At 74.0% G+C, this 40745-nt stretch carries 32 protein-coding genes; 16 read left to right on the forward strand and 16 right to left on the reverse strand.

Features of this window, described 5'->3' with window-relative positions; all coding sequences use genetic code 11:
- Positions 1-7: 7 nt before the first annotated feature.
- From AB0J71_RS45595 to AB0J71_RS45620, 6 genes are all read left to right on the forward strand, one after another.
- A complete protein-coding gene (locus AB0J71_RS45595; RefSeq protein WP_364420479.1) occupies positions 8-271 on the forward strand; it encodes a dihydroxy-acid dehydratase in 264 nt (87 codons plus the stop codon).
- A 136-nt stretch (positions 272-407) separates the two neighbouring features.
- The gene (gene pgi / locus AB0J71_RS45600; RefSeq protein ID WP_364420445.1) at positions 408-2039 is read left to right on the forward strand and encodes a glucose-6-phosphate isomerase; all 1632 of its coding nucleotides are present in this window, start codon (positions 408-410) and stop codon (positions 2037-2039) included.
- A gap of 2 nt (positions 2040-2041) precedes the next feature.
- On the forward strand, positions 2042-3409 hold the full coding sequence (gene zwf / locus AB0J71_RS45605) for a glucose-6-phosphate dehydrogenase (RefSeq protein WP_364420447.1): 1368 nt from the start codon (positions 2042-2044) through the stop codon (positions 3407-3409).
- Positions 3410-3436: 27 nt separating this feature from the next.
- Positions 3437-3793 (forward strand): spore germination protein GerW family protein, encoded by a 357-nt coding sequence (locus AB0J71_RS45610; RefSeq protein WP_352331003.1) that lies wholly within the window; start codon positions 3437-3439, stop codon positions 3791-3793.
- Between the two features lie 19 nt (positions 3794-3812).
- The gene (locus tag AB0J71_RS45615; protein ID WP_352331001.1) at positions 3813-4349 is read left to right on the forward strand and encodes a hypothetical protein; all 537 of its coding nucleotides are present in this window, start codon (positions 3813-3815) and stop codon (positions 4347-4349) included.
- Positions 4346-4984 (forward strand): LysE family translocator, encoded by a 639-nt coding sequence (locus tag AB0J71_RS45620; protein ID WP_364420449.1) that lies wholly within the window; start codon positions 4346-4348, stop codon positions 4982-4984. The genes AB0J71_RS45615 and AB0J71_RS45620 overlap by 4 nt, the downstream gene beginning before the upstream one ends.
- 113 nt (positions 4985-5097) lie before the next feature.
- Here the strand turns inward: AB0J71_RS45620 and AB0J71_RS45625 are convergent, their stop codons facing one another.
- The 4 genes from AB0J71_RS45625 to AB0J71_RS45640 form a co-directional block, all read right to left on the reverse strand.
- A complete protein-coding gene (locus AB0J71_RS45625; protein ID WP_364420451.1) occupies positions 5098-5820 on the reverse strand; it encodes a VIT1/CCC1 transporter family protein in 723 nt (240 codons plus the stop codon).
- A gap of 200 nt (positions 5821-6020) precedes the next feature.
- Entirely contained in the window at positions 6021-6725 is a 705-nt protein-coding gene (locus tag AB0J71_RS45630; RefSeq protein WP_352330432.1) for a hypothetical protein, read from the reverse strand.
- Positions 6726-6881: 156 nt separating this feature from the next.
- Positions 6882-9452, reverse strand: coding sequence for a pullulanase-type alpha-1,6-glucosidase (gene pulA / locus AB0J71_RS45635; RefSeq protein WP_364420453.1), 2571 nt, complete (start codon positions 9450-9452; stop codon positions 6882-6884).
- Positions 9453-9512: 60 nt separating this feature from the next.
- Complete coding sequence (locus tag AB0J71_RS45640) at positions 9513-10088, reverse strand: DUF2690 domain-containing protein (protein WP_352330221.1); 576 nt, start codon at positions 10086-10088, stop codon at positions 9513-9515.
- Between the two features lie 176 nt (positions 10089-10264).
- Here AB0J71_RS45640 and AB0J71_RS45645 point away from each other — a divergent pair, with 176 nt between their 5' ends.
- Positions 10265-12514, forward strand: coding sequence for a hypothetical protein (locus tag AB0J71_RS45645; protein ID WP_364420455.1), 2250 nt, complete (start codon positions 10265-10267; stop codon positions 12512-12514).
- Here AB0J71_RS45645 and AB0J71_RS45650 read toward each other — a convergent pair.
- Positions 12474-13667, reverse strand: coding sequence for a cytochrome P450 (locus AB0J71_RS45650; RefSeq protein ID WP_364420457.1), 1194 nt, complete (start codon positions 13665-13667; stop codon positions 12474-12476). The genes AB0J71_RS45645 and AB0J71_RS45650 overlap by 41 nt on opposite strands.
- Positions 13668-13772: 105 nt before the next feature.
- Here AB0J71_RS45650 and AB0J71_RS45655 point away from each other — a divergent pair, with 105 nt between their 5' ends.
- From AB0J71_RS45655 to AB0J71_RS45665, 3 genes are all read left to right on the forward strand, one after another.
- The gene (locus AB0J71_RS45655) at positions 13773-17180 is read left to right on the forward strand and encodes a phosphodiester glycosidase family protein (RefSeq protein WP_364390479.1); all 3408 of its coding nucleotides are present in this window, start codon (positions 13773-13775) and stop codon (positions 17178-17180) included.
- A 186-nt stretch (positions 17181-17366) separates the two neighbouring features.
- Positions 17367-19544, forward strand: coding sequence for a glycogen debranching N-terminal domain-containing protein (locus AB0J71_RS45660; RefSeq protein ID WP_364420459.1), 2178 nt, complete (start codon positions 17367-17369; stop codon positions 19542-19544).
- 30 nt (positions 19545-19574) lie between these two features.
- Entirely contained in the window at positions 19575-20669 is a 1095-nt protein-coding gene (locus AB0J71_RS45665) for a glycosyltransferase family 4 protein (protein WP_364420461.1), read from the forward strand.
- A gap of 9 nt (positions 20670-20678) precedes the next feature.
- Here AB0J71_RS45665 and AB0J71_RS45670 read toward each other — a convergent pair whose 3' ends face one another.
- The 5 genes from AB0J71_RS45670 to AB0J71_RS45690 are packed head-to-tail and all read right to left on the reverse strand — an operon-like array spanning position 20679 to position 25499.
- A complete protein-coding gene (locus AB0J71_RS45670) occupies positions 20679-21956 on the reverse strand; it encodes an ABC transporter substrate-binding protein (RefSeq protein WP_364390475.1) in 1278 nt (425 codons plus the stop codon).
- A complete protein-coding gene (locus AB0J71_RS45675; protein WP_364390473.1) occupies positions 21946-23049 on the reverse strand; it encodes a branched-chain amino acid ABC transporter permease in 1104 nt (367 codons plus the stop codon). The genes AB0J71_RS45670 and AB0J71_RS45675 overlap by 11 nt, the downstream gene beginning before the upstream one ends.
- Positions 23042-23932: a branched-chain amino acid ABC transporter permease gene (locus AB0J71_RS45680; RefSeq protein WP_352330127.1), complete on the reverse strand. Its 891-nt coding sequence runs from the start codon at positions 23930-23932 to the stop codon at positions 23042-23044. Before AB0J71_RS45680 ends, AB0J71_RS45675 begins: the two co-directional genes overlap by 8 nt.
- On the reverse strand, positions 23929-24699 hold the full coding sequence (locus AB0J71_RS45685; RefSeq protein WP_352330129.1) for an ABC transporter ATP-binding protein: 771 nt from the start codon (positions 24697-24699) through the stop codon (positions 23929-23931). Before AB0J71_RS45685 ends, AB0J71_RS45680 begins: the two co-directional genes overlap by 4 nt.
- Positions 24700-24722: 23 nt before the next feature.
- A complete protein-coding gene (locus AB0J71_RS45690) occupies positions 24723-25499 on the reverse strand; it encodes an ABC transporter ATP-binding protein (RefSeq protein ID WP_364420463.1) in 777 nt (258 codons plus the stop codon).
- 188 nt (positions 25500-25687) lie between these two features.
- Here AB0J71_RS45690 and AB0J71_RS45695 point away from each other — a divergent pair, with 188 nt between their 5' ends.
- On the forward strand, positions 25688-26890 hold the full coding sequence (locus tag AB0J71_RS45695; RefSeq protein ID WP_364390471.1) for a helix-turn-helix domain-containing protein: 1203 nt from the start codon (positions 25688-25690) through the stop codon (positions 26888-26890).
- A gap of 17 nt (positions 26891-26907) precedes the next feature.
- Here AB0J71_RS45695 and AB0J71_RS45700 read toward each other — a convergent pair whose 3' ends face one another.
- The 5 genes from AB0J71_RS45700 to AB0J71_RS45720 form a co-directional block, all read right to left on the reverse strand.
- Positions 26908-28605, reverse strand: a complete 1698-nt coding sequence (locus tag AB0J71_RS45700; protein ID WP_364420465.1) for an aromatic amino acid ammonia-lyase — start codon at positions 28603-28605, stop codon at positions 26908-26910.
- A 129-nt stretch (positions 28606-28734) separates the two neighbouring features.
- A complete protein-coding gene (locus AB0J71_RS45705; RefSeq protein ID WP_352328204.1) occupies positions 28735-29520 on the reverse strand; it encodes an ABC transporter ATP-binding protein in 786 nt (261 codons plus the stop codon).
- Entirely contained in the window at positions 29510-30619 is a 1110-nt protein-coding gene (locus tag AB0J71_RS45710; RefSeq protein ID WP_364420467.1) for an iron ABC transporter permease, read from the reverse strand. The genes AB0J71_RS45705 and AB0J71_RS45710 overlap by 11 nt, the downstream gene beginning before the upstream one ends.
- Complete coding sequence (locus AB0J71_RS45715; RefSeq protein WP_352328202.1) at positions 30612-31691, reverse strand: ABC transporter substrate-binding protein; 1080 nt, start codon at positions 31689-31691, stop codon at positions 30612-30614. The genes AB0J71_RS45710 and AB0J71_RS45715 overlap by 8 nt, the downstream gene beginning before the upstream one ends.
- Before the next feature lie 135 nt (positions 31692-31826).
- Positions 31827-32444, reverse strand: a complete 618-nt coding sequence (locus AB0J71_RS45720; protein WP_352328201.1) for a hypothetical protein — start codon at positions 32442-32444, stop codon at positions 31827-31829.
- Positions 32445-32653: 209 nt separating this feature from the next.
- On the opposite strand from AB0J71_RS45720, the gene AB0J71_RS45725 reads away from it, so the two are divergent.
- Positions 32654-33262 carry a hypothetical protein gene (locus AB0J71_RS45725; RefSeq protein ID WP_352328200.1) on the forward strand — a complete coding sequence of 203 codons (609 nt, stop codon included), beginning with the start codon at positions 32654-32656 and terminating at the stop codon, positions 33260-33262.
- Positions 33263-33272: 10 nt separating this feature from the next.
- On the opposite strand, the gene AB0J71_RS45730 is transcribed toward AB0J71_RS45725, so the two are convergent.
- Entirely contained in the window at positions 33273-34997 is a 1725-nt protein-coding gene (locus AB0J71_RS45730) for a phosphatidylglycerol lysyltransferase domain-containing protein (RefSeq protein ID WP_364420469.1), read from the reverse strand.
- Positions 34998-35075: 78 nt separating this feature from the next.
- On the opposite strand from AB0J71_RS45730, the gene AB0J71_RS45735 reads away from it, so the two are divergent.
- The 4 genes from AB0J71_RS45735 to AB0J71_RS45750 form a co-directional block, all read left to right on the forward strand.
- Positions 35076-36164: an alpha/beta hydrolase-fold protein gene (locus AB0J71_RS45735; RefSeq protein ID WP_364420472.1), complete on the forward strand. Its 1089-nt coding sequence runs from the start codon at positions 35076-35078 to the stop codon at positions 36162-36164.
- A gap of 61 nt (positions 36165-36225) precedes the next feature.
- Positions 36226-37410 (forward strand): amidohydrolase family protein, encoded by a 1185-nt coding sequence (locus AB0J71_RS45740; protein ID WP_352330953.1) that lies wholly within the window; start codon positions 36226-36228, stop codon positions 37408-37410.
- Complete coding sequence (locus AB0J71_RS45745; protein WP_364420474.1) at positions 37407-38669, forward strand: M20 family metallopeptidase; 1263 nt, start codon at positions 37407-37409, stop codon at positions 38667-38669. Before AB0J71_RS45740 ends, AB0J71_RS45745 begins: the two co-directional genes overlap by 4 nt.
- 112 nt (positions 38670-38781) lie before the next feature.
- A partial coding sequence (locus AB0J71_RS45750; protein ID WP_364420476.1) for a glycoside hydrolase family 2 TIM barrel-domain containing protein occupies positions 38782-40745 on the forward strand: 1964 nt, incomplete at its 3' end.

Raw genomic sequence — 40745 nt, forward strand, 5'->3', positions numbered from 1 at the left:
GTAGGTCATCGTCACCGCGGCGGCCGGCGGCCCGTTGTCGCGGGTGCGCACCGGCGACCCGATCGTGCTGGACGTGGCCGCCAGGAGGCTCGACGTCGACGTCCCGGAGGCCGAGCTGGCCGCCAGGGAGCCGGTCATGACCGGCCACGCCCGGCCGGCCCGCGGCTGGGAGCGCCTGTACGTCGACCACGTCACCCAGGCACACCTCGGCGCCGACCTCGACTTCCTGACGGGCTCCTCCGGCGACGCGCCCGGCCGGGAGTCCCACTGAAAGCAAAGAGTGCCCGGCGCCGTGCGCGGAATCTTCCCCGTGGGGTACGGGGTTCCCTGACGGGAGCCCGGCTCAGCGGATCTCCCGCGAGTGCGGGACGATGTGATCAGGTTTGACGACGTATGAGGAGGAAGCGGTGAACGGCGACATCAGCCAGAGCCAGGAGTGGGCGGCTCTGGGCAAGCATCACGAGGAGCTGGCGGGAAAGCAGCTTCGTGAGCTGTTCGCGGAGGACCCGGGCAGGGCCGGGCGGATGACGGTGAGCGCCGGGGACCTCTACCTCGACTACGCCAAGCACCGCGCCACCCAGGAGACGATCGACCTGCTGGTGGCCCTGGCCGAGCGGGCGGGCCTGCGCGAGCGCATCGCCGCGATGTTCGGCGGCGAGCACATCAACGTGAGCGAGGACCGCGCCGTCCTGCACGTCGCGCTGCGCATGCGGGAGAACGCCGAGCTGGTCGTCGACGGCCAGGACGTCGTGGCCGACGTGCACGCGGTGCTGGACAAGATGAGCGCCTTCGCCGACCGCGTCAGGTCCAAGGAGTGGAAGGGCGCCACCGGCCAGCCGATCAGGACCGTGGTCAACATCGGCATCGGCGGCTCCGACCTCGGCCCGGCCATGGCCTACGAGGCGCTGCGCGACTACGTGGACGCCGGCGTCGAGGCCAGGTTCGTCTCCAACATCGACCCCGCCGACATCCTGGGCAACCTGCGCGACCTCGACCCGGCCACCACGCTGTTCGTGGTCGCCTCCAAGACCTTCACCACGCTGGAGACGCTGACCAACGCCAGGGTCGCCCGGTCCTGGCTGGTCGAGGCGCTCGGCGAGGACGCGGTCGCCAAGCACTTCGTGGCCGTCTCCACCAACGCCGGGAAGGTCGCCGAGTTCGGCATCGACACCGAGAACATGTTCGGCTTCTGGGACTGGGTGGGCGGCCGCTACTCCTTCGACGGCGCCATCGGCCTGTCGCTGATGATCGCCGTCGGGCCGGACCGGTTCCGTGAGATGTTGTCCGGCTTCCACAGCATGGACCAGCACTTCCGCACCGCGCCCTTCAACGCCAACATGCCGGTCCTGATGGCCCTGCTCGGCATCTGGTACACCGACTTCTTCGGCGCCGAGACCCGCGCCGTGCTGCCCTACAGCCAGCGGCTGCACCGCTTCCCGGCCTACCTCCAGCAGCTCACCATGGAGTCCAACGGCAAGTCGGTGCGCGCCGACGGCAGCCCGGTGACCGTCCCGACCGGTGAGATCTTCTGGGGCGAGCCGGGCACCAACGGCCAGCACGCCTTCTACCAGCTCCTGCACCAGGGCACCCGGCTCGTCCCGGCCGACTTCATCGGCTTCGCCGAGCCGTTCGAGGACCGCGAGGGCATGCACGACCAGCTCACCGCCAACCTGCTGGCCCAGACCAGCGCGCTGGCCTTCGGCAAGACCGCCGAGGAGATCGCGGGCGAGGGCACGCCGCCGGAGATCGTGCCGCACAAGGTGATGCCGGGCAACCGGCCCACCTCGACGATCCTGGCGACCAAGCTCACGCCGTCCACGCTGGGCCAGCTCGTCGCGCTCTACGAGCACATCGTGTTCGTCGAGGGCACGATCTGGGGCGTCGACTCCTTCGACCAGTGGGGCGTCGAGCTGGGCAAGAAGATGGCGCTCGACGTGGCGCCCGCGCTCACCTCAGACGAGCCGCCGCAGACCTTCCCCGACTCCTCGACCGAACAACTCGTGCGCAGGTACCGCGAGCTGCGCGGAAGGCGGGCCTAGAGATGGGGCGGGCGGGCGCGCTGGTCCTGTTCGGCGTCACGGGCGACCTCGCGCGCAAGATGTTGCTCCCGGCGCTCTACCACCTGACCGCCGACGGCAGGCTCGACCTGCCGATCATCGGCGTCGCCAAGACCGACATGGACCTCGACGCGCTGCGCGAGCACGCCCGCGAGGCGTGCGGCGGCGTCCAGGACGCGGCGTTCGAGAAGCTGGCCGGCAACCTGCGGCTGGTGGCGGGCGACTACCGCGACCCCGGGACGTTCGCGAAGTTGCGGCAGGAGGTCGAGGGCAAGGGGTTCCTCGTCCACTACCTGGCGGTGCCGCCCGCCCTGTTCTCGGTCGTCGCCGAGGGGCTGGCCGGCGCCGGGCTCAACCACGAGGCCAGGCTCGTGGTGGAGAAGCCGTTCGGGCACGACCTCGACTCCGCGCGCAGGCTCAACGACGAGCTGCTGAAGTACTTCGACGAGGACCACCTGCGGCGGGTCGACCACTTCCTGGGCAAGGAGCCGGTCGAGGACCTCATGGTGTTCCGGTTCGCCAACATGCTGCTGGAACCCCTGTGGAACCGGAACTACGTGCGCAGCGTGCAGATCACCATGGCCGAGGACTTCGACGTCGCCGACCGCGGCGGCTTCTACGACGCCAACGGCACGGTCCGCGACGTGGTCCAGAACCACCTGCTGCAACTGCTGGCCATCCTGGCCATGGACCCGCCGCCGTCCATGGACGCCCGCGCCCAGCTCGACGAGAAGTGGCGGGTGCTGCGCGCGGTCCAGGCCGTCGACCCGGCCCACGTCGTGCGCGGCCAGTACGACGGCTACCTCGACACCCCCGGCGTCCGGCCCGGCTCCACCACCGAGACGTTCGTCGCCATGCGGCTCTACATCGACAGCTGGCGGTGGGCGGGCGTGCCCTGGTGCATCCGTTCCGGCAAGGCGCTGCCCACCACCGACCTGGAGATCGTGGCCGAGCTGCGCAAGCCGCCGGTGACGATGTTCCGCGGCGGCGACGTGCCGCCGGGGCCCAACCTCATCAGGTTCCGGCTGCAGCCCGACGCCGGGGTGACCTTCGACGTGCTGGCCAAGGAGCCGGGCCGGCAGCGGACGATCCCGGTGCCGGTGAGCGTCGACTTCACCAAGGTGCTCGGGCCGATGGAGGCCGCCTACGAGCGCATCCTGACCGACGCCGTCAGCGGCGATCCGCGGCGGTTCGCCCGGTTCGACCTGGTGGAGGAGTCGTGGCGGATCGTGGGAAGGCTGCTCGACCTGCCCGACCAGCCGCTGCCTTACCAGAGGGGCACCTGGGGGCCGGAACCGGCGGAGAGGATCCCGCCGGGCGGCTGGCACGAGATCTCCACCACGTTCGACTAGCGGCCGATCCGGGTGAACGATGGGCCCATGGACATCAAGGAGCTGTTGGAGCAGTCGAAGGACGCCGTCACCGTCAGGCGCGTCTTCGGTGAGCCGATCCACCACGGCGACGTCCTGGTCATCCCCGTCGCCCGGGTCGCCCAGGGCGGCGGGGCCGGTCAGGGGCAGGGCCGGGACGAGAAGGGCGAGGAGATCGGCAGCGGCGGCGGTGGCGGCTTCGGCTACAGCGCCACCCCCGCCGGGGTGTTCGTCGTCAAGGACGGCGACGTGCAGTGGCGTCCGGCCGTCGACGTCAACCGGATCGTGCTCGGCGGCCAGATCGTCGGCCTCGCCCTGGTGCTGACGATCCGGACCATCTTCAAGAAGTGGCGTCGCGGGAAGTAACCGGGGCACATCATCTGACGTGCTCATCGATCTGCTCGACGCGGGGCTGCCCGGCCACGAGGCGCTGCTGCCCGGCTCCAACCTGCCGGTGCGGGTCGCCCCGCTGGGCGGCGGCACGTCGCTGGTCCGCTTCCCGCCCCGGTGGAGCCGTCCCGGCCGCGGCCACTACCTGGCGGGGGAGGAGTTCGTGCTGCTGGAGGGCGAGCTTCGGGTGTCGGGGGTGGCGTACCTGCCGGGGGAGCACGCCTGGCTGCCCGCCGGCGCCCTGCGCCACTCCGGCGCGGCGCCGGCGGGGGCGCTGGTGTGCACGTTCTTCGCCGGTGAGCCCACCTGGGTGTCCAGCGACCTGGACGAGCCCGACGGGCCCAGCCTGCGCACCCCGCTGGCGAGCGTCGTCGTCCCCGAAGGCGGGCTGCCGCTCACGTCGCACTCCGTCCTGCTGGACACGCCCGTCCCGCTCGACCACCCGGCCGAGATGATCACGGTGCCGAGCTGGACGTGGGAGCGGTCCACCTTGATCCCCGAGGGCCGGGTGCTCGTAAGGTGGACGCCATGATGACCTCTTTGACGCAGTCCGTGGGGTTCGGCGCCCTGGTGATGGTCGGGGCGATGTCGCCCGGCCCCGACTTCGCGGTCGTGGTGCGCCGCTCGGCGCTGTCCGGCCGGTGGCACGGCATGGCCGCGGCGGCCGGGATCGCCGTGGGCGTGGCCGTCTGGGTGATGGCCGCCGGCACCGGCGTGGCCGCGCTGCTGGCGGCCTCGGCCACGGCCTTCACCGTGGTCAAGGTCGTCGGCGCCGCCTACCTGCTCTACCTGGGGGTCAAGGCGCTGCGCGCGGCCCTGCGCAAGGGCGGCCCGCTCGACCTCGGCCTGCCCGCCCCCGCCGACCGCGGCCCGTGGGCGGCCTTCGCCGAAGGGCTGCTGACCAACGTGCTCAACCCCAAGGCCGCGCTGTTCTTCGTGGCCCTGGTGCCGCACTTCGTGAGCGAGGGGGCCGCGTTCGGCGACACGCTGCTGCTGTCGGCGGTCGCGCTGGCCGGCACGATGGTCTGGTTCCTCACGGTGGCGAACGTGGTGAGCACGCTGCGCCGGGTGTTCGCCCGGCCCGGCGTGCGCAAGGCCGTGGACGGGCTGACCGGCGCCGCGCTCATCGGCCTCGGCGTCAACCTGGCCGTCGCCGGCCGCCCCTGAGCGGCCCCTCGACGGCCCGGCACGAGCGGTGCGCGGCCCCGTTAGGAGACGGCCCGGCCATGAGCGGTGCGCCGGCGTCAGGAGGCGGTCCGGCCATGAGCGGTGCGCCGGCGTCAGGAGACGGCGACGCCGAGCAGGTGGCCGAGGCCGAAGGTGGCGGCGGCGGCGGCCGCGCCCAGCCCGAGCTGGCGCAGGCCGCCCAGCCACCACGGCCGCGCGGTCATCACGGCCACCGCCGCGCCGAACCCGAACAGCGCCACCATGCTCAGCGCCAGCGCCAGGAACAACCCCGACGCCCCGAACAGGAACGGCGCCAGCGGCACCAGCGCCCCCGCCGCGAAGGCGAGGAACGACGAGCCGGCCGCCAGGTAGGGCGAGGGCAGGTCGTCGGGGTCGACGCCCAGCTCCTCGCGCACGTGCACGCGCAACGCCTGCTCGGGATCGGCCGACAGCCCTTCGGCGACCCGGCGGGCCAGGTCGGCGTCCAGACCGCGCGACCGGTACAGGGCGGCCAGCTCGGCCCGCTCGCCGTCGGGGTTGCGGGCCAGCTCGCGCCGCTCCACGGCGATCTCGGCGCGCATCAGCTCGGTCTGGGACCGCACCGACGTGTACTCGCCCGCCGCCATCGAGCACGCCCCCGCGACCAGGCCGGCGAACCCGGCGAGCACCGCGCCGCGCCCGGCGCCCGCGGCGCCCACGACGCCGGCGATGAGCGCCACGTTGGAGACCAGCCCGTCCATCGCCCCGAACACCGCCGGGCGCAACCAGCCGCCGGTGACGTCCCGGTGGCTGTGGTGCTTCTCAGGAGAGTAGGGCCGGGCAAGCTCGATCGTCATGACAATCCTCCCCTTAGTGGCAGTTCGTCACGGAATCTAGGCCCTTCCGGCATGATCCGCAACGAAGGGGAGGCTAGCCTGATCTGCGGTTTTCCCGCCGCGTCACTGTGGGTGCGCGTGCGACCACAGGCCCGGGGACGGGAACGCGAACGTCCCCCCGGAACCCGCGGCGCGCGGGAGCCGGAGGGACGCGGACGGGGTCAGGCGTGCGCCGGGCTGACGGGAGCCGGCTCAGCGGGATCGGGGTGAGCGGAACCGGGCTGAGCGGACCGGGCGGCCTTGGGGCCGTTGACGATCGCGTCGCAGTCGGCGATCGCGTCCGCCAGCAGCCTGCGCAGCAGCGCGTCGGGGTCCTTGATGCACGCCTGGACGATGCCGACCACGGCGAGCTGCACCGCGTTGGGCGCCGCGTACCGGCGGAAGCCCTTCTCGGTGATCTTGGCGGCCCGGCTGAAGCGCCTGGCCTGCTCGGCCGCGTGCGGCACCTGCTCCATCGCCCTGCGGCTCAGCTCGCTCAACCGGCCGGACGGCGCGCCGTCGAGCCTGGCCAGCATCTCCTCGGCCGCCAGCACCGACACCGCGAGCGCGAGCTGGCGCTCGGCGGCGGCGACGGGCAGGGCCGTGGTCGCGCAGCGCAGCGCGATGTGGGCGTCGATCCGCAGGTCGTCGCCGGCCAGCCCGATGATGGACGGCACGAGCCCGACCAGTTGGGCGCGGCTCTCGTCGCCGGTGTTGTCGTTGACCAGGCGGGCGAGTGCGGCCAGCAGCGGATGGGTGCAGGCCGGGTGGTCGCTCCACCGCTCGCCGGCCAGGTAGGACGCCAGTTCCATGAAACAGGCGCCGCGCTTCGGGTTGCGATGCCTGCCGCGGGACAGGACCGGCATGTGATCAAGGTGATTGTCCACGGGGTGCTCCATGCTCCACGCGATCGCCGTCCAGCCAGTTTGCGCTGTCGGGCGCGTCAAAGCCAGTGATCGGGCATCTTCCACAGGAATGGTTCCCTCAGGCGATGCGATCATTCCTCAACCGCTATTCATGGTTATGGCACCAAAGAATTTAATTTATGAGGAATTTTCGGCATTTATGACGAAAACAGCGGCCGTGCGGGCCGGAACCGTCAGCGTGCCGGCCGCCGGGTCGTAGGACGACCGCCTGACCACCTCGTCCGCCGACGCCGCCTGCACCGGGTGCAGCGCCACCCGCCGGCCCGGCGGCACTTCCGGCGCCCGCGTGCAGGGCGACGGAGTGGGGTTGAGCACCACGACCACCGCGTCCCACCGCGGGTCCAGCCCCGCGGTGTCCACCCGCATCACGATCACGCCCTCGCCGCCGGCCGCGAACGACAGCCGCCGCCGCACCTCCTCCGCCGTGCCCAGCGCGAACGCCGGCGTCGAGGCCCTGATGCGCAGCAGCTCCCCGAACGCCGCCCGCGCCGCTCCGATCGCCGCGCAGCCGGGACGCAGCGCCGGGTCCGCCAGCAGTGGCCGGGCGTACGGCCAGGCCGCCTCGTTGTCCCCCCGCGGCGGCAGGCCCGCGCCGAACCCGTTGCCCGCCGAGCAGTCCCACAGCAGCCGGTTGAACCAGTCGCCGGAGTCGTAGGAGTTGCGGTCGAGCGACTTCGAGCGCAGCCGCTCGCTGCCCGCGTGCACGAACGCCGCCCCCTGCCCCAGCAGCACCGTGGCCAGCGACAGCACCTGCATGCGCACCCGGTCGGCCATCGGCGTGCCCGCGGGCAGCTTGTAGGCCAGCGCGTCGAACAGCGTCTCGTTGTCGTGCGCGTCCACGTACGACACGACGTCGTCCGGCCGGGCGGCGTAACCGGCGGCGGCGCCGTTGTGCACGACCTCCCGGCCCGCGCGGCCCGAGGGCAGCACGTAGTCGCGCAGGCCGCCGGTCAGGCCCAGCATGACCAGCTCGGTGTAGTGGCGCAGGCGCTCGCGCTGCTGCTCCTCCGAGCCGTTGACGGGCGCGCCGTTGGGCGCGCCGGCCAGGCCGGAGCCGTACCCCTGCACGCGCGGGTCGGCGTCGAACGGGCCGCCGCCGCGCACCGCGTCCCGCAGCCGGTCGTCGAACGTGCCGATGCCGGTGCCGGCCATGTTGGCCTGCGTGGCCTGCTCGAACCTGGCGTCGCCGGCCACCTCGCCGAAGCTCCAGCCCTCGCCGTACAGGATGATCGAGCGGCCGTCCACGCCGTCGCGCTCGGGGGTGAGCGCGTCGAGCGCGGCGCGCACGGCCAGGATGTTGGCCTTCGGGTGGTGGCCCATGAGGTCGAAGCGGAAGCCGTCCACCTTGTACTGCCTGGCCCAGGTGCGCACCGAGTCGACCACGAGCCGGCCCATCATGGCGTGCTCGGGCGCGGTGTTGGTGCAGCAGGTGGAGGTGGCCAGGGAGCCGTCCTCCAGCAGACGGTGGTAATAGCCGGGCACGATCGGGTCCAGCACGTCCGCCGAGTGGGTGTGGTTGTAGACCACGTCCATGACCACGCGCAGCCCGGCCTCGTTGAGCGCGGCGACCATGGCGCGGAACTCCCTGATCCGCTCGTCCGGGTCGGTCGCGTACGAGCCCTCCGGGACGGTGTAGTGCAGCGGGTCGTAGCCCCAGTTGTAGGAGTCGCGGTCCGCGGTGAGCGCCACGATCTCCTGCTGCCGTTCGGAGTCGGGCGGCAGGGCGGCCAGGTCGCAGCCGGGCTCGGTCCGGTCCGACCGGCGCTCGGGGATCGTGGCCACGTCGAACACCGGCAGCAGGTGCACGTGGGTGAGGCCGTCCGCGGCCAGCGCGCGCAGCTCGCGCATGCCGTCGCCGTCGTGGCCGAAGGCCGCGTACGTGCCGCGCAGCTCCTCGGGCACGGTGGCGTCGGAGGCGGAGAAGTCGCGTACGTGCAGCTCGTAGACGACCGCCCGGTCCAGCGGGACCGGGGCGGGCTTGGCCAGGCGGTCCCAGCCGGGCGGCTTGAGCGCGGGGTCGTCCAGGCTCACCAGCCTGCTGCGGACCCCGTCGGGCGCGGTGGCCAGGCTGTAGGGGTCGGTGACCTCCCTCGTGACGACGCGGCCCGCGGCGGGGGAGTAGACGGTGACGCGGTAGGTGTAGTCCTTGCCGTACCAGGTGGGCAGGCCGCGGATCGACCACACGCCGGTCTCCTCGTCCAGCCGCATCGCGTGCAGGCGGCCGCCGAGCGCCAGCTCCACCCGCCGTGCGGTGGGCGCCCAGAGGGCCAGCCGGGGCAGCAGCCGTCCCGACGGCCCGAGCCCGGCGCGCACGGCCCCGGCGTAGACGTCGTCGAGCACGCCCGGGATCTGCACGCCGGTCGCCGCGGCCAGCGCGCCGGAGCCGTCGTGGGCCACGGCCACCACCTGACCGCGTAGCGCCTCCTTCACCCGCCCGGCGTCCTCGGGGCGCAGCTTGAGCGCGGTGCCGCCGGCCAGGTGCGGCCACGCCCGCCGCCGGACGTCGTCCAGCGCGCCCGGCGTGAGCGGGACGGTCACCGCGTGGCCGGTCAGCCGGCCGTCGTGGCAGCCGATGCCGCCCGCCGGGGCGCAGGCCAGCGCGTGCGTCAGCGACGGATCCACCGTCCAGACGACCGTCTCCCTGTCGATCCAGTGGGCCCGCGCCTCGCCGTCGCCGATCGCGGTCACGTAGATCATGGTGCCCGCCCGGCGGCGGCCCATGCGAGGACGCCGCGCCGGGCGGCGGCCCTAGCTCTCGGTGACGTCGGTGCCGTCGGGCATCAGCATGGCCGTGCAGGCGTATTCGACGTCCGCCCGGCCGTGGCCGGCGAAGGAGCACGCCTTGGCGGCGACGTTCCCGCCCGGGCTGAAGGCCATCGGCGACTCCAGCCATCCCCGGGTGCGCTCGCCTGCCGCGAAGAAACGGGTGGCGTCCTTCCTGTCGGGCTCCGTCCAGGGCTGGAGATAGAAGACGTCGTTCTGCGGCTGCACGCGTGCCCACAGGGTCTGGCAGGTGCGGCTCCAGCGCAGCTCCAGGATCATCCGCCCGGCGGCGACCGTCCGCACGGCGGTGCCGCCCGGCACGGTGACGGCGTCCTTGTCGCAGCCGGTGACGCTCGCGTCCTTCTTGTCGCAGTTCTCGCGGCTCGGGGTCGCGGCGCAGCCCTGGCGTTCCTTGGCGGCCTCCTGGTAGGCGACCGTGCCGGCGAAGGTCACCACCGCCGCCAGCACCGCCGCGAGCACCGCGAACCAGCCGTTGATCCGCGCGGAGCGGATCTGGTCGCCCGGTCCCGAGGAATGTTGTTGCGGCAGCGTCGTCGTCATGATGCCTCGCTTCGGTGCCCTCGCTTCAGATGTACGCCCACTTAGCCCCCGATGTGCGGAAATGCGGCTTTCCCCACCGGGCTCTAGCCGCCAGGAGAGGGCCGAAGAACCCGCCCGCGTTCGCGTGACCGTGCCATTACTTTGCGTAATCAGTGACTTTGCGTGATCCTGGGCTCATGGACGGATTCCTGGACCCCACCTGCGGAGGCATGACCGAACTACGTGTGCACGGCGTCTCCGGCACCCCGCCGGCGAGCATCCTCAACCATCCCCACCCCCGCCAGATCGCCGGTGACGCCACCACCGGCTTCTACCGCCGCTGGTGGCCCGGCGGCCGGCCCGACGGCGAGCAGGACGACCTGCCCGGCATCCGCCACCGCGAGGCCTACGCCTGGGGCGGCCTCACCTCGGGCGGCAGGACCATCGCCCTCTGGCTGCTCCTGCTGCCCTTCTCCCTGGCCAACCTGTCCTACTTCATGCTTCCCAGGCCCCCGGCCGGCGCCCGCCTGCGGCACGTGGCCGAGGCGGCGCAGCGGCTGTTCGCGCTGCTGCTCACCGGCACCCTCGTGGGCGCGGTCACCCGGGCGAGCGTCGACCTCGTCGGCTGGCAGTGCACCGCGGCCGGCCGGGCCTGCGCCCGCGAGAGCGCGCCCGGCTGGGTCCACTGGATGAGCGAGTTGTGGGGCGCCGAGCCGTCGCGACGGCTGGCCGTCGCCGCGCTGGCGCCGTTCGCGGTGGTCGTGCTGCTGTGGTGGCTGGCGCGGCGCACCTGGGAGCGCGACGAGCAGACCGGTCTGCCGCCCGACGGCGACTCGCGTCCCGGGCCGTTGCTGGCCCGGCCGCGGTTGTGGCACGGTGGCGCGCCCGTGTGGCGGTTGCGGGCCGTGCACGTCGCCTTCGCGCTGGGGTCGATCGGCCTGGCCGTGTCGGCGCCGTTCGTGGGCGACCCGCGCGGGCTGGCGCTGACGGCCGCCAACGCCACCGTCCAGGTCGCCGCCGCCGTGCTGGCGGCGCTGCCCGGCATCGCCAGGCGGCTGGCGCCGGGCGAGGCGGTCCCGCCCTGGCTCACCCGCGCGTGCCGGGCGCTGCGAGTGGCCGGGCCGCTGGCTTTCGTGGCCACGATCGCCGCCGCCCTGGCCGGGATGTCGCCCGCGCTGCCGGGGCGGCAGCTGCCCGGCATCGGCGTTGGAGCGTTCCAGTTCGCGCTGACGGTCGGTCTCGGGCTGTTCATCCTGGTGGCGACGTTCCTCCTGGCCCGCATGGACCGGCCGGCCGAGACCGGCGACCCGATCGAGCGGCGGGCGATGTGCGGCATGGCGGCCTGGTTCACGCTGATGGTGGCGGCCGGCAGCGCCAACGTGCTCGCCCTCGGCCTGCTGTTCTGGACCGCCACGTTCTTCGGCGTGCCCGCCTCGGTCGCCGAGCCCGGTCCGGTCGACCGCAGGCTCTACCTCGACGACCCGGTCTGGTGGACGGCCGCGCTCGTGCCGCTGCTGGTGATCGGCTTCGTCGCCGTGGCGGCCGAGCTGTGGCTGGCCCGCGGGTCGGCCGCCGCCGCGCTCACCCCGAAGCTGACCCCCTACTACGGCGCCTACGACCGGGACGTGGCCGGCAAGTGGGCGCTGGCCACGCTCACCGACCGCGCCGGGCTCGTGCTGGCCGTGCTCACCGGCATCGGCGTGGCCGGTTCCGGCGCGGTGACCGTGATCTACCGGTTCCACCTGTTCGCCCCGGTGGGCGGGCTGGCCGGGCTGCTGGCCTCGATCGGGAGCTGGGCCATGACGGCGATCGTCGTGGGTCTGGTCCTGCTGGGCCGCCGCACCTACAGCGACACGCGGCTGCGCCGCACGGTCGGCATCCTGTGGGACGTCTCGACCTTCTGGCCCAGGGCCATCCACCCGCTGGCGCCGCCCTGCTACACCGAGCGGGTGATCCCCGAACTGCTCGCCCGGGTCAAGACCCTGACCAGGACCGCCGGCGACGAGGTGGTGCTGTCCGGGCACAGCCAGGGCAGCGTGCTCACCGCCGCGCTCGTCCTCCAGGTACGGCCCGAGCTGCGGCCCCGCGTCCGGCTGCTCACCCACGGCTCGCCGCTGCGCCGCCTGTACGCCGCCTTCTTCCCCGCCTACTTCGGCACCCCCGGCCTGTCGGCGATGCGCGACGCCGTGCGCTGGACGAACCTGTACCGGCTGAGCGACCCCATCGGCGGGCCGGTCTTCCGCCGGGTCGACCCGTTCGGGCCGCGTCCGGCGGGCGAGGGGGAGCAGACCGTCGACCGGTTCTGCTGGGACCCGCTCCAGCCGGGGCCCGGCGAGCCGCTGCCCGAGGCGCGCTGGCACTCCGACTACTGGCTCGACCCGGTCTACGAGGAGACCCTGGCCCGGCTCACCAGGTCAGATGGAGTTCCTCGGGCGCGCGGTGGATGAGCGTGGTGGCCATCACGACGTCCTCGCGGGCCAGCCGGAGGCCGGGCAGCTCGGCCACCAGCAGCTCCAGCGTCACCCGGAGCTGCTCGCGGGCCAGGTACGCGCCGGGGCAGCCGTGCACGCCGTGGCCGAACGCCAGATGACGGGCGCGCGGCCGGGTGATGTCGAAGACGTCGGGCCGCTCGTGCACCGCCTCGTCGCGACCGGCCGAGGCGAAGGAGACGAAGACCGTCGAGCCCTCGTCCAAGGGCGTGCCGGCCAGCGTGAGCGGCCTGGTGACGCGGCGGCGGAAGCCCTGGACGGGCGCCTCGTACCGGGCGGCCTCCTCGATCGCGGCCGGGATCAGCTCGGCCGGGCTCGCGCACAGCAGCTCCCACTGGCGGCGGTCGCGCAGCAGGCGGTGCACGACCGAGCCGAGCAGCGCGGTCGTGGTGAGATGCCCGGCGAGCATGACGTTCTCGACGTTGGAGGCGATCTCGTCGCGCTGGACGGCCGTCGGCTCGCCGGGGCCGGGCGCCAGGCCGCGCACCACCTCGCCGGTCAGGTCGCCGGATCCGCCTGAACGGGCGGCGTGGGCGGCCAGCAGGCGCCGCAGCGCGGCCACGTCGCGGGCGGCGGCGATCTGCTCGTCCTCGGGCATCGGGGTGAACAGCAGGTCCTCGGCCCGGGAGCCGCCCCTGATCGCGGTGGGCACGTCGGCCGGGGGAAGTCCCAGCAGGTGGCCGATCACGGCGGCGGGCAGCGGCCTGGCGTAGCGGGACATCCACTCGCCCCCGCCCGCCTCGGCGAACGCGGTGACCAGGCCGGCGGCCGTGGCGGTGACGAACGGCAGGGCGGCGGCCACCCGGGCGGGCGACAGGCCGCGGGTGAGCGGCCTGCGGTAGCGCCGGTGCGCCTCGCCGTCGGTGCTCAGCACCACGGGCGCGCCGCCCGGCACCCCGGCCAGCTCGGCGAAGGCCCGCGGGCTCGGGATCACATCGGGCCGCAGGGCGCCCTGGGAGGAGAAGTCGTCCGGCCTGGACAGCACCTCGCGCACGTCGTCGTGCCGGGCCACCAGCCAGGCGTCCAGCTCCTCGACGAAGGTGAGCCCGGGGGCGGCGCGGGCGCGGGCGTAGAGCGGGTACGGGTCGCGGTAGAGCGCCTGTCGATCCACGCGTCCCATCGTCCGGCGCGGCCCGGGACGCCACAAGATCTGAAATTTTCTTTTAGTTCACTCCGAAGTCTTGAAACTTATATCCACGAGCGATTGAGTTCGGTCGTGCAGACCCTCCGTTTCCTGGCCGCCGCCGCGCTCGTGTTAGGGCCGGTGGCCCTGAGCGCGCCCGCGCAGGCCGACCCCGCCCCGCCCGCCGAGGACGCCCTGAAGGCGTCCTCCTACCCGCCGCCCTCCACGCTGATCAGCCAGGCCACCGCCGGGCAGCCCCGGCTGGAGACGGCCAAGAGGACCCGGCCGGTCGCGCCGGGCCTCTCGCTGACCTCGTTCGACACCTACGACGCGCAGGGCTGGCTGCGCGCCGACGCGCTGACCGCCGACCTCGGCGGCGGCAAGGGCGCGCCCAGGGCCGACTACGTCTTCTCCGGCGAGGTGACCAAGACCGAGCCGCTGTCCGGCCCCGCCGGTCGCTCCCGCGCCGTGGCGGCGGTCAACGGCGACTTCTTCGACATCAACAACTCCGGCGCCGCCCAGGGCATCGGCGTGCAGGACGGCACGCTGGTCCAGTCGCCGGCCGCCGGGCACGACAACGCGGTCGCCGTCACCGGCGAGGGCGTCGGGCGGGTGCTCAAGATGTACTTCGAGGGCACCGCCACGCCCTCCGGCGGCGCGCCGATCGCGCTCACCCAGTTCAACCAGATGGTGCAGAACGGCGGCGTCGGCCTGTTCACGCCGCTGTGGGGCTCCTACAGCCGGGCCCGCGCCGTCGAGGGCGCCGCCACGGTCGCCGAGGTCGTGCTTGTGGACGGCGTGGTCACCGAGGTGCGCGACGCCGCCGGCACCGGGCCCATCCCCGCCGGCACCACGATCCTGCTCGGCCGGGACGCCGGCGCCGCCGCGCTGTCGGCCCTGAAGGCCGGCGACCGCGTGGACGTGAAGTACCAGCCCAAGGCGTCGGACGGCGCCGCCGTCAAGGCGGCCGTCGGCGGCAACTACGTCCTGGTCAAGGACGGCGTCGTGCAGAACAGCGGCGACCCGGCCGCGCACCCGCGCACCGCCGTGGGCTTCTCCGCCGACGGCAGGAAGATGTACCTGCTGACCGTGGACGGCCGCCAGGCCGACAGCCGCGGCGTCACGCTCAACGAGCTGGCCGCCATGATGGTGGACCTGGGCGCGGCCGACGCGCTCAACCTCGACGGCGGCGGCTCCTCCACCCTGCTGGCGCGCGAGCCCGGCTCGGCGCAGGTCCAGGTGGAGAACAGCCCGTCCGACGGCGGCGAGCGCCACGTGCCCAACGGCCTGGCGCTGTACGCGCCCGAGGGCAGCGGCAAGCTCAAGGGCTTCTGGCTGGAGACGGCGAGCGACCCGGCCAAGGCGCCCGGCGTCGGCCCGGTCGCGGGCGGCCGTCCCGACCGCGTCTTCCCGGGCCTCACCAGGCGGCTGACCGCCGCCGGCTACGACGAGACGTACGGCCCCGCGGCCGGCACGCCGTCCTGGCGGGCCAACCCGGCCGTGCACGGCGTGATCAGGAACGGCCGGTTCCACGCCCTGGTACCCGGCCAGACCACGGTCACCGCCGCGCGCGGCGGCGCCAAGGGCACGATCGACCTGACCGTGCTCCAGCCGCTGCAGCGGCTCGGCGCGACGGCCGACCGGCTCGGCATCGCGGGCGCCGGCGGCAGCGCCGCCTTCGGCGTCGTCGGCTACGACCACAACGGCAACTCCGCGCCCATCGAGCCGGACGACCTCACGCTCGACTACGACCGGAACCTGTTCGAGGTCACCCCGGCCGAGCACGGCTACTTCACCGTCAAGGCCCGGCAGGCCACCGGCTCCGGGCTGATCACCGCCAAGGTCGGCAAGATCACCACGGCCGTGCCGGTGACGGTCGGCTTCGAGTCCAAGCCGGTCGCCGACTTCGAGGACGCCGCCAAGTGGACCTTCGCCGCCGCCCGCGCCACCGGGTCGCTGTCGGCCGCGCCGGGTCAGAGCGGCGGCGGGCTCAAGCTGTCCTACGACTTCACCACCTCGACCGCCACCCGGGCCGCCTACGCCAGCCCGCCGCAGCAGATCGTGGTGGACGGGCAGCCGCAGGCGTTCGGGTTGTGGATCAACTCCACCGGCAAGGGGGAGTGGCCCAGCCTGGAGTTCTACGACGCGCTCGGCCAGTCGCAGATCCTGCGCGGGCCGTACCTGACGTGGACCGGCTGGCAGTACGTCGAGTTCCCGGTGCCCGCCGGGGTCAACTACCCGCTCAAGCTCCGGCGCTTCTACGTGGCCGAGACCAGGGCCGACGCCAAGTACACCAACGACATCCTGATCGACGGCCTGGTGGCCAAGGTGCCGCCGTCGATCACCGCGCCGGCCGTGCCCAAGGTCGCCGACCCGGTGGTCAAGGCGGACGTGGCCAAGGCGCCCTGGCGGTTCGCGGTCATGTCGGACGCCCAGTTCGTGGCCAGGAACCCCGACAGCGACATCGTCAGGAACGCCCGCCGCACGCTCAAGGAGATCAAGGCCGCCAAGCCCGACTTCCTGCTGATCAACGGCGACCTGGTGGACGAGGCGTCGCCGGAGGACTTCGCGCTGGCGAAGAAGATCCTCGACGAGGAGCTGGGAGGAGAGCTGAAATATCACTACATCCCCGGCAACCATGAGGTCATGGGCGGCAAGATCGACAACTTCAAGGCCGTCTTCGGCGACACCTACGGCACCTTCGACCACAAGGGCACCCGCTTCGTCACCCTGGACACCTCCCGCCTGAACCTGCGCGGCGGCGGCTACGACCAGGTCGCGATGCTCCGCTCCGAGCTCGACAAGGCGGCCAAGGACGCCTCCGTCGGATCGGTCGCCGTGCTGTTCCACGTGCCGCCGCGCGACCCCACGCCGGGCAAGGGCAGCCAGCTCGGCGACCGGAAGGAGGCCGCGCTGGTCGAGGGCTGGCTGGCCGCCTTCCAGCGCGACACCGGCAAGGGCGCGGCCTTCATCGGCGGGCACGTGGGCACGTTCAACGCCTCGCGCGTGGACGCGGTGCCGTACTTCATCAACGGCAACTCCGGCAAGAACCCGGCCACCGCCCCCGAGGACGGCGGCTTCACCGGCTGGTCGCTGTGGGGCGTGGACCCCGTGACGCCCGCCGAGGCCGAGCACGTGCGGCGCAACTGGTTCACCGACGCGCCCGACTGGATCGGCACGCAGGTGCGGCCGCACGTGGACGAGCTGACGCTGACCGCGCCCGCGACCGTCGCCGTCGGCGCGCCCGCGCCGGTCACGGCGGCGATCCGGCAGGACGACCGGGCCGTCCCGGCCGCCTACCCGGTCTCGGTCACCTGGTCCGGCTCGCCCAACCTGCACGTCGGCACCCGCCAGACGGCCAAGCCCTGGCACGTGGCGGTGCTCGACCCGGGCACCGGCACGATCACCGCCCTGCGGGCGGGACAGGTGACGGTCGCGGTCACCGTCAGCGGGGTCACCCGCCAGGCGACCGTGGCGCTCACCGCCAAGGCCGCCGCCTGAGGCCCCCGGCCGGGGAGGAAACGCCCTCTCCGGCCAAAACCCTCCCACATACCGAAATATCGGGATGAAGGGTTAAGAATCTAGGCAGTCATGGGATTCCCCCTCCTTCCTCCGGATAGCACTCCTGACGTGCGGGGACCTGCCCCCGCGAGGCGCGGGACCGGGGGAAGGACTGGGGGTTCGTCGGTGAACGCATGGACCTTCGAGGGACAACCCGGCGCGCTGGGCGACACGGTCACGCTCGTGGAGGGCGGCTCGTTCTGCGTGTGCCAGTGCGGCGGCGACATCGTCCCCGGCGGCGCGCAGGGCGTCTACCACGCCGACACCCGCCTGCTGTCCCGCTGGATGCTGCGCGTGGACGACCATCCCGTCGAGCCGCTGCAGGTCATCATGGGCGAGCCGTACCACGCCACCTTCCTCGGCAAGGCCCGGCCGCGTCCCGGATGGGCGGAGAGCACGCTGCTCGTGGTGCGCGACCGCTACGTCGGCGGCGGGTTGCGCGAGGACCTCACGCTGCGCAACATGTCCGAGGAGGCCGCGGGCTGCGTCGTGTGCGTGCAGGCCGGCGCCGACCTGGCCGACCTGTTCGAGGTGAAGTCCGAACGCAGCTGGCCCGCCGAGGACGTCGAGATGAATCCCGGCGAGCGCGGCATCGAGGTCTACTCGCCCAGCCGCGCCCGCGGCGCCAGGATCGCCGTCGAACCGCCCGGCACGCCGGTCGTCACCGCGCCGGGCCTGCTCACCTTCGACGTCGTGGTGCCCGCCCGCGGCGAATGGCACGTCACCGTGCTGGTGACGCCGGTCCACGAGGGCGAGGAGTCCTCGGCCCGGTTCCCGGTCGCCCATCCCCCCCACCACGCCGAGCCGGCCCGCCGCCTGGCCGAGTGGACCGCCAGCACCCCCGTCCTGGAGAGCACGAACGCCGCTCTCGTCGAGGCCCTGGCCCGCTCCCGCGAGGACCTGGGCAGCCTGCGCCTGTTCGACCGCGACCATCCCGACGAGCCGCCCGCCATCGCCGCCGGCGCGCCCTGGTTCATGACGCTGTTCGGCCGCGACTCGCTGCTGACCTCCTGGATGGCGCTGCCGCTGGACCAGACGCTCGCCCTCGGCACCCTGCGCAGGCTGGCCCGGCTCCAGGGCGCCAAGGTGGACGCGCTGTCGGAGGAGGAGCCCGGCAAGATCATGCACGAGCTGCGCTTCGGCGTCCAGGACGGCTCCTCGCCGTACGGCGGCCGGGCCTACTACGGCTCGGTGGACGCCACGCCGCTGTTCGTCATGCTGCTCGGCGAGGTGCGCCGCTGGGGCGTGCACCGCGAGGCGGTCGAGGAGCTGCTGCCGCACGCCGACGCCGCCCTGGCCTGGATCGAGGAGTACGCCAGCCGCGACGGCTTCGTCTGGTACCAGCGCAAGACCGACCGCGGCCTGGTCAACCAGGGCTGGAAGGACTCCTTCGACGGCGTCAACTTCGCCGACGGCACCATCGCCCGCCCGCCGATCGCCCTGGCCGAGGTGCAGGGCTACGTCTACGCCGCCTACCTCGCCCGCGCCCACTTCGCCTGCCAGCAGGGCGACGAGGCCGCCGAGCGGCGCTACGTGCAGCGGGCGCGGGCGATCAGGGAGGCGTTCAACGAGCGGTTCTGGCTGCCCGGCCCCGGCTACTACGCCATGGGCCTGGACGGGCGCGGCCGGCCCATCGACGGCCTCGGCTCCAACATGGGCCACTGCCTGTGGGCCGGCATCGCCGACGAGGACAAGGCCCGGCAGGTGGCCCGCCACCTGCTCTCGCCGGAGATGTTCACCGGGTTCGGGGTGCGCACGCTGGCCTCGTCCATGGGGGCTTACAACCCGATGAGCTACCACAACGGCTCGGTGTGGCCGCACGACAGCGCGATCATCGCCGCCGGGCTGATGCGCTACGGCCACGTCGAGGAGGCCCAGCGCATCGCCGTCGGGCTGCTGGAGGCCGCGCACGCCTTCGGGGGGCGGCTGCCGGAGCTGTTCTGCGGGTTCGGCAAGGACGAGTACGCGCGGCCGGTGCCGTACCCGACGTCGTGCTCGCCGCAGGCGTGGGCCGCCGCCGCGCCCATCCAGCTCCTGCGCACGCTGCTGCGGCTGGACCCGTGGGTGCCGTACGGGAAGCTGTGGCTGGTCCCGGCGCTGCCCGAGGGGTTCGGGGAGGTGACGATCAAGGGCATGCCGGTGGGCGACTCCAGGGTCGGCATCCGCGTCAGGGGCGAGGACGGCACGCCGCTGGTGTCCGGCCTGCCCGACGGCGTCGAGCTGGTCACCGAACCGCGCTGCCCGATCAGCGGCGCCTGCCGCTCCAGCCCCGCCCGCAGGGCGCACGGCCTGCCGGCGTTGTGACGACCGGACCGACACGGGGGAGGTGCTGGGATGACGACGGAGTTCGAGGACGACTGGGAAGGCGCGCTGCGCATCGTGATGGTCGCTCCGCCCTGGGAGGAGGTGCCGCCGCGGGCCTACGGCGGGATCGAGCAGATGCTCGCCGACCTGATCACGGGCCTGTCCGCCCGCGGCCACGAGGTGACGCTGATCGGCGCGGGCAGCACAGGTCTCCCGGCCAAGTTCCTGGTCACCTACCCCGAGGCGCCCTCGGAGCGGATCGGCGAGGGGCTGCCCGAGGTGCTGCACGCCGCCCAGGCCTGGCGGGCGCTGGAAGGGCTGCCCGCCGACATCGTGCACGACCATTCGCTGGCCGGGCCGCTCACCGCCCTCGGCCGGGCGACCCCGACCGTGGTCACCTGTCACGGCGATGCCGGCGGCGAGCTGGGCGAGGTGTACCGGGCGCTGGGCGAGCACGTCAACCTGATCGCCGTCTCCGACGCCCAGCGCGCCGACGCCCCCGACCTCAACTGGATCGCCACCGTGCACAACGCGCTCGACACCGCCTCCTTCCCCTTCCGGGAGCACAAGGAGGACTGGGTGCTGTGGCTGGGCCGCTTCAGCCACAGCAAGGGCCCGCACCTGGCCATCGACGCCGCCCGCGCCGCGGGCCGCCGCATCGTGCTGGCCGGCAAGCTCACCGAGCCGTGCGAGCACGTCTACTTCGACGAGCACGTACGGCCGCGGCTCGGCCCTGGCGTCACCTACCTCGGCGAGGCCGACGCCGGGCGCAAGCGCGAGCTGCTGGCCGCCGCCCGCTGCATGGTCTTCCCCATCCAGTGGGAGGAGCCGTTCGGCATGGTGGTGATCGAGGCCATGGCCTGCGGCACGCCCGTCGTCGCCATCGGCCGGGGAGCGGTGCCGGAGATCGTGGTGGACGGCGTGACGGGGTTCGTCCGGCGGGAGGCGGCCGAGCTGCCCGCGGCGATCGAGGCGGCCGGGCGGCTCGACCCGCGGGCCTGCCGCGCCCACGTCGAACGGAATTTCGGCGTGAGCGCGATGGCCGCGGCCTACGAGGCGGTCTACCGCCGCATGCTGGCCGCCCCCCGACCGGCGGGGCTCACCGGGGAGCCCGCCGGGCGGTGACCCCGCCGGTCAGCCGGCCGCCGGCACGGTGTACTTCGCGGCCAGCTCCGACACCGCCGCCTCCTTGAGGACGACGGCGCCGCCCACCGCCTGCTTGTCGGGCTTGACGACGTAGGAGGCGCGCGAGGCGGGCCGGTCGAAGACGCTGAAGTCCATCGGCGTGCCGCCCAGCCCGGCCTCCCACGACTTCTGCGACCGGTGGGCCGCGACGATGCCCGCCCGGCTGAGGTCCTTGGCCTGGCACGCCTTGCGCAGCGCGTCGCCGACGATGACCGCCGCGGTCCACCCGGCCGCCACGCCGCTGTCCAGGGGCTGGCCGGCGTACTTGGCCCGGTAGTCGGCGATGAGCTTGGCGTAGGCGGGCAGCGGCGCGCTGATCGGGGCGCCCGCGGTCACGTAGAAGAAGTCCTTCAGCAGCGCCGGCGCGGCCGGGGTGGCCAGGAGCTGCGGGCTGTAGGCCGAGTTGCTGCCGACGAACGGCACGTCCATCCCGGCGGCCACGGCCACGCCGACCAGCGAGGCCGCCTGGCGCGGGCCGACCGAGACCAGCACGGCCCGCACGCCCGCCTTCCTGAACGCCGCCACCTGCGCGGTCATGTCCTGGTCGGTCGCCTTGATCTTCTGCTCGACCAGCGTGAGCCCCAGCTCGCCGGCGGCGTACTTGGACCCGGCGAGGGCGCTCTCGCCGTAGTCGCCCTCGAAGTACAGATGGCCGATCCGGTCCCCGGCCTTGACGCCCTTCTCCTTCACCAGGAAGTCGACGGCGTTGATCATGTCCACGTCGTAGGTGGTGCCGGTGACCTGGATGGCCTGGCTGCCGAGCAGGCCGGTGGCCCACGCCATGGGCAGGGTGAGGATCTGGTCCGCGGTGATCCGGTCCTTGAGCGCGGTGACCATCGGCGAGCCGATGAACTGCGGGATCGCGGCCGTCTTCGGCGCGACCTCGGCGTAGGCGGCCATCGCCTTCTGCGCGTCGTAACCGTGGTCGCGGACGATGGTCTCGATCTTCCTCCCACAGACGCCGCCGCCCTGGTTGACCTGCTCGAAGTAGAGCTGCTGCGCCTGGGTGAGGCTCTTGCCCAGCGAGGCGTAGGGGCCGGTCAGGTCGGTGAGCAGGCTGAGCGTGATCGTGTCGGCGGTGACGCCGGGGCCGGTTTTGACGCCGTCGCCGCCGGCGGCGGTGGCGGTCGCCCGGCCGCCGCCGGTGGCCTTGCCGCTGGCGCAGGCGGTGGCCGCCAGCCCCAGCGCCAGCAGCGCGGCCAGGACGGCCGTGCGGTTACGGGACATGTGAGCTCCTGGTCTTCGGGGACGGTTCCGGTGACGGTGCAGCGGACGGGCGGCGCCCCCGTGACCGGCCGCGCAGGGCGCGCGGCAGGCCGAGCAGGCCGCCCGGGAGGAAGAGGACGACGGCGACGACGGCGGCGCCGTACAGGATGCGGGCGGCCTCGGCGGGGGACAGGCCGCCGCCGGAGCCGGACGGCGACACCAGGGGGATGGCGTCGCCGTAACGGGTCAGCAGCTGCGGCAGCAGGGAGACGAAGACGGCGCCGAGCACCGCGCCGCCCACCGAGCCCAGGCCGCCGATGACGATCATCGCGAGGTAGTCGAGGGAGAGCAGCATGCCGAAGTAGTCGGGCACGGTCCGCTGGAAGACCAGGGCCAGCAGCACGCCGGCCAGGCCGCCGTACATGGACGACAACACGAAGACGCCGGCCCGGTAGCGGGTGACGGGCACGCCCATCACCCCGGCCGCGATCTCGTGGTCGCGGATCGTGTTCAGCGCCCTGCCGGGCCGCCCGCGCAGCACGCCGCGGGCGAACAGCGCCGCTCCCAGCAGCGCCAGGCCGCCCAGGAACCACAGCCGCTCCAGCGCGCCGAACGGCACGTCCATGACGACCAGCTCGGGCCCGTCGGCGAAGGCGAACCCGAAGATCTCCATCGCCGGCACGGCACGCCCGTTGAACCCGCCCGTGACCGGCCCGGCGTTGAACAGCAGATGCTGCCCGCCGAAGATCAGCGCCAGCGTGGCGATGCCCAGGTAGGCGCCCTTGAGCCGGCCCGCGATCGGGCTGAACAGCCCGCCGGCGACCCCGGCCAGCGCCACCGCCAGCACCGCGGCCACCGGCGCCGGCAGGTCCAGGCCGCCCAGCGACGCGGTGGGCTCGGCGGCCAGGTAGACGTAGGCGTAGGCGCCGACGGCCAGGAAGAACGCGTGGCCCATGGACAGCTGCCCGGTCGCCCCGGTCAGCAGGTTGACGCCGATCGCGCCGATCGCCGCCGCCATCGCGAACAGGCCCGCCTGCAGCCAGAACCCCTCCAGGTAGAAGGGCACGGCGGCGAATACGGCCAGAGCCACCAGTGACCCGACGGCCCTAGACACGGGCCCGCTCCCGCGTCCCGAACAGCCCGGCGGGCCGCAGCAGCAGCACGACGACCATGACGAGGAACGGCGCCACGTCGCCGATCCCGCGGCCGAGGAAGGCCAGGTCGTTCTGGTAGCCGGTGGTCAGTGCCTCGGTGACGCCGACGATCAGGCCGCCGGCCAGCGCGCCCGTGGTGGAGTCCAGACCGCCGAGTATCGCGGCGGGGAAGGCCTTCAGCGCGGCCAGCGAGGAGCCGCGGTCCAGGCCGGGCGTGGGGAAGACGCACAGGAACAGCGCGGCCACCGCGGCCAGCGCCCCGGCCACGGCCCACGCGCTGACCGAGACCCGGCCCAGCCGCACGCCCATGAGCGCGGCCGTCTCGGGGTCTTCGGCGGTGGCCCGCATCGCCACCCCCCACCCGGTGTGCTTGAACGCCAGCAGGAACGCCGCGATCAGCACCCCGGCCACGACCAGCGCGACGACCCTGGTCTCGGCGACCGTGACCGGCCCGAGGCGCAGCACCCGCGAGCCCCACGGGTCGCCCATGGCCAGCACCTCGGTGCCGATCCGCCGGGTGAGCTCGGTGGTCAGCACGATGTCCACGCCGATCGTGACGATGGCCAGCACGCTGTGCGAACCGGCCTTCGAGCGGCGGATGACCAGGAACTCCACCAGCGCCCCGATGACCGCCGCCGCCACGACCCCGGCCAGCAGCGCGGGCCAGAAGCCGAGGTGGGGGTGCAGCCGCGCCACCACGTACCCGCCGGCCAGCAGCAGCGAGGCGTGCGCGAAGTTCACCACCTCGCTCGCCTTGAAGATGACGACGAAGCCCAGCGCGATCAACGCGTAGACGGCCCCCAGCGAGACCCCGTTGACGAGCAGCTCCACAAAGGTGATCACTCGCTCTCCTCCACGCCCAGGTACGCGCCGATGACCGCCGGGTCGTTCTGCACCTCGGTGGGCGGCCCGTCGGCGATGCGGCGGCCGAAGTCCAGGACGGTCACCCGGTCGGCCAGCCGCATGACCATGCCCATGTCGTGCTCGACCAGCAGGACGGAGAGGCCCAGGCTCTCCCGTACCGACCTGATCAGCCCGGCCATCTCCAGCCGCTCGCCGCCGTTCATCCCGGCGACCGGCTCGTCCAGCAGGAGCAGGCGCGGTTCCATGGCCAGGGCCCTGGCCAGCTCGACCCGCTTCTGCACGCCGTACGGGAGCAGCCCGACCGGCGTGTCCAGCACCGCGGCGAGCCCGGCGAAGGCCGCGATCTCGGCGACCCTGGCGGCGTGGGCGCGCTGCTCGCGGCGCGCGCCCGGCAGGCCGAGCCCGGCGGCGACGAACCCGGCCCGGGTGAGCCGGTGGCGGCCCAGCAGCAGGTTGTCCCGCACCGGCTGGTGCGGGGAGAGCGCGATGTTCTGGAACGTGCGGGCGACGCCGAGCGCGGCGATCCGGTGCGGGCGCAGCGCGGTCAGCTCGCTCCCGCCGAACCTGACGCTGCCCGAGGCGGCCCGGCAGACGCCGGACAGCACGTTGAAGCAGGTGGACTTGCCCGCGCCGTTGGGGCCGATGAGCGCGTGCACGGTGCCGGGCGCGACCGTGAAGCCGACGCTGTCCAGCGCCGTCAGGCCGGCGAAGCGGACGGTCACGTCGCGCACCTCCAGGGCGGGCATACCATCCGGTTGGTATGTCGAGGTCACGCGGACCACCTCGACAGTCCGGCCCTGGCCCGCGGCGCCGGGGCGCCGTCGTCCACGCCCAGGTAGCGGCGGCGCACCTCGTCGCCGGCGGCCAGCTCGGCCGCGGGGCCGGCCAGCGCGACCGCGCCGACCTCCAGCACGTACGCGTGGGAGGCCAGCGACAGGGCCGTGGCGACGTTCTGCTCGACGAGCAGGATCGAGGTCCCGGCGGCGTTGATCGCCCTGATCGTGGCGGCGATCGTGGCGGCCGCCCGGGGGGCCAGGCCGAGCGTCGGCTCGTCCAGCAGCAGCACCGACGGCTCGGCCATCAGCGCCCGGCCGATGGCCAGCATCTGCTGCTCGCCGCCCGACAGCAGCCCGGCGCGCTGGTGCGCGCGCTCGGCCAGGACGGGGAACAGCTCGCGCACCCGCCGCCGGGCCCGGACGGCGGCCGCGCGCGGCGTGCCCAGGCCGCCGGCCCGCAGGTTCTCCTCCACCGTCATGCGGGCGAACACCCGGCGGCCCTCGGGCACGTGCGTGACGCCGCGCCGCACCACGGCCGCGGCCGGCTGCCCGTCCATCCGCGCCCCGGCCACGGTGACGCCGCCGGCGGCGATCCGGCCCCGGTGGAACCGGAGCGTTCCCGAGACCGCCCGCAGCAGCGTCGTCTTCCCGGCGCCGTTCGCGCCCAGCACGGCCACCACCGCCCCGGACGGCACGCTCAGTGACACGCCGTCCAGCGCCCGGACGGGACCGTAGTCCACCACCAGACCGTCCACGCTCAGCTCGGCCATTCGTCTTCCTCACAGGACCCCATGGCGGCCCACCCAAACCGGCGGGCGGGGCCGCCGTCCAGATGCGGCGGCGAAGTCGGGCTCGCTGCCCACCGCGGCCGGGGGCGCGTTGTGCAGCCGCACAACGCGAGGTCACAAAACGCTACAGAGCCTTGTTCTGGAACGGCGGCCGGTGGCAGCCTCGGGGAATGCGTCCCCCTACGGTCGTGGACGAGGACGTCCGCCAGACGTTACGCACCGCAGCCAGGGCACTGCTCGAACGCCTGCCCGAACTGACCGGCGAGCTGGTCGCCAGGACGCGCGGCGGCGACGACGTCTACAGCGCCTGCGTCCCCTACGACGAGCACTGGAAGAGCACCCTCGAAGGCGTGCGCCTGGGCCTGACCGCGATCCTGCAGGAGCCGTCCGAGCGGCGCGACCTGGTCTTCACCCGGTCGATGGCCCAGCGCAGGGCCGAGCAGGGCCTTCCGCTGGAGTCGCTGCTGCGCATGTACCGCCTGGCCGGCCAGGTCACCTGGTCGGCGATCGTGGACCACATGGAACGCGAGCGTCCCGAACGCCTCGACGTCCTGGTCCGCGCCGCCAGCCACGTCTGGCACGCGATCGACCGGCAGTCGCTGGTGGCCTGCGACGTCTACGCCCGGCGCGAGCAGGAGATTCTCGGCCGCAGCAAGGAACGCGTCAACGCGCTGCTGGACGCCCTGCTCGACGGCAGCGCCGACGCGGGGGTGGTGCGCGCCGCCGCCGACTCCCTCGGCTTGCCCGAACGCGCCCGCTACGCCGTCGTCACCGTGCGCTTCCCCGGCGGACGGCACCACGACGACGTCCGGCTGCCCGCGACCCTGGGCGCGCTGCGGCTGCTGTGGCGCATGCGCACCGGCCACGAGGTCGCCGTCGTCGCGCTCGGCCGGGCCACCCTGGACGACCTGTGCCAGGAGCTGAGCCTCATCGTCAGCGGCGTGGCCGGCGTCAGCCCCGTCGTCACCGGCCTGGACGAGCTGGGCACCGCGCACGAGCTGGCCTCCCTCGCCATGCGCACCTGCGCCGACGGCGGCCCCGAGATCGCCCGCCTGGACGAACGCGTGCCGGCCGTGCTGATGATCAGCCGGCCCGGCGTCACCGGCCACCTCGTCGAAGGCGCGCTCGGCCGGCTGCTCGCCCTCGACCCGGCCGACCGCGACACGCTGCTGACCACCCTGGAGACCTGGCTGGCCTGCGACGGGTCGGCCGCCAGGGCCGCCGGCCGGCTGTTCTGCCACCGCAACACGATCATCAACCGGGTCCGCCGGATCGAGCAGCTCACCGGCCGCTCGCTCACCCGCCCGCGGGACATCGTGGACCTCGCGCTGGCCCTGGACGCGGTCCGCCTGCTGCCCCCGCCCGCCGGGTGAGCGCCGGACGGGCCGTCTCAGGGGGCGACGGACGGCGTCAGGCCGCCCGCGTGCACCAGCGAGATCGTCCGTTCCAGGTCGGGGGTCAGGTAACGGTCGTCGCCCAGCGGCGCGACGTAGCGCCTGAGCTCGTCGTGCAGGGCGCGGGTCGCCGTCCCGAGCGGCAGGCCGGCCATCCTCGCCGCGATCAGGTCGATGCCCTGCGCCGCCATCAGGTACTGCACCGCCAGCACGATCTCCAGACGGTCGAGGTTCGCGTGCAGGTCGCGGGCCGAGGCCATCGCCATCGTGTTGTGGTCCTCCTGGCCGTCCTTGACCGGACGCGACAACGTGCCCGCCGGATGGGCCCTGACCTGCATCTCGGGGACCACCGCCGCGGCCACCGACTGCGCCTGCACCATCCCGGAGTTCAGGCCGACGCTCCCGCCGGCCAGGTTCGCCGGCAGGCCGTAGCTCCAGCGGGGCGACAGCAGGCGGCCGGACAACTCCTGCGACAGGACGCCGAGGTCAGTGATCTCGGCGTTCAGGCTGTCGGCGAGATGGCCCATGATCGAGCCGTCCCAGTTGCCGCCCATCACGAACTCGTAGCCGGGGCCGCGCTCGCGCCGGAAGACCAGCGGGTTGGAGGCCGAGGAGTTGGCCTCGCGGGCCAGCGTCCGCCGGGTGGCGGCGAGCACCTGCCGCAGCCCGGCCATGATGTGCGGGGCCGCGCGCACCGAGACCGCGTCCTGCACGCGCGGGGTGTAGTCGGCCGGGTCGAGCCGCCTGCGGCCCTCCTCGGTCATCCAGCCCGAGCCCGCGACCATGGCCCGCAGCCGCGCCGCGACCGCGTCCTCCTCCGGGATGTGCCGCTCGCGGTGCGTGCGCGCGTCCAGCGAGCCGCGCTCGGCCCTGATGGCCTCCATGAACAGCGCGAAGGCCCCCTCCGCCTGGTCGGCGAGCACGGTGGCCCGGTGCACGGCGTGCATCAGCGTGGCGGCCAGCACCGTGCTGCCGCTGACGATCGGCAGCGCCTCCCCGGCCTCGAAGGTGAAGCTCGCCGGCAGCCCGGCCCGGGGCAACATGCGCGAGGCCGGCCCGGTCTCGCCCCGGTAGTGCACCGGCGCGTCCTCGCCCAGCGCGGCCAGCCCGGCCGCCGCCTGCGGCTGCAGGTCGCCGGTGCCGAGCGAGCCGATCTGCGGCATCACCGGCACGACCCCGGCGTTCACCAGGGACAGCAGCCGCTGCGGCACCTCGGGCCGGACGCCCATCTTCCCCCTGGCCATCTGGTTGGCCTTGAGGACCAGCGCCAGCCTGACCACGTCGTCGGGGAAGGCCGGGCCGACGCCCGCCGCGTGCGAGCGCAGCACGTTGCGCTGGAACTGCTCGGCCTCCTCCGGCGAGAGCGGGCGATCCTTCAGCGGGCCGAGCGCCTGGTTCCAGCCGTACACCCGCTGGCCGCTCAGGGCCGCCAGCGCCCCCGCCCGCGACTGCGCCATGCGGGCCCGCGCGGCCTCCGACACCCGCGCCAGCACCGGACGGCCCGCCAGGATCGCGAAGGCGTCCCGCAGCGCGAACCGGCCGCCGTCCAGCACCAGGTTGAGCACCGGGGCCCGCGCGGGCGCCGGGGCCGCGACCGGCGCTGAACCCGGTGCCGCGCCCGGAGGCGGGGCCGGGACGGCGACGGCCCGCTCCGGCACGCACACTGCCGCGAGCAGGCCGACACCGGCGGCCATTCGTCCTACTTTGCTGATCGACACGGCCCCCGGCCCCTTCACGACGAAGATCCACTCCGTTCGGTTATAACCGGCCGGACGGACGGCGCCGGACACGGCTCCGCACCGGGGGACGAGTGCTGACCGGCCCTAGGGCAGGCGCTTACCTCCCGACCTGGACGCCACCGCGACGTGCGGCCGCCCGGTGATCGGATGCGGCCCCACATGGGCCAGGACGCCGAAGACCTCCTCGATGAAGGCCGGGGTCAGCACCTCCAGCGGCGGCCCCTGCCCGGCGACCCGGCCCTCGCGCAGCACGACGATCCGGTCGGCGTAGGCGGCGGCCTGGTCCAGGTCGTGCAGGGCGGCCAGCAGCGTCAGGCCGAGCGAGCGGATCAGGTCCAGCAGCAGGAGCTGGGAGCCGACGTCCAGGTGGTTGCCCGGTTCGTCCAGGATCAGCAGCGGCGCCTCCTGGGCCAGCGCGCGGGCCAGCAGCACGCGCTGCCGCTCGCCGCCGGACAGCGTGGTCATCAGCCGGTCGGCCGCCCAGTCCATGCCGACCCGCTCCAGGGCCGTGGCGACCACCGCCCGGTCGCCCGCGCTCTCCCGGTCCAGCGCCCGCTTGTGGCTGTGCCGCCCGGCCGCGACGACCTCGGCCACCGAGAACCCCTCTCCGGCCGGGTTGTGCTGCGGCAGGACCGCCCGCCGCCGCGCGGCGTGCCGCGGCCGCATCCGCCACAGGTCGTCGCCGTCCAGCCGGACGACGCCGCCCGACGGGCGCAGCGACCGGTAGACCGTGCGCAGCAGCGTGGACTTGCCGCTGCCGTTCGGCCCGACCAGCGCCACGAACTCGCCGGGCCCGGCGCTCAGCGTGACGTCGGTGACGATGGGCCGCGCGTCGATGCTCGCGCTCACGCCCGCGAGGTCAAGCCGCATCGCCGCCGCCTCCCGCCCGCCGCCTGCGCAGCAGCCACAGGAAGAACGGCACGCCGAGCCCCGTGGTGAAGATGCCCACCGGCAACTCGTTCGGCCGGTCGGCGATCCGCGCCGCCAGGTCGACCAGCACCAGGAACACCGCCCCGGCCAGCAGCGAGACCGGCAGCACCCGGCGATGGTCGGCCCCGACCACGAACCGGACCATGTGCGGGACCATCAGCCCGATGAACCCGATGCCGCCGACCACGCTGACCACCGTCGCCGTCAGCAGCGACCCGGCCGCCAGCAGCCCGATCCGCAGCGCGGCGACCGGCACGCCGATCGCCACCGCGGACTCCTCGCCGGCCAGCAGCGCGTTGAGCGCCCGCGCCTGCGAGGACAGCCAGGCCACGCAGCACACGACGAGCAGCGCGGGCACCCCCAGATCCGCCCACGACGCCCCGGCGACGCTGCCCATCAGCCAGAACATCATGCCCTGCAGCTCGGTCGGGTTGAGCTGGAGCTGCACGAACGTGGTGGCCGCCGAGCACAGGTAGCCGACGGCCACGCCGGTCAGCACCAGCCACGAGTCCAGCAGCCTGCCGGAACGCTGGGACAGGACGTACACCACCAGCGCCGCCAGCAGCGCGGCGGCGAAGGCGGCCCCCGTGACGCCGAGCGCGCCGGTCAGCCCGGCCAGCGCCCCGCCCCCGAGCGCGGGCACCAGCACCGCCCCCAGCGACGCCGCCGACGACACACCCAGCACGTACGGGTCGGCGAGCGGGTTGCGGACCAGCGCCTGCAACGCGACCCCGGCCACCGACAGCGCGGCCCCGGCCAGCGCCGCCAGCAGCGCCCGGGGCGTGCGGATCTCCCACACGACCTGCGCCAGCAGCGGATCGGCCTGCTCGCCCCGCCCGGTCAGGTACGCCCACACCACCCCCCACACCTGGTCCGGCGGCAGGTTCACCGACCCGGCGGAGATCCCGATCACCAGGGCCACGACCAGCGCGGCCCCGAGCCCGGCCAGCAGGAACCCGGTCGCCCGCCCGGACACCGCGTGCGGCCGCCGCGGCGGGACGGGGACGGTGCGGCGCGGCGCGGTCAGCGTGTCAGCCACCGGGATGCACCACCTTGGAGATCTTCTCCACGGCCCAGGCGTTCAGCGGCCCGAGATAGACGCCGTCGGAGACGACCGTGAAGGTCCTGGACCTGGCCGCGGCCCAGTGGGGGTAGGCGGCGAACAGCTTCGCCGCCGCCTCCTCGCCCTTCTCCTCGGGCGTGAACAGCCCGACGACCAGCACGTCCACCTCGGCGGTGGCGAGCTGCTCGCGGTTGAGGGTGCGCGTCATGTCGGCGGTCTGGCCGGCGAAGGCGTTGACGCCGCCGGCCGCCCTGATGACGTCGTCGTAGATGCCGCCGGTCATCACGGCGGGCAGGCCGTTGGCGTTCATCATGGCCATGCCGGGATAGGCGATCAGCACCTTCCTGGGCGGCAGCGCCGCGACGCGGGCCCGTACCGACTCCACCCGCGCCCGCAGCCGCCCGATCAGGTCGAACGCCTCGCGCTGCACGTCGAACACCCGCCCGAGCAGGCTGAGGAACTCCAGCGAGGAGTTGATCGACTGGTTGCGGTAGGCGCGCTTCTCCTGCTCGGTGGCCGCCGGCTTGCCCATCGCGCAGTTGACCGGGTTGACCAGCGAGGTGATGCCGGCCGCGGCGAGCTGCTCGCGGGTGGCGAAACCGCGGGCGGGGTCGAACCCGCCGGACCAGGTGGAGACCACCAGGTCCGGCTTGAGCTTGAGCACCTGCTCGGCGGGCACGTCGAAGTTCTTGTTCATGGTCAGCCCGCCGGTCGGCAGCGCCTTGATCCGGGCCGTCATGGACGGGTCGTCGGAGACGCCGTAGCTCTGGGCGTTGGCCAGGATGCTGCGCTCCAGCCCGAGCAGCAGGAAGCTCTCCACCTCGCCGACGCTGGTGCCGTTCAGGATCAGGACGCGCTGCGGCGGCCGGCGGAAGGTGACCCGCGTGCCGCAGTTGTCGAAGGTGAGGGGGTAGACGGTCCGGCCGGCGGCCGCCGGCGCGACGGTGGCCGCCTCCGTGGCGGCGCCGGTCGCCGTGGGCGCGCCGCAGGCGGCGGCCAGCAGCACGAGCGCGAGCGCCGCGGCCCGGCGGGTACGGGAAGGTCTCATGGGTGATGTCCTCTGAGTCGAGTCCGGAGGCGCGCACGCCGGACCGGCCCCACGGCGGGGGCGGGCACGGCGGCGAGCCGGGATTGTCGTCGGAGGAACCGCGGCGGACGGGCGCGCGAAGGACCGCGGGCGCGCCTAGGCGGGCAGGCCCACGACCGTCGGACGGACCGGCCCTCGCGGCTCCGGTCCACCCGCGGGCGGCCCCCGCAGCACCAGCACGTGCCGCAGGAACACCCGCACGCGCGCCGTGACGTCGTCGCGCCCGCCCACCGGTGTGCGCGCCGGCGCAGCCCACCCGGCCACGACGAGGAACAGCACCAGCAGCGGGCGCAGCACCCACCCGGCCAGCTCGCGGACCAGGGCGCACAGCCCCGACTCCACCCAGCGCAGCCAGACCGACGTCAGCAGCACGCTCGCCGCGTGCACGAGCAGCATCCCGAACCCCGGGGCGCCCGTGTCGTGCGCGTGAACCACGTCCACGGGAGCGGCGGCCGGTGCGGGATGGTCACAGCTCAGGGAGAGCAGAAGGTGCAGGACGACCTGCGAGGCGCCCGTCGCGGGCACGATGGCGGGCAGCGTGCGCTCACGCCCGGTCAGCGCCAGGGCCGGCGCGAGGACCAGCAGGAACCCCGCCAGCAGCGCCCCGGGGTCGAAGCAGCCGCCGCCCGCCAGGTGGGCGAGCGCGGCCAGCGCGGCACACGTGCCGGCGAAGCTCGCCGCACGCAGCCACCGCACCAACGACCATGGACCCATCGAGGCCAGATCCTCCCACACGCCCGGCTCGCCCGTCCCTCACGGGGTGCGGAGGCAGCTGGGGGGAGGGGCGCGGGCTGGGGGCCGGGTGCTCATCGGTGGGGTGTGCGGCGTGGCCGGGGCGGCGTACGCTCCGGTTGTGACCCTCCGGTTGACCGCTCCGCCGCCCGACGACCGCTCGACGACGAGGGCTCCGTGAGGAGCCGCACATGACCGGCCTCGGCCCGCGCGCCGTCCTCGTCCCCGACCTGGGCGAAGACCTGGCCCGCGCGGTGGGCGAGCTGGAGAGGCTGCTGCTGGTGCTGCGCGCCGCCGAGTCCGTGGGCTCGCCGCTGCCCGGCCCGCTCGCCGGCGGGATCGCGCTGACCGCGCTGCGCCGGCTCTGGCGCGCGATCGGCCCCACGCAGGGCAGGCGCGCCGCCGCCGCCCGCCTGGCCGGTCGCCTGTACGCCCCCGGCGGCCAGGTCGAGCACGTGCCGCTGCGCCTGGTCGACGTCGACCCGCTCGACGTGGCCACCCTGTCGGCCGCCGCGGTGGCGCTCGGCCTCGGCGCGGTCGGCAAGGGCGTGGTCCGCCAGGCCCTCGACGCCGTGTGCACCGGCCTGCCCGCCACCGAGCTGGTGGCCTCCGCCGCCCGGTTCACCGGGCTGCTCGACCTGGCCGACACCGCCGACTCCATCGTCCTGCGCGAACGGCTGGCCGCCGCCGGGCCGGGCGCCGACGTCGTCCTGACGCCGGAGGCCGAGCGCGCCTACCAGGCCACCGCCGGCCGCCTCAACACCATGTGGCCCGCCACCGGCACCGCCGCCTCCCCCTGAACCGCGCGGCTCACGGGGTCTGGGGCGCGGCGGCGGCGCGGTCGTGCGTGAAGGGCCTGGGCAGGCGCAGGCGGGCGCGCAGCGGCAGGCCCGACGGGATGAACGCCTCGGCCTGGAGCGCCGCGACGCCGATCCTGGGCAGGTCGCGGGCGTTCGGGTAGACGACGAAGCGCGGCTCCCAGATCGGCCGGAACTTGGCGTTGAACCGGTACAGCGACTCGATCTGGAACCAATGGGACAGGAAGACCAGCACCGACCGCCAGGCCCGCAGCACGGGCCCCGCGCCGAGCCGGTCGCCGCGGGCCAGCGCCGAACGGAACATCGCGAAGTTGAGCGACACCTGGGTGATCCCCAGCGACGGCGCCGCCTGCAGCGTCTCGGCGATCAGCAGCTCGTTCAGTCCCGGGTCGGCGTCGCGGTCGCGGCGCATCAGGTCCAGCGAGACGCCCCGGCTGCCCCACGGCACGAAGTGCAGCACGGCCTTCAGGTCGCCGTCCTTGCAGGCGGTGGCCACCAGGCACTCGGCGTCGGCGGGGTCGCCGAAGCGGCCGAGCGCCATCGAGTAGCCGCGCTCGGTCTGGGTGCCGCGCCACAGCCCGGCGGCCCGGCGGATGCCCTCCTTCTCCTCCTCGGGCACGTCGCAGGCGCGGCGCACCCGGCAGACGTACCCGGCGCGGCGGGTGCGGTTGACCATCTGCCGCACGTTGCGCATCGCGCGGCCCTCCAGCGTGAAGCCGTCGACCTCGACGATCGCCTCGTCGCCGATCTCCAGCGCGGACAGCACGGCGACCTTCGTCCAGACCTCGCCGCCCGTCTCGCCGCAGCCGATGACGGCGGGCACCCAGGCGTGCCGCCGCGCCTCGGCCATGAACGCGGCGATCGCGGCCGGCCACGCCTCGCGGTCGCCGATCGGGTCGCCGCTGGCCAGCATCACGCCGGAAACCACCCGGTAGGCCACGGCCGCCTTGCCCGACGGCGAGAAGATCACGCTCTTGTCCCGGCGCAGCGCGAAGTAACCCAGCGAGTCACGCTCGCCGTGGACGTCCAGCAGGGCGCGCAGACGGCGTTCGTCGTCGGCGGTCAGTTCGGCGGCCGGCCGTTCCGGACGCAGCGCCAGGTAGAGCGTCGTCACGGCGGTCAGCGCGCCCAGCCCGACGAGGGAGAAGTAGACCAGGTCGGAGACGCGTTCCACGGTGAACGTGACCGGTCCCTCGATGCCCGCCAGCCCCAGCGCCACGTGCTCCAGCCGCTCGGCCACGCCAGGACGGCCCACCAGCGCGCCCGGCCGGACGCTCACGATCAGGTAGCCGAGCGCCAGGTCGATCGCGCCGAGCACGAGCAGGTTCCACAACGCCCGCCAGCGCGAGCGCGGGTCGGGCAGCGCAGTGAACTCCCGCCTGCCGGCCACCAGCACGGCCAGCAGCACGACGCTGATCGCGGCGGTCACCGGCCGCAGGTGCAGCACGGCCATGACGGCGCTCACCGGCAGCAGCACCACCACCGCCCGCCAGGCCCGCACCTTCCCCCGGCGCAGCGCGTGCGCGATCATCACCAGCATGATGCCGACCACCAGCGACGTCGCCCGCGCCACGGTCGTCACCGTCCCGGGCAGCAGATCCGACCACTGGCCCATCCGCGTGTGCTCCAGCCGCGGCGCCACGGCCTTGGCGATGTCCAGCAGGCCGATGACCAGCGACGCGTAACCCGCCAGCGCGGGGATCCAAGGACGCTTCACAAATACCGATTGAAGCCCCTGCCGGTTAATCTCGCCGTTAACCACGCGCTTACGCCGGCCGGGATATTCCTGCTGTTCATGGGACTGACCTCGATCGCGTTGCTGGTGACCGCCGCGGCGCTCGCGGTGGCCGGGCTCGCGGCCACCGTCTGGGTGTGGCCGCGGCTGGCCGGGCGGGGCCTGCCGCCGGTGCTGGGCCGGGCCGGCCTGCTGGCGGGCTGCCAGGCGCTCACCGTGGCGGCGCTCGCGCTGCTGGTCAACTACTACTTCGGCTTCTACGCCTCCTGGGCGGACCTGCTCGGCGCCGACACCGGCGCCGGCCAGATCACCGTCGCCGGGGCCGCGGCCGGGCTGCGGGTGCTGGACAGCCGGGCGGTCCCGGGCGGGCGGATCGAGGAGGTCGTCCTGCCGGGCGCGACCACGCGCCTGAGCGAGGAGGCGTACGTGTTCCTGCCTTCGGCCTACTTCAAGGACCCCCGGCGCAGGTTCCCCGCGATCCTCGCCCTGACCGGCTACCCCGGCGACCCGCGCAACCTCATGACCCGCCTCGACCTGCCCGGACGCCTGGCCCACGCCATCGGCCTGCACCAGGTCGAGCCGGCCGTCCTGGTCATGATGCGGCCGAGCGTGGTGCTGCCGCGCGACACCGAGTGCGTGGACGTGCCGGGCGGCCCGCAGGCGCTGACGTACTTCGCCACCGACGTCCGGCAGGCCGTGACCGCGCACTACCGGGCGGCGGCCGGCCGCGACTCCTGGGGCGTGCTCGGCGGCTCGACCGGCGGCTACTGCGCGCTGAAGCTGGCGATGAGCCGCCCCGACGCGTTCTCCGCCGCCGTCTCCCTGTCGGGCTACTACAAGACGATCGTGGACGGCACCACCGGCGACCTGTTCCACGGCGACAAGGCGCTCGCCGACCGCAACGACCTGATGTGGCGCCTGGCCCGGCTGCCCGCGCCGCCCGTGTCCGTGCTCGTCACCAGCAGCAGGAAGGGCGAGGCCGACTACCTGCCGACCGAGCGCTTCCTGAACGCCGTCAAGCCGCCCATGCGGGCCTCGTCGCTGATCCTGCCCAGCGGCGGCCACAACTTCAACACCTGGAACCGGGAGCTGCCGCAGGCGCTGCCGTGGCTGGTCCAGCAGCTCGCCGTGCCCGCCGCGGCCCCCTAGGCGGGCACCGGATCGGGGCGGGGTGGTTCGTCCGCGCGCGCACGGGGGAGTAGATCTCTCCGTGACCGACGTGTACGCCACCGCCGCAGACCTCGACCTCGCCCCGGCCGGGTTCGTCCGGGCCATCGAGGAGCTGCCGCTGGTCGACCACCACGTCCACGGCGTGGTGCCGCGCGACCTGTCGCGCACCGCGTTCGAGGAGCTGATCACCGAGTCCGACCGGCCGGTGCCGGAGTGGATGACGCAGTTCGACTCCCAGACCGGGTACGCCATCCTGCGCCACTGCGCGCCCGTCCTCGGGCTCGAACCGCACTGCACGCCGGAGGAGTACCTGGCCAGGAGGGCCCGGCTGGGCGCCGGCGAGGTGAACCGGCTGCTGCTCGGCGCCGCGAACGTGGCCCACTACCTGGTCGAGACCGGCTACCGGGGAGACGAGCTGGTGGGCCCGTCCGGCATGGCCGAGCTCACCGGCGCGCCCGCCGACGAGGTGGTGCGACTGGAGACGGTGGCCGAGCAGGTCGCGGCCGGCGGCTGCGACGCCTCCTCCTTCGCCGACGCGTTCGCCCGGCAGCTGTGGGAGCGCACCGGCGGCGCGCGCGGGCTCAAGAGCGTCGCCGCCTACCGCCACGGCCTCGACCTGGACCCCGAGCCGCCGAGCCGGGCGGAGGTGACCGAGGCGGCCGGGCGCTGGCTCGGGTCAGGCGGCGGTAAGCTGACGGAGCCGGTGCTGCTGCGGCACGTGATCTGGGCCGGGATCGAGCGAGGGTTGCCGATCCAGTTCCACACCGGCCTCGGCGATCCCGACCTCGACCTGCGCCGGGCCGATCCGCTGCTGCTGCGCGGCCTCGTCGAGCGCGCCGAGCCGACCGGGGTGCCGCTGGTGCTGCTGCACTGCTACCCGTTCCAGCGGCACGCGGGGTTCCTCGCGCAGGCCTATCCCAACGTCTACTTCGACGTGGGGCTCGGCGTGACCTACACCGGGGCCCGCAGCGTGGCGCTGGTGGCCGAGAGCCTGGAGCTGGCGCCGTTCGCCAAGATCCTGTTCTCGTCGGACGGGTGGGGGCCGGCCGAGCTGCACCACCTCGGCGCGGTGTTGTGGCGGCGGGCGATGGCGCGGGTGCTCGGCCGGCTCGTGCTGGACGGCGAGTGGTCGGCCGGGCAGGCGATGCGGGTGGCGGCGATGGTCGGGGCGGACAACGCGCGACGCGTCTACGGACTGGGAACACGGGAGGAGAGCACGGGGTGAACGACTTCGGGGGCCGTACGATCAACAGGCCCGTCGACGGAGCCGTCATCGGGACCGGCGGCGTGGACGGCGCCGCCTACGCGGCGCTGCGGGAGGGCCTGCTGCGGGAGCTGCCCGCGGCGCAGGCGCTGCGCCGCGAGCTGCACGCGTCCCCCTGCCTGTCGGGCCAGGAGGGCCCGACGCGGGACCGGCTGCTCGACGCGCTGCCCGCCGGGGACGTCGAGCACGTCGCCGGCACGGGCGCGGTCCTGCGCGTCGGCGGACCCGGCCCGGCGGTCGGCGTACGCGGCGAGCTCGACGCCCTGCCGCTGACCGAGCGCACCGGCGTCGAATGGGCCGCCCCCGAGGGCGCGATGCACGCCTGCGGCCACGACGTGCACATGGCGGCCGTGGTCGCCCTGGCCAGGACCCTCGACCGGCTCGGCGCCGACCCGCCCCTGCTGGTCGTGCTGCAACCGCGCGAGGAGGGCTTCCCCTCCGGCGCCTCCGACGTCGTGGGATCGGGTGCGCTGCACCGCCACCGGGTCGGCGCCATGATCGGCGCGCACGTGCAGCCCCTGCTGGCCGACGGCACGGTCGCCTCCGTGCCGGGCGCGGTCAACGCCTCCTCCGACGAGTTCAGGGTGGTCGTCAGGGGAGCGGAGGGCCACGCCGCCTACCCCCACCTCACCAGGGACCCGGTGGTGGCCATGGCGCAGGTCATCGTCACCGCCCAGCAGGTCGTCAGCCGGGTCGCCGACCCGATGACGCCCACCGTCGTCACCTTCGGCACGGTCAACGCCGGCACCGCGCCCAACGCCGTCCCTGGCGAGGCCGTGGCCAGGGGGACCCTCCGGGCGATGTCCGAGAACTGGCGCCAGGAGCTGCACGAACGTTTCACCCAGGTGGTCGAGGACGTCGCCAGGGCGTGCGGCTGCACGGCCGAGGTGACGATCCTGCCCGGGGAGCCGGTGCTGGTCAACGACACCGGGCTGGCCGTACGCGCCGGCGGGCTGCTGCGCGGCCACGGCTGGACGGTGGACGGCGGGCTGCGCTCGTGCGGGGCCGACGACTTCTCCCACTACGCCTCGGTGGCGCCGTCGCTGATGATGTTCGTCGGCGTGGACACGGCCGCCGGCCTGCACACCCCCGAGTTCCTGCCCGGCGACGCGGCCGTGGGCGCGGTGGCCGAGAGCCTGCTGGCCGGCTATCTCGCGGCCGCCACCGCGCTGCCCGGCGGCGCCGGGGCGAACGGGATCCTGTTCTCCAGGAACGCCTGAGGCCGGGGCCGCCGCCGGTTCCATTCCTCCAACAACCACGGCAGGGAAGTCTAAGCACCACCAGACGGCGCATCGCTGACGGAACCACCATCAACCCCTACTGTCGGAAGGGATGGATCTCGAAACCTTCGCCCCCGGTTCGGGCCGTCTCGAACCCCGCGCGGCACTCCGCTCCGACGCCCCCGCCCTCGACCTCGACGGCCTGTGGCGCTTCCGCCTCTCACCCGTGGCCGACGTGCCCGACGACTTCGCCCGGCCCGGCTTCGACGACTCCGCCTGGGACGAGCTTCCGGTGCCGGCCCACTGGCCCTTGCACGGCCACGGCGCCCCCGCCTACACCAACGTCTCCTACCCCTTCCCTGTAGACCCGCCGCACGTCCCGGACGAGAACCCGACCGGCGACTACCGGCGCGCCTTCGACCTGCCGGACGGCTGGCGCGGCGGCAGGCTGCGCTTCGAAGGCGTCGACTCCTTCGCCAGGGTCTGGCTGAACGGCCACGAGCTGGGCTTCTCCACCGGCAGCAGGCTGCCCGTCGAGTTCGACGCCGGGCCGTGGCTGCGTCCGGGACGCAACGTGCTGGCCGTGCGCGTGCACCAGTGGTCGGCCGCCAGCTACCTGGAGGACCAGGACATGTGGTGGCTGCCCGGCATCTTCCGCGGCGTCACCCTCACGACGTCGGCCGCCGACGTGTTCGTGCACGCCGCCCACGACGGCCGGCTGTCCTTCGAGGCCGCCGAGGGCCTGCTGAGCATCCCCGAGCTCGGCGTGCGCGACCTGGAACCCGGCGTCGAGATCACCGTCGAGGCCGAGCCGTGGACCGCCGAGACGCCCCGCCTGTACGAGGCCGTCCTCACCACCCCGCACGAGACCGTACGGCTGCGCGTCGGCTTCCGCACCGTCTCCGTCGAGGACGGCGTGCTCCTGGCCAACGGCCGTCCGCTGCTGCTCAAGGGCGTCAACCGGCACGAGTTCCATCCCGACCACGGCCGCGCGGTCCCGTACGAGACCATGCGCGAGGACGTGCTGCTCATGAAGCGGCACAACGTCAACGCCGTCAGGACCAGCCACTACCCGCCGCACCCCGATTTCCTGGACCTGTGCGACGAGCTGGGCCTGTGGGTCGTCGACGAATGCGACCTGGAGACGCACGGCTTCGGCCAGGTCGGCTGGCGGCGCAACCCCACCGACGACCCGCGCTGGGCCGACGCCCTGCTCGACCGCATGCGCCGCATGGTCGAACGGGACAAGAACCACCCCAGCGTCATCATGTGGTCGCTCGGCAACGAGGCGGGCGTCGGCCGCAACCTCGCCGTCATGGCCGCCTGGACGCGCGAGCGCGACCCGTCCAGGCCGCTGCACTACGAGGGTGACCGGTCGTGCGCCCACACCGACGTCTACTCGCGCATGTACGCCACCCACGCCGAGGTCGAGGCCATCGGCCGCGGCGAGGAGGACCCGCTCGACGACCCCGCCCTGGACGCGCGGCGGCGCGCGATGCCGTTCCTGCAGTGCGAGTACGCCCACGCCATGGGCAACGGGCCCGGCGGCCTGGCCGAGTACCAGGAGCTGTTCGAACGGTTCCCGAGGCTGGCCGGCGGGTTCGTGTGGGAGTGGATCGACCACGGCCTGACCCATCCCCGCCACGAGTACGCCTACGGCGGCGACCACGGCGAATCCGTCCATGACGGAAATTTCGTCATCGACGGCCTGGTGTTCCCCGACCGCACGCCCTCCCCGGGCCTGCTGGACCTGAAGAAGGTGTTCGAGCCGGTGCGGTTCGCGTTCGGCGACGGCGTCGTGCGGGTGGTCAACCGGCACGACTTCCGCGACCTGGCCCACCTCGACTTCGAGGCCGTCGTCGAGGACGACGGGCTCGAAGTCGCGCGGTTCCCGCTGGCGGTGCCGCCGTCCGGCGGCGAGGTGAAGCTGCCCGCCCTGCCCCCGCCGCCGGACGGCGCCGGGGAACGTTGGCTCACCGCCCGCGCCACCCTGACCGGCGACCAGCCATGGGCCCCCGCGGGCCACGAGATCGCCTGGTCCCAGACCCGCCTGCCGAGCCCCGCCGTGCCCGCGGC

The organism is Nonomuraea sp. NPDC049637, assembly GCF_040675235.1.
Classification (GTDB): domain Bacteria; phylum Actinomycetota; class Actinomycetes; order Streptosporangiales; family Streptosporangiaceae; genus Nonomuraea.

Coding starts and splice junctions, on each gene's coding strand:
- AB0J71_RS45700 (WP_364420465.1), bottom strand. CDS start 28,605: ATGGCCGCCGGTGTCGGCCTGCTCGCGGCAGTGTGCGTGCCGGAGCGG.
- AB0J71_RS45705 (WP_352328204.1), bottom strand. CDS start 29,520: ATGCGGCTTGACCTCGCGGGCGTGAGCGCGAGCATCGACGCGCGGCCC.
- AB0J71_RS45620 (WP_364420449.1), top strand. CDS start 4,346: ATGATGACCTCTTTGACGCAGTCCGTGGGGTTCGGCGCCCTGGTGATG.
- zwf (WP_364420447.1), top strand. CDS start 2,042: ATGGGGCGGGCGGGCGCGCTGGTCCTGTTCGGCGTCACGGGCGACCTC.
- AB0J71_RS45670 (WP_364390475.1), bottom strand. CDS start 21,956: ATGTCCCGTAACCGCACGGCCGTCCTGGCCGCGCTGCTGGCGCTGGGG.
- AB0J71_RS45625 (WP_364420451.1), bottom strand. CDS start 5,820: ATGACGATCGAGCTTGCCCGGCCCTACTCTCCTGAGAAGCACCACAGC.
- AB0J71_RS45685 (WP_352330129.1), bottom strand. CDS start 24,699: ATGCCCGCCCTGGAGGTGCGCGACGTGACCGTCCGCTTCGCCGGCCTG.
- AB0J71_RS45695 (WP_364390471.1), top strand. CDS start 25,688: ATGCGTCCCCCTACGGTCGTGGACGAGGACGTCCGCCAGACGTTACGC.
- AB0J71_RS45720 (WP_352328201.1), bottom strand. CDS start 32,444: ATGGGTCCATGGTCGTTGGTGCGGTGGCTGCGTGCGGCGAGCTTCGCC.
- AB0J71_RS45735 (WP_364420472.1), top strand. CDS start 35,076: ATGGGACTGACCTCGATCGCGTTGCTGGTGACCGCCGCGGCGCTCGCG.
- AB0J71_RS45665 (WP_364420461.1), top strand. CDS start 19,575: ATGACGACGGAGTTCGAGGACGACTGGGAAGGCGCGCTGCGCATCGTG.
- AB0J71_RS45610 (WP_352331003.1), top strand. CDS start 3,437: ATGGACATCAAGGAGCTGTTGGAGCAGTCGAAGGACGCCGTCACCGTC.
- AB0J71_RS45725 (WP_352328200.1), top strand. CDS start 32,654: ATGACCGGCCTCGGCCCGCGCGCCGTCCTCGTCCCCGACCTGGGCGAA.
- AB0J71_RS45715 (WP_352328202.1), bottom strand. CDS start 31,691: ATGAGACCTTCCCGTACCCGCCGGGCCGCGGCGCTCGCGCTCGTGCTG.
- AB0J71_RS45690 (WP_364420463.1), bottom strand. CDS start 25,499: ATGGCCGAGCTGAGCGTGGACGGTCTGGTGGTGGACTACGGTCCCGTC.
- AB0J71_RS45645 (WP_364420455.1), top strand. CDS start 10,265: ATGGACGGATTCCTGGACCCCACCTGCGGAGGCATGACCGAACTACGT.
- AB0J71_RS45640 (WP_352330221.1), bottom strand. CDS start 10,088: ATGACGACGACGCTGCCGCAACAACATTCCTCGGGACCGGGCGACCAG.